Source organism: Pseudomonas sp. 3A(2025) (genome assembly GCF_054589175.1).
This window is the reverse complement of sequence record NZ_BAAILM010000022.1, coordinates 138,187-193,795: the sequence shown is the minus strand read 5'-3', so window position 1 is coordinate 193,795 and position 55,609 is coordinate 138,187. Positions and strand designations below refer to the sequence as shown.

The following is a 55,609-nucleotide window of genomic DNA, read 5'->3' as shown; positions in this document are numbered from 1 at the left end:
GGCATATCCTTGTCGCCAAAGGACTTGCCATCGATCATGAATTTGAACGTCCCTTCAGCATCGTTGCCGATGGCAAAGGCCAGATGCTGGCGCTGTTCAAGCAGCTCGTCATCCGCGATGGGCTTGTGTTTGACGAAATGGCTGAACGCAATGGCGTCCTGCTGCAGATCGCTGACCACGGCCCCGCGAATATCTTCGGGCAAGCGCCTGGCCGCCGTCACCAGGGTCTGGCGGATGACCTCTTTGCTGTCCTGGGTGGGTTTGGAAGTGCCGGCCTTGACTTCGACGAAGCCAAGCAACTGGCTGGGCGTCTGCAGGGTCCGCTTGTTGTCGTTGATCGAGGCGGCCGAGACGGTCTTCTTGTCGATGACACAATACTGCCCGGCCTTGTCGAAGACGGTGAGAAATTCCGTACGGTAGCCCGGTTGCAGCACATTGCTTTTGATCGGCGTCAGGTGCGTCTGGGTCAGGCCATCCGAGGCGTACTGCCACTGCACCTGCGCAGCGCTGGGTTCGCCTTGGGCATCATCGTTCAGCCCTTCGCAGTTTTCCTGAATCCACAGAGCTTCGGCACCGGGCTTCTCCGGGAAGGGAGCGGCGTCGGCCTTGACCTTATAGAACCCCAGGTCGACGGTATCGCGGATACCGGCATGCACAACCCGCCAACGCTCGACCCGCCCGGCCACTGCGCCGTCGAAGCGCGGTTGCACCTTGCCGTTGAGGGTGGTGTAGCGATTGGATTCATCCCAACTGCTGGGCCCCAGATCATCCAGGTTATTGATGACCCCGATATCGCCTTCTTCGCACGCCCAGCCGATGACTTCTCCGCCGGAGGTGGTGGTTTTCTTGATGTTGCCTTCCTTGTCGCGGCAGGCGTACTGGATTTGCTGCAGCACCACCACGCGCTCTGGCAGCTTTTCGCCATTTGCAGCTTTGAGGATAGTGTCGAGATCGCCGGTCTTTTTCAGCGTCGGCACACGGTTGCCCTCGATGATCAGCGCGCCGCCCATACCGCCAGACACCTGGATGGCGGTCGAGCCATGGGTATGCGGGTGATACCAGTACAGGCCGGACGGGTGGTCGAGGGGCACGTTGTATTCGTACTGGAACTTGACCCCGGGCTTGATGCTCAACAACACATTGTCGCTGTTGCCCGCTGGTGAAACCCAAAGGCCGTGGCTGTGCAGATTGGTCACGTTCAAAACAGGGTTGTCGTCTTTGCAGTGCTCTGGTGATTTGGCCTGGTCGCAGATCAACTGGTTATCGACATTCATGCGCACGGTATCGCCGGGACGAACGTGAACGGTCGGCGGAATCAGTTCCCCGTTGTAGGTGCGAACCTGCAGATGGTCCTGCCGACCGGACATTGCATTGCGCACCAGGGTCTTGGCCGGGTCCGAGAACGTGAGTGTCAGATCGATCTCTGTCTCGTTGCTCAGCACGTCCACGAATGCCTGGCCGGCCTTGGCGTTTTGCGCAACGCCCGGCAGGGCCTGGCCTGGTGTTGCCTGAACGCGATAAAGCGTGCGCTCGCCGGTGAGTTCGCTGGGGTTGCCGACACGAGGGATGCGTCCCTCATCCAGAGAAAGGGCCAGGGCCATTGGCGGGCTGAGCAGGGTCAGCGCCAATGCACCCGATAGAAAACCGCCCTGACGGTTACGGCCCGACCGGGCCTCCTTGTTGAGACTGATCATCCTGATGCCTTCCTTGTGTTCGTGCCGACTGCGGGATCGAGCCTGGCTCCACAGGAATGGAAATGTACTCCGGATCCGATGACTGTAAAATGAATTTTTGGCACATCGCCATCATTGATATTGAGGTCAGAGCGCTAGTTCGCATTGGACGGAAAGAGGTTTTCGACCATGTGGTCAATAAATACCCGCAGCTTGGGTGACAGGTGCTTGCTCGACGGCCAGAGCAGGCGGAAGGTGCCTTGAAACTGCAAGGCATCGTCCAGCACGCTCACCAGTCGCCCTTGCTCGATAGGCTCACCGACCAGAAAGTCCGGCAGGCAGGCGATGCCCAGATCATCCAGCACCACGCTCAGCAGCGCCTCGATGGTGTTGCACACCTGCGTCGCCGGCACCAGCGGTTCTGCCTCGTCCGGTGCGCGCAGCAACGGCCAGGTTTCAAGCTTGCCGGTGCTGGGAAACTTGTGCCGCAGGCAAGCATGCCGGGCCAGGTCGGCAGGCGTGCGTGGTGTGCCATGGCGGGCCAGATAAGCGGGCGTGGCGACCAGGCGCATCTGAAAATTGCCCAGCACCCGCGACATTAACCTGGAGTCCTGCGGCTCGCCGGTGCGCACCACCACATCGAAGCCTTCTTCGATGACCTCGACCAGACGGTCGCTGAAATCCAGGTCCAGCTCGATGGCCGGATAGCGGTGCATGAAGCCGGTGAGGGCGGGCATCACCAGGCGCTCGACCAGCGGCAGGCTGACGCGCAACCGTCCTTGTGGTGCCTGGCGAGTCTGCGACAGCTCAAGCTCTGCCGCTTCCAGTTCCCCTAATACCCGCCGGCAACGCTCCAGAAACAGCGCACCTTCGCCGGTCAAGGTGATGCTGCGGGTGCTGCGATGCAGCAGGCGCACCCCCAGCCGTTGTTCGAGGCGTGCCACGCTTTTGCCGACCGCCGAAGCGGAGACGCCGAGGTTACGCCCGGCCTCGGAGAAACTGCGGGTTTGCGCCGCCTCGACGAAAAAGGCAATGCCGCTCAGCGATTCCATGACCGATTCATTCAGGAGAATTTGTCCGATATGTTAAGAATATCAGCAATATTGTCCAGAAAGATCCGTCTGCCTAAGGTGAGCGCCTGTTTTTCCATTCCAATGCAGACAGGTGCCTATGAGCTCTTCAGCGGCGACAACATCACTCGATAGCGACACCCAACCTGCGGCGCGGCTGCCGCTGGCCTCTTTGCTGGCGCTGGCGCTGGCCGGTTTCATCACGATCCTGACCGAAGCCTTGCCGGCCGGCCTGCTGCCACAGATCAGTGCCGGCCTGGAGGTGTCCGAAGCACTGGCCGGGCAACTGGTCAGCGTCTATGCGCTGGGGTCGCTGATTGCCGCCATTCCCTTGATCGCCATCACTCAAGGCCTGCGCCGCCGACCGTTGCTGTTGGCGGCGATTTTCGGTTTTGCCATCGCCAACACCGTTACTACCTTGTCCGACAGCTACGCATTGACTCTTGTGGCGCGCTTGCTGGCCGGGGTCTCGGCCGGCCTGCTCTGGGCACTGTTGGCCGGCTATGCCGCACGCCTGGTCGCACCGCAACAACAGGGCCGGGCGATTGCGATTGCCATGGTTGGCACGCCGCTGGCGTTGTCGCTGGGCGTACCGGCCGGCACCTGGCTGGGCAATCTGCTTGGCTGGCGTTTGTGTTTCGGGCTGATGAGCGGGTTGGCGTTGCTGCTGATGGTGTGGATACGTTTCAAGCTTCCGGACTTTGCCGGCAAGCCTGGTGGCGCGCGCCTGTCGCTGCGCCAGGTGGTGAAACTCCCAGGCGTGCGGCCGGTGTTGTGCGTGGTGCTGGGGTATGTGCTGGCGCATAACATTCTCTATACCTACATCGCGCCGTTTCTGGCCGATGCAGGCATGGGCACGCACACCGATCGGGTGCTGCTGGTGTTTGGCGTGATGGCTTTGCCGAGTATCTGGATTGTCGGCGTGTTGATCGATCGGCATTTGAGTACCTTGACCCTGACCAGCATCGGCTTGTTCGGTGTGTCGGCAGCGTTGCTCGCGGTGGCCGGACAAACACCGTGGGTCATCTATCTGGCAGTGGCGATCTGGGGGCTGGCCTTCGGTGGTGCGGCCACGCTGTTTCAGACTGCCTTGGCCAAGCGCGCGGGGGAGGCGGCGGATGTGGCCCAGTCGATGCTGGTCACGGCCTGGAACATGGCCATTGCCGGCGGTGGGTTGCTGGGCGGCGTGCTGTTGCAGCGCCTGGACGCCGGAGCCTTTGCACCGGCCATTATCCTGCTGTTGCTGCTGACGCTTATTACTGCCTGGCCACGTATCGAGAAAACAAAAAAGGCCGCCTGAACCCTGAGTTCGGCGGCCTTGTCACAAGCCTGTTGACTCAACCATGAGCAGAGCAGGTTTCGCTCAGGCGCGAGTAGTGCAGTTCGTGCTCAACGCCTTGGCTGTCGAGGTAGACCATGCTCGCGGCCACGGGCTCGCACAAGTCCGATTCAGCCGCATCGATGCTGATCACTTTGGCGACATCGAGGTTTTGCGAGTAGCTGTACTGCTGTACATCGGCCGCTTGCGGGGTGGTGTCGCTGTTGGCCGAGGCCATAACGCTGAACATCGACAGGGCAGCAAAGATTACATATTTCATGGTGTTCTCCGTGTTTCTCAACAGTGCAAAGTCGCAGTTCGCTTTGCCTATGGCGCCATTCTAGAGATGCCCCCCGGTCTGCAGAAATGGTGCCTGTCAATACAGACAATCGATATAACCGATACAGTTCCGATGGAACGATTAAAGGTCATCGATTGAATCCTTCGATTCGTCGACCCTGAGCTATCCAGCCATCCGATAGTGCATTTTTGCCATCAGTTTCATGCTCTGCCCACCAACAACAGCGGGTTTGAGCATGGAACAGTTCGATATCTACCGTAAGACGCGATTTGACGCCCTGGTTCACGAATATGGCCTGGACGGCAGCCGTTTGCTGCCCTGGGAGGGGTACCCGATGCCGTTTGGCGGCGGCTGGTGCGTGGTGCGTCCCGGCACCACCAGCGCCACCCACACGCAGATCGACCAGGAGCTGTTCATCGCCATCCAGGGCACGGCGCGGCTGGTGATCGGCGACAAGGAAATGAGTTTCACCAAGGGCGACATCGCCGCGATCCCCAAGCACACCCACCACTACGTCATCAACGATTCCGATGAAGACTTTCACTTCTACGTGATCTGGTGGGACATGAACCACGTCAACGATTTCCTCACCCGTCACACTGAAACGACGGGGTGTCTCGATGACTAAGTTCATTGTCACCATCACCCCGCCAACGCCCAACGGTGATCTGCACATCGGCCATATTGCCGGCCCGTTCCTGGGTGCCGATGTGTTCACCCGCGTGCAGCGCCAGCGCGGCCACGACTGCGTGCTGCTGTCGTATTCCGACGACTACCAGTCGTACATGCTGCGCAAGGGCCTGGAGCAGGGCGTCGACCCCATCGAGCTGGCGCGGCGCAACACCGACCGCATCGAAGCGTCACTGGCGGCGGTGAATATCCAGCCCGACAACTGGATGCGCCCGTACGACAACCCCTGGTTTCATCAGGCTGTCAGCGAAGTGTTCGGTAAGTTGCAAGAAGCCGGCGCCATCGAGTTTCGTGACAGCGACGAGCCGTATTGCGCCGACTGCGATAAATGGGGCTATGAAGCCTTTGCCCGCGGCCTGTGCAACTACTGTGGCCACGACTCGGACCCCAGCCAGTGCGAAAACTGCGCCCAGGCGCCTGACGGCGCCTTGATGAGCGGCCTGTATTGCAAGCTGTGCCACAAGGCGCCCAAGCTTAAAAGCACGCACCGGGCGTTCCTGAAACTGGCCGATTTCAAGCCGGTGTTGCGCGACACCTTGCTTGGCCGTCAGTGGCGCGAACCGCTCAATGCCTGGCTGCGCGATACGATTGAGCACCTGCACGACTGGGGCGTGACCCGGCCGCACGACGGTGGGCTGGACCTGGCCGCCGATGGCTCGTGCCGCGTACACACCTGGTTCATGGGCCTGGCCGGCTATATCGCCGCCTTCAGGGAATACGCCGAGCGTGTCGGCAACCCGGAGCTGTTCAATCAGTACTGGCGCTCGGGGCAGGGCACGCTGGTCAACTTTCTGGGTTTCGATTGCGTGTTCAGCCACTGCATCGTCTACCCGGCGCAACTGGCCGCCCATGACGGGCTGCGGGTGCGGCAGCATTTTGTGCCTAACCAGTTCCTCAAGCTCGACGGCCTGAACCTGTCGACCAGCCGCAACCACGCCATCTGGGTCGCCGACCTGGCCCGTGAGGCTTGCCCGGACAGCGCCCGGCTGTACCTGGCCAGCATCGCGCCTGAACAAAGCGAGGGTGATTTTCGTCTGGCGCAATTTCAGGCCTGGCGTCAGGAAGTGTTCGGCGAATTTTTCCCGACGCTGCTGCAGGCCGGCCCCGCCCAGCGCGATCACTGGTGGAGCGGCTTCTGTGGCCCGGATGCTGGCTTGCTCGAGGCGCTGCGCCTGCAATGGTGCAAGGCCTCGGAGCTCAAGCAGTTCTCGATCCAGCACATGGCCCAGGTGCTGCTCGATGCGATTGCCATTGCCCGCACGCGGCTGGCCGAAGGCCGTCCGGTCAGCCACTTTGCCGCATTGATCGCGGTGATCGGCAAAAGCCTGATTCCCGACACCGCCGCCCATCTGGTGACCGCGTATGGCCTGCCCGAAGCGCGGATCACCGCCACCGTGCTGTCCGGTCCTGCCGCCGACTATTCCATCTGAGCGCACCCGATATGGACATCGATTATCAAGTCGCCGTGATCGGCGCCGGCATTGTCGGCGCAAGCATTGCCGCGCGCTTATCCAGCCTCGGCCTGGAGGTGGCGTTGCTCGATCAGGGCAGCGTCGCCAGCCTCGGTGCCAGCGCCTGTTCCGGCGGGCTGGTGCGCCTGTATGACGGCGACCCGCTGCTGATGCAACTGACTGCGCATTCGTTGCAGGTCATGGCCGGCAACCTGTTCGCGGCCACCTACACCCAGGCCTTGCGCCGCACCGGTGTGCTGTATCGCGCCGCCCCGGAGCAACACGCAGAGTTGAACGCGGCCATCGAACGCTATGCCAGCGCGGAGTATCCGCTGCGCCTGGTACAGGGTTATGGCCCGTACCTGCACCGCGAAAGCCGGCTTGATCTGTACGAAGCCCGCGCCTGCGTCGGCGACGTGCGCCAGGCCACGGCGCGCCTGTGTGCGGTGCTGCGCGGGCCGGGGCTGGTGCTGGAGCATTGCCGGGTGCAGGCCATTGACTGGCAGGCCGATGGTTCGGCCAGCATCCATCTGGGCGAAAGCCGTTTGCGCTGCCGGGTGCTGGTGCTTGCCAGTGGCGCCTGGACCCGGCGCTTGTTGCCGGAGCTGAATGTCGAAAGCCGCAGCATCCCGCTGGCCCGGGTGTTGACCGACCGCGACTGGCCGTTGCCGGTGATCGACGCGCCGACCGCCAGCTACGCCATTCCGCTCAGCCGGCACATCGTGCAGAGCGGCTGCGGCCTGCGCGACCGCGCGTTGTTGCCCGAAGACCTGGCGCGCCCCGATGCGCGGCATCTCGCCGATGCCCGCCAGCGGGTCACGCAACTGGCCGGCGGCGGCCAGGCGCAGGTGCTCGACATCGTGCCGGGATTTGACAGCTACAGCGCCGATGGCCGGCCGTTACTGGGCTTTGTCGACGACCAGCGCGGGCTGTATGTGGCCTGCGGCATGTCCGGGCTGGGCTTCAAGTTTGCGCCGGGCATTGCCGACATCGCCGCGCGGCAACTGAGCCGCTACCTGGCCGATGAAGACCGCCAGCCAGAGCCGCAATGGGCGCCACTGTGCCCGCGTCGCGCCCTGCAACCGGCGGTGTTTGCCGAAAGGGTGCAGCCATGACGGCTTTCAACGGTTTGCCCAGTCCTTTGCGGGTCGGCGTCAGCGCGGTGTTCGATCCTGCGGTCACTGCGCATGCGCGGACCTTTCTGCGGGCCATGGCCGTGGGCCGCAACCTGCTGCCGGGCCTGAACGGCGTGCGCTGGCACTGGCTCGATGACGGCGCCGACCCACAGCGCGGCGCCGAGGTCGCGCAGCAGATGATCGACTGGGGCGCAGACCTGGTGATCGGACACTTTTCTTCCGATGCCGCCCTGGCCGCTGCACCGCTGTATCGCGAAGCCGGTATCGCGCTGCTGACCCCGGCAGCGACGGTCGATGCCTTGACGCAGCACGGCAACGTTTTGCGTTTTTGCCCGGCGGATCAGCACCTGGCCGGCGACCTGTTGGCCTGGGTACAGACCCGCGGCTGGCAACGCCTGCACATCGCCGCCGATGACAGTGCGCATGGCCAGGCTTTGGCGGTCGCCATTGCCCGACAGGTCGCCAGGCAGGGGTTGCAACAGGTCGCCACGGCGGAACAGGCCGAACTGGAAATCTTTGCCGGGCGCCTGAAACCCAGCCGCGAACACTGGCAGGCCCGGCGTGCGGCCGGCAGTCAAACACCGCTGGTGCTGACCGACGATGCCGCCTCAACGCACCTGGGCAAGGCCTGTGCGCAGGACAGCGACACCTACGTGATCGGTTTCGACGATAGCGCTGACGATTACCAGCACCAGCCGCTGTTCGGCTGCGCGCCACAGACCTACTACCGCGAAAGCCTGCGCCTGTTGCACGTGGTCGCTGCACTGGCCGGACGCGAGTGGCCGAACCGCCGCGCCTTGCTGGAGGCCTTGCACCGCGAACGTTTCGCCACCCCGCTGGGCGACGTGGCGTTCGTGCACGGCGAATGCCAGGGCGTACGCAATTGCATCTGGCGCGTTGGGCCGGGCGGTCTTGAGCCATTGCACGCCACACCTGTTTACCCACATCACTAAGGACGGATTTTCATGGGTCATCACACGATTGATTCCGATGCACTGTGCATCGGCTTTGGGCCTGCCGGGATTGCCCTGGCCTGCGTACTTGAAGACGCACGCGAACAGGGCCACCCGCTGGGGCGTCTGGACCTGCGCTTTGTCGAAAGCGCCGCCGACACCCAATGGCACCGCGAATTGCTGCTGGCCGGCACCGACATCAACCACCACGTGTTCCGCGATCTGGTCACGCCGCGCAACCCGCGCAGCCGTTTTTCCTTTGCCATGTACCTCAAGGACAAAGGGCGGATGTTCGAATTCGGCCTGCTTGGTCGCCCGGCCAGCCGCCATGAATGGTCCGACTACGTGGCCTGGGTGTCGCGCCAGGTCGACGCCAGCACCCACTTCAACACGCCGGCCACGGACATCCTGCCGGTGATCCGCAACGGCCGCTTGCGTGAAGTACAGGTGCAAACCCCGAACGGGCTGTTCACCACCCGTAATCTGGTGCTGTCCAGCGGCAGCGTGCCGCAGATTCCCGAACGCTATACCGCGTTGCTGGGGCCGCGAGTGTTCCACACCTCGCAATTTCTGACCCGCCTGCAAGCCTTCGGCAGCGAGCTGCTCAAGCGCTGGCTGGTGATCGGTTCCGGCCAGAGCGCCAGCGAGTCGGTGCTGGAGCTGATCGAACGCGACCGCGACGTGCAGGTGCATTCGGTGCACCGCAGCGCCGGTTTCAAGCTCACTCAACTGGGGCAATTCCCCAACCGTGTGTTCGGCCCCGACCACGTCGACTATTTCCATAGCCTGGACGCTGCCGCACGCCAGCACTTTCTCGACTACAGCCGCGCCACCAACTATGCCGGCATCGACCCGGACGAAAGCCAGAAACTGTTCTCGCTGACCTACGAAGACGCCATCGCCGGCCGCCAGCGCCTGCGCACTTACGGCTATCACCAGGTCAGCGCTGTAGAGCCGTTGGGCAACAGCTATCGGGTCACGCTCACCGACAGTTTCAGCCAGCGCAGCCAGGTGGTCGAGGTCGACGCCATCGTGCTCGCCACCGGTTACCAGCAACTGCGCGTGCCGGCGCTGCTCGCCAGCCTGCAACCGTGGCTGGCCAGCGACGCCAAGGGTGGCCTGCTGATCGACCGCGATTACCGCATCGCCACCGCTGAGCACTGCGATGTGCAGCTGTGGGTCAACGGCCTGTCCGAGCGCAGCCACGGCATCAGCGACAGCCAGTCGTTCTCGATGATGGCGCTGCGTGCCGAACGGATTGCCAATGCTATTAACAGCGCTGTCGCCACCTCGGCGCCGGCCATTGCCCTGGCACAGTGAGTGATGAGCATGTTTGACACCATCGGCGACATCATTCACGACCGCACCTTCCTTAACGTGACCGGCATCGGTCCTGACTTTCAACTGAAAATGGAGTCGTTCAACCCGGCCGGCTCGATCAAGCTCAAGACCGCCGTTGCGCTGATCGACGACTTGCAGGCCCGCGGCCTGATCACCCCCGACACCGTGCTGATCGAGTCGTCGTCGGGCAACCTCGGTGTAGCCCTGGCCATGCTTTGCGCCAGCCGTGGCCTGCGTTTCACCTGCGTGGTCGACCCCAACAGCGCCAGCCATAGCATCCGCCTGATGCGCAGCTACGGTGCCGAGGTGATCCAGGTCGAAACCGCCGATGCCAACGGCGGCTTTCTCGGCACGCGCATTGCGCTGATTCGCGACCTGTTGCTGCGCGATGCGCGTTATGTGTGGCTCAATCAGTACGAAAACGCCGCCAACCCGCGTGCGCATGCGCAGACCACGGCGCGCTCGATCGGCGAGCACTTCGGCCAGGTCGACTACCTGTTCGTCGGCGCCGGCACCACCGGCACCCTGATGGGCTGCGTGCAGTACTTTCGCAAGCATCACCCGCAGACAAAAATCATTGCCGTCGACAGTGTCGGCTCGGTGACCTTTGGCACGCCGGCCGGACGGCGCTTCATTCCGGGGCTGGGCACCAGCCAGCGGCCGCCGATTTTCGATCCGCAAGGCATTCATGCGCTGGAAATGGTCCCCGAAGCGCGCACCGTGGCCATGGCCCGTTTGCTGGCGCGCAGCCGCGGCCTGCTGGTCGGCGGCTCGACCGCGACAGTGGTGGCTGCCGTGCACGCCTGGCGCGAGCGCATCGAGCCGGGCGCGGTGGTGGTGGCGTTGTCGCCGGACTGGGGCGAGCGCTACCTCGACACGCTGTACGACGATACCTGGGTCGAACAGCGGTTTGGCCGCGAAGTGCTGGACATGACCCTGGCGGACCTGACCGTCGAGGCTGCGCACACCACGTACTTTGCCGAGCCTGAGCCGTTGCGAGCGGCCTTTCATGTGGTCGACGGTGCCAGCGTGGCGCACATTCTGGCCAGCGACCCGCAAGCCAGCATCGAGGATGTACGCCAGGCCTATCTGCACCATCAAGCAGGACGCACGATCAACCCGGACAGCTACTTTCTGCGCTTTCCGGCGCAGCCGGCCAACCGCATCATTGCCTTGCCGGCCAGCCTTGACGGCGAGCAGCCGGTGACCGGGATCAAGTGGATTTCCAGCTTTCCAGGCAATATCGACTCTGGCCTGCAACGCGCTTCGGCGGTGCTGTTGCTCAACGATCCGCACACCGGCTATGCCTATGCGTGCCTTGAAGCGTCGCGCATCAGCGCCACACGCACGGCGGCGTCGGCCGTGCTGGGTGCGCTCTGGATCAATCACCAGCAACGCAACATCCGGCATCTGGCACTGGTCGGCGCGGGCTTTATTGCCCGCACCATTCTCGATCTGCTGGTCGCCGATGGCTGGCAGTTCGAGCACATCAGCGTCCACGACAGTCACGCAGGTTCTGCGCAGGCGCTGATCGAACACGCCCGCCGGCAACACAACCTGCACATTGAAGCTGTGGACCTGGGCGCCAGCCTTCGTGCCGACCTGCTGGTGTTCGCCACCACCGCGCCCAACCCATATGTGCTGGAGCCGCTGCTGACGCCTGGGCAAATCGTCCTGAACATCTCGTTGCGCGACCTGGGGCCGGCGTTGATTGCCCAGGCCAACAACCTGTTCGACGACGTCGAGCACTGCCTCAAGGCCGGCACCTCGCCGCAACTGGCGGTGCAGGAGTACCAGCACCGTGCGTTCATCACCGGCACCCTGGCGCAGCTGATGCTCGGCGAAATCACCCTCGACCCGACGCGGCCGACGATCTTCTCGCCGTTCGGCCTGGGCGTGCTTGACCTTGCGGTCGGCCAGCGCGTGTACCGCCAGGCGCTGGAGCAGGGGCGGGCGCTGCCGGTGGCGGATTTCTTCTTTGAATCGAACCGCTGGTGATGGCCATGACTTCACGTATCGATCCATTGCGTATCGCCATCGTCGGCATGGGTTCGCGGGGCCTGAGCCTGCTGGAGCAATTCATTGCCCTGCACCGGCATGAGGGCCGTGCCCTGCACATCGATCTGTTCGATCCGCAGACACCGGGCAGCGGCCTGCACCTGAGCGAACAGCCCGATTACCTGATGCTCAACACCATGGCCGGGCAACTCTCGGCATTTAGCACCGCGCACCCGGCGACCCAGCCGCCGGGCTTGAGTTTTCTGGCGTGGTGCCAGGCCCATGATCTGCGCCTCGATGCGCGGGGCCATCTCGACAGCAGCGGTCAGGGACGGCCGATCGGCTTTGGCGATTTTGTTCCGCGCCGTTTGCTGGGCCGTTACCTGCAAGACAGCTACCGCTGGCTGCTTGGCCATTGCCCGCCCGGTTTGCAGGTGCAGCATGTGGCGCAGCGAGTCGTCAGTGCCCAGCCGCACGCTGCGGGCTGGCAGCTAGGCACCGGACAGGGCGAGCAGCGTATTTATGACGCGCTATTCATCTCTTGCGGGCATGCCATCGGCGCGCCGTTGCCCGTCGATATCGGCCAGCGCGTGGCCATCGAAGGCCTGGGGCTGAGCGCCATGGACACGCTTGCGTCACTCACCGAAGGGCGCGGCGGGCGCTTTGTCGCCGATAACAGCCTGGCCGGCTGGCGCTATGTGCCCAGCGGCGCGGAGCCGCGTTTGTACCTGTACTCGCGCAGCGGCCGGCCGTTTCATGCCCGCCCGCAGCACGATGGCGTACAGCGTCAGGCCTGGTCACGGCTGTACTTCACTGCCGCCGCCATCGAAGCGCTGCGTCGGCAGGCAACGGATGGCCAACTGGATTTCACCGGTGAAGTGCTGCCGCTGATCGAGGACGAAATGCGTGCCGTGTTCTATCAGGCCTGCGTGCGGCTTGAGGCACCGGCACAACTGAGCGACTTGCAACAGTCCTTGCGCCACGCCGCTGATACCCATGAGCGGCAAGCGCTGTTTACCCGGCTGGCTGCGCAATGGGGGCCGTTCGATCCTGCGCAGTGGCACGCCACCGAACCCTGGAGCGGCGCGCCTGAAAGCTACGCCGCCTGGTTTCGGCAGTGGATCGAGCAAGACCTGATCCGCAGCCGCTCGGGCACTTCGCGCAGCCCGTTGACCCAGGCGCTGGAAGTCTGGCGCGACTACCGCGATGTGTTGCGTCTGGTCGCCGATCACGATGGCTTGCAGGCGCACTCGACGCAGGCGTTTTACGCCGTGTATGCCGGGGTCTCCAACCGGCTGGTCGGTGGGCCGCAACGTGAGCGCCATGAAGACCTGCTGGCGCTGATCGATGCCGGCGTGGTCGAGGTGCTGGCGCCGGCTCAGGCCTCAGTGCTGGAGGTCGAGCAGCGTATTTCAGCGCGGGTCAGCCACAGCGGTCTGCGGCATAACCGTAATGAACTGCTCGCCGATTTGCTACGTCAGGGCCTGATTCACGCCGCCCATCCGTACCCGGCCGACGGCGTGGCCATCGATGCCGTTGGCCGGGCGCTGCGTGCTGACGGCCAGCCCCATTCACACCTGTGGCTGCTGGGGCCAGCGGTCGAAGGCTGCACCTTTTACAACCACTACGTGCCCACCCCCGACCCGCAGTGCCTCGCGCCCCTGCAAGCGCGGCGGGCGGTACACGATTGCCTGCAAAGCCTGGCACTTCATTTATCGACGGACCTGAGGAACGCTTCATGAACGAACTCACTTTGCTGACTGCGCTGGCCGGTGCCTTTATCGTACTGATCATCAGCCCCGGCCCGAACTTTCTGGTCATCACCCAACTGTCTTTCAGTCAGTCTCGCCAGCAAGGCATTTGCGCAGGGCTAGGCGTGGCCTCTGGCAGCATCATCTGGGCCTTGCTCGCCGCCACGGGCCTGGGCCTGATGTTCCAGCAACTGCCGTGGCTGCAACCGGGCCTGCAACTGCTTGGCGGCGCCTACCTGACCTGGCTGGGCACCAAGAGCCTGCGCAGCGCCGGCAGCCAGCCGGCCCCGCGTGACATCAAGGCGCTGGGCATCGGCAGCCTGAGCCGCGCCTATCGCTTTGGCCTGTTGACCAACATGACCAACCCCAAGGCTCTGGCGTTCTACACCAGCGTGTTCACCACCGTGGCCGCCCCCGGCCTGCCGATGTGGGTGCGCACCGCCGGCGTGTCGATCATCGCCGTACTGGCCATCTCGTGGTTCGTGCTGCTGGCCACGCTGTTCTCCATCCCGGCCGTGCAGGAGCGCTACCGCCGCATGAAAAAGGCCATCGACATCATCACCGGCCTGTTCATGGTCGCCTTCGGCCTGCGCCTGCTGCTGGGCCTGATTCCGGCGGCATGGCTGCACCTCTGACGACCCACACCGCCTTTGTAGGACCGACTTTAGTCGGGAATCGCAGCGATACCGTTCCCGGCTAAAGCGGTGCGCCGCCCGGCCGGTCCTACGGTCCGCAGCGTTACGGATTTTTGTATCCACTCATCAAGGAACGACCTCATGCACACCAGCAACTGGCATTACCCCACCTCCATCCGTGTCGGCGCCGGCCGTGCGCGGGAACTGGCCGGCGCTTGCCGCGACAGCAATATCCGCCGGCCGCTGTTGATCACCGACCGCGACTTGGGCAGCAGCCACATGATCCAGCAAGCACTGGACGACTGCCGCCGCGAGCTGGGCCACTGTGCGCTGTTCGATCAGGTCAAGGGCAACCCCACCGGCGCCAATGTCGCCGAAGGCCTGGCCGCCTACAAGGCTGGCAACCATGACGGCGTCATCGCCTTTGGCGGCGGTTCCGCGCTGGATGCGGCCAAGGCCGTGGCGTTGATGTCCGGGCAGAGCCGCCCGTTGTGGGATTTCGAAGACATCGGCGACAACCACCTGCGCGCCGACCCCGACGGCATCGCGCCGCTGATCGCCTTGCCAACCACCGCCGGTACCGGCTCCGAAGTCGGCCGGGCGGCGGTGATCACCGACGAAGAAGCACAGGTCAAACGCACCATCCTGCATATCCGCATGATGCCCAGGGTGGCGATTCTCGATGCGCGGCTGACCCTGAGCCTGCCCACGCACCTGACCGCCGCCACCGGCATGGATGCGCTGACCCACTGCATGGAAGCCTGGTGCTCGCCGGTCTGGCACCCGATGGCCGAAGCAGTGTCGGTCAAGGGCATGCAAATGATCAAGCTGCACCTGCCGCGCGTGGTTGAAGACGGCCAGGACCTGGAGGCGCGCGAGCACATGCTGGTCGCCTCCAGCCTCGGCGCGGCGGCGTTTCAGCGCGGCCTGGGCGGTGTGCACGCCATCGCTCAGTCGCTGGGCGCGCTGTACGACCATCACCACGGGTTGCTCAACGCCATCGTGCTGCCCTATGTGCTGCTCGCCAACGAGTCGGTGTTGCACCGGCCGATGGAAGACCTGGCCCACTACCTGCGCCTGCCGGTGCCGGGCTTCAAGGGCGTGCTCGACTGGCTGCTGCAGCTGCGCGAAGACATGGGCATTCCGCACACGCTGGCGGCCTTGGGCATCGACGAGCGCGATGCACGGTTGATCGGGCAGATGGCCTTTAACGACGGTTGTTCGCACACCAATCCTGTGCGTCATTCGGCCGAGGGCTATCAGCAGATCTTCAGCCACGCGGTGCGGGGGTTCTGATGCTCGATGCTCAGGCGCTGGCGCGTGTCAGCGAGGTGTGGCACAGGCAGGTCGACAGCGGGCAGATTGTCGGCGGCGTCTTGCTGCTGGCCCAGGCTGGTGAGCTGCGCCATGCCAGCGCCCGGGGCTGGGCAGACCGTGAAGCGAGCAGGGTGATGCAGCGCGACACGCGCTTTCGCCTGGCCTCGCTGACCAAGTTGCTCACCTCGGTGACCGCCTTGCGCCTGTGCGAGCTGGGTATGCTCGATGTGCAGCAACCGGTCAGCGACTGGCTGGAGGATTTTCGCCCCCGGCTGGCCGATGGCTGTGAGGCGGCGATCACCCTGCGGCACGTGCTGTCGCACACCAGCGGCCTGAGTTACGGCTTCGAACAGCCGCCCGGCAATGCTTATCACCTCGCTGGCGTGTCCGATGGTCTGGATGATCAGCAACTGACGTTTGAGCAAAACCTGCAACGGCTGGCGCAGGTGCCGTTGCTGTTCAAGCCGGGCAGCGCCTGGGGCTACTCGCTGGCCACCGACGTACTGGGTGCTGTGATCGAGAAAGCCAGCGGCTTGCCGCTGGCCCAGGCCATCGCCCGCTGGGTGACCGAGCCTTTGCAGATGACCGCCACTGGCTTTGTCGACCAGCCGGAACGCCCGCTGGCGCGGCCTTACAAAGACGCGCCGGAATTGCCGCAACCCATCGCCGAACACGACAGCCTGCTGCTCGACAGCGGCCTGGCGCAGTTGTCCGCCAGCCGGGCTCACAGCACCAACGCCTACGCTTCAGGCGGCGCCGGGCTGCTGGGCACCGCCGACGACTATCTGCGCTTGCTTGAGTGTTTACGCATGGGCGGCACGCCGCTGCTGACTCCAGCGAGCACCGCCGCCTTGCTGGGCAACGCGCTCGGCGATCTGCCGATGGCCAGTCGTGGCCCGGGCTGGGGGTTTGGCCTGGGGCCTGCAGTGCTTGCAGACCCCGACGCTGCCGGGCATGTACAAGGCCCCGGCACGTGGGGCTGGTGCGGGTTGTTCGGTTGCCATTATTGGGTCGACCCGCAGGCGCAACTGAGCCTGGTGGTCATGACCAATACCGCAGTGGCCGGCGCGTGGGGCGCGCTGGCGGACGGCGTTGTACAGGCTATCTATCGGCGTTGATGGCCGGGCGGCGTGGGGCTTATTTCATGCCAATCAAACCTTTGGCCAAGTCCCGGCTTTTGCTGTCCATGCCCTTGGCGCTCATCGCATTGTTCAGCGCATTGGTGGCCTGCCCCAGCGCCGACTGCATGCTTCTGATCTCGGTCGTCAGCATCTCCCGCTGGCGTTTGATTTCGTCGTCGGTCAAGGTCTTGTCGCTCAGAATTTCCATCAACTCCTGGCTTTTCTGAGCGATTTTTTCCTGCAACTTACGAATGTTCTTCAGCGCTTCCTTTACCTCTTCTGGCAATGGCGCGTTATCGATGTCGGCATACTTCTCGCTTTCCAGCTTTTCCTGGCCTTCTTTCGAGATATCAACCTTGGTCGTGGCAGGCGTAGCGCTAACGCTGGCGCTGGTCGTGCTGTCGCTCGCAGAAACGGGGGCTGAGCTGGGAACCTGCAGTTGCAGGACGGGGGTGTAATCGGCTGAGTCGATTTTCATTAGGGTGTCTCTAAAACAGCAAGGTAGTTATCAATCACGGTGTGCCAAGCCAATCAGCGGCAGTTTCGCCAGCATGTTTTTCAGGGCCAGTGCATCCCACGGCAGATGCTCGGCAATGCCCAGCCCGACCACATCCGCCACCGTCGCTATATCGGCCAGCAGTCGCACCACTTGATCGATACTCATCTTGCCTTGCGGCACCTGATCCCACTCACCGGGGGTTTGCGGGTTGGCGAACAGCAAGGCGCGAAACAGCGCAGGGTCCAGCACGTCCAGGTCCAAATGAATCGCCAGGTGTCGGGCGCCGGTGGCCTTGAACCACTCCAGCACCGGGGCGCTGGAGTCGGCGAGCTCCGCAGGGCTGGCGTGTTTGAGGCCAAAGCGCTGGATAAACGCTGTCTCGCCCTCGGAGGTTTCCTTGAGGCCGGCGTACATGACGTTTTGCGGCTTGAGCGGCCGGCTGACGGTGCTGGCGAACTGCTCGTCGCCCTGGCCCAGCAGGTTGCCCAGCACATGGGCGTGGGCATTGGGGTAATCGGCCGGGGTCATGACGTCGGGGTGCGCATCGACCCACAGCACCGCCAAGTCACCGTCGTAGCGCTCGTTCAAGTACGCGAAGGGTGCAAGGTCGACCAGGCAGTCGCCGCCCAGCACCACCAGCCGGTCAGGGCTGTGTTTGTCGATCAGGCGGCGGGCGTCCAGGTATTGCTCGAACAGCGCGCTGCGGCCACGGATGCCGTCTTCTATTTTCAACGGGGTGTCAGAAGGCTGCGCGACCTGGACCTCTTCGCTCGGGCCATCGTGTTCAGGCGCTAGCCAGGCCAGCAGTTGCGCGCCAAAATGGTAGGGCGGGTTGTTGCCGCCTTGCCATTGCGGGAAGAACAGGCGCAGGGTTTTCGATTCGGTAGTGCTCATGGTTCAAGCCTTGTCGGGCGAAGTCATTGATGAGCAAGAGTGATGCGTAGAGGCTTCAGGTGCTGTGTTCGGCCCGCCAATTGTTGTGCGCTGCGCGCCACTATTAGCGGGCGCGTAGCAGCTGCTGCGCAGTGACGCCATAGGCGCGTTTGAAGGCGTGGCTGAAATGCGAGAGATTGGTAAAGCCGAATGACAGCGCTGCCTCCGTGACCTGGTCAAAACGCCCGCTCAGCAGGGCTTGATGACAGGCGCTCAGGCGTTGCATCCACAGCCAGCGAATCGCCGTGGTGCCTTCACTGGCGAACAAACGGTTCAGGGTGCGCGACGACACGAACGTGGCTTGGGCGATGGCGTCGATGGTCAGTTGCGGGTCGTGCAGATTGTCCAGCAGGTATTCCTTGATGCGCTGCAACTGCGAGACCTGATGGGGTTTTACCGCACTCTCCTGCCGGGCAAAGGCCGTCTCGAAGGCGGTGGCCATGACATCCAGCAGCGAATTGTTGAGCCGCTGGCTGGCCGTGGCAGGCAAGGCGGGCGCGCGCCACATTTCCATGATCATCGAGTTGGCCAGCCGGCCCAGCGGCGACTGCGTCGACAGGGTGCGGCTGAGAAAATCATTGGCCTTGGGCATATGGCTGAGCAACAGCGGGCGCGGGATGACCAGCGCAATCTGGTGGTCGCCGTTGGGAAACGAGTTGATATACGGCTGCGCGCCGTCATACAGCACCATATCGCCCAGCTCTTGCCGGGAGTCGCGGCCCGCTTGCGAGACAAAGGTTTCTTCACAGAGGGTCACGGTCAGGAAAAATTGATCGCAGCCTTCGCCCGCGTGCTGGCGGTTATATTCGATAGGAATGGACTGAATACGGCTGTAGCTCATGTTGCCGACGGTGCGTACTTCCAGGGCGCCGTCGAAGCGCTGATCGCTCAGGCGTTTGTTGGTGACCGGCCCGTAAGTGGCACAGACCACATCCTGCCAGTATTCGTAACGCTCCTTCGCGGCGAGGTTCGCAACGGGGAATAGGGTGTTCATTTCTGTACCCGTTGCGACGGCAACGGCGCAAAGATCGCCCGGATACCGCGACACTTCGGATAGCTTGCGCAGCCCCAGAAATTGCCACCGGCGTTGGCGCCTGTGCGCGCCACCCTCATCACCATGGTCTGTTTGCAATGCGGGCAGGCCGGAGCAACAGGTTCTACAGGTGCCGGCGCCGGCTGTGCTTTTACCTTTGGCTTAGCCTTGGGCACTTGTGGGGTGACCGGTTGCGCGACAACCTCGGGAGCAGAGGCCGTAACTTCCCGTTGAGCAACCTGCGTCTCAACGCTCGATACCGTGCTTTCAGCGCGCCGTTGTCGGCGCTTGCGCTGTTTGAAAAACGAGGCAATGGCGCCGAGTACCAACAGCATCGGCACACAAAACTGCGCAAAATAAGCGCCGCCCCTGATAACGCCACTGATCAACGTTACCTCCATACGCTGCGCATCAACTGTCACAGGTGCAGTGGCCAGTGAGTGCAGCCACACCCCCGAAACGACGGCCAGCGTAAGGCCCAGCCACCAGGGCAGCGCACTGACGAACTCAAGCAGGGGGGAGGGACGGTAAGAGCGTTTTCGTGACATGGGCGTTTTCTTGAAAGGTTTTTTTCAGGGCGGTTGCAGGGCGAAAGCGTATCAGCAGAAGCTCAATACCTGCTGTCAGAAAATAAGTGATGGCTCAATAATATCATGGTAAAAGTTCGCCGGATTGTTCATCTGTCGAACCAGGGAAAGGCCATGACAACCTTTGCGACCCGTTTTATCGCCCTCTCAGTACTGCTGTGTGCCGTTTCGGTCGGCGCGAAAGAAACCAGAGTTTCCGATTCAACCATCGTTCAGCGTCTGATCGATGACTCCATCGCGTCTTATTCGGGCAACTGCCCATGTCCCTACAACGCCGCCCGAAATGGTAGCCGTTGCGGTAAACGCAGCGCTTACAACCGTGCTGGCGGCTATGCGCCTTTATGCTTCAAGGAAGATGTCAGTAAAGAGATGGTGCAGGCGTATCGAGAGCAAATGAAAAGGTAGGGGGCCTCTAAAAACGTAGGTGATTATTACGACACACAACGGCGGTTTTGCGATTGCCTGGCAGCGGAAGGCTCCCCTATCATGCGCGACGTTTAAAGACTCCGCGTATTAAGGGAACAACTGATGCAAAAGACCGAACCCGATCAGTTGTTAATCAAGATGCCTTCGTTGCGGGCGGTCAAGTCTTTTGTCGCGGCCGCCAAATGCCAGAGCTTTACCCGTGCCGCCGATTCGCTGTGCGTCACGCCGGCGGCGATCAGCCGGCAGGTCAAGGAGCTTGAAGACTTTCTCGGCGCCGAACTGTTTGTCCGTAGCGGGCGTGCGGTCGCGTTGACCACGGCCGGTACGATGTTTTTCAACGTGGCGCAGCTCTCGTTCATGAACATCGCACAGGCGGCCGATCGTCTGCGCAGCCAGCAGTTCCAGCGCCAGACCTTGACCATCTGCTGTTCGCCGGGCACCGCCAACTTATGGTTGGCGCCACGGCTGCCGGACTTTTCCAGTCGCTACCCGGACATCGAGCTGAGCATCGTCGCCACACACGACTTTCAGCACATGGAAACCGATGTAAAACCTGACGTGTTCATCACCCAGTCGGCGCGAATCCGCGAAGGCTATGTCAATACTCAACTGTTCGGCGAATTGATTTACCCGGTATGCAGCCCGGGTTATTTGTGCAATGTGCCCCAAGGCATGACGCTTGAGGGGTTGCGCGACATGGCGCTGCTCAACCTGAGCCCCTATGGCCGGGCAACGCTGGCCGAATACGTCGACTGGCGCATCTGGTTTGCGCTGCAAGGCGTTGAACTGGGTGAGCGCTCATCGGCTGCCCCCGGCATCATCCACGTCAATGACTACGCGATACTGATCCAGATGGCCTTGCGCGATCAAGGTGTTGTATTGGGCTGGCATCATCTGGTCGAAGAATTGATCTCACAGGGCAAGCTCATCCGCCTGGTGGGCTTTGAGGTGACCCAGCCCCAGACACATCACTACCTGGCGGTGCGTGACGACATCGACGAACTTCCCGCTGTGAGTGGTTTCAGGGACTGGGTCCTGACTCAGATCTGAGGTTTTTATCAGTTCAAGGCAGCCGCTTGCTGCAGGTTCAGCGAGCGGGTTTCAGGGGCCAGTGCCCATGCGGTGAACAGCCCGACCAGCGACACCGCGGCGGCCACGTACATGGTCTGCGCGATCCCTAGCTCGTCCAGTGACAAGGGCACCAGATAAGTGCCGACCGCTGCGCCGATGCGCGACACCGAGGTGCCCACGCCGACCGCCAGGGTGCGGATTTCAGTCGGGAAAATCTCGTTCGGATACACCAGTGCCAATACCTGTGCGCCGCCGATGAACAGCGCATAAACGGCGAACAGCAGCAGAATCACGATGCCGGAACTGGCATTGAACAGGCCCAGGCACAGCAGCGCCAGGCCCGAAAACAGGAAGCTGTTGATCAGCATGCTGCGCCGGCTGACCTTGTTGATGATCCTGGTGGTGATCAGGCAGCCGAAAACAAAGAATATCGTGATCAGTGCCGAGCCGAAGGCGGCGATGTCGCCCTTGAGGTTCAACGCTGCCAGTACTTTGGGCGCAAAGGAATACACCGCAAACACCGGGATGATCGAGCAGGTCCAGAAACTGACGATAAACAGCATGCGTTTGCCGTAGCCCGAATGCAGCAGGTCAGTGAACGACAACACTGGCCCGTCCTGTTGTTCCGGCAAGTTGGCCAGGCTGAAATCCTGGCCGTATACCTGTTTGATCACCGCTTCTGCTTCGCGCCTGCGGCCCTTGCTGAGCAGCCAGCGTGGCGACTCCGGGGTACCCAGGCGGACAAGCAGCAGTATCAGCCCGAACAGCGCCGAGCTGGCCAGTACCCAATGCCAGGCGTCTGGCCCTGCAATGCGCAGGATCACTTCTCCTAGAATGTAGGCCGTTGCCGCCCCGACGAACCACAGTAAAACCAGGGTGCCCAGCCGCGACCCACGGTATTTGCGCGGCATGAACTCGACCAGCATCGAGGTGGCAACCGGGTACTCGATGCCCACGGCAAAGCCTATGACAAAGCGCAAGGCAAAGATGGCCAGTGGTGCATCTGCCCACAGGTGGGCAACGGAGGCGGTGATAAACAGCACCGGGCCAATGAAGAAGGTCTTTTTGCGGCCTATGCGATTACTGATCCAGCCACCGAAAAAACCGCCGAAGAACACCCCGATCAATGAGGACGCGGCAATCATGCCTTCCCAGAAGTGATCCAGCGCCAGAGCGGCAGAAATATGCCCCAGTACCACGCCAATGATGCACAGCACATAACCATCGACAAACGCGCCGCCACCGGAGCGCCAGGTAAGAAGCTGGTGAAACGGGTTGAGCGGTACGTCTTCTACCGAAATATCAGAACTTGCCATCAGGGTCTCCATTCAAAGAGTGTTGTTTTTGGCAGTGGGCATGAGCCATGAGGTGCTATCGAGGGTCATCCGTCCACGCAGTGTGTGCAGATGGGCGCGCAGGCCCGCCACCGCAGACTCTGCGTCTCGTTGCTCGAACGCCTCGATGATGTTTTTGTAGTATTGGCAGTCGGCGTGAACATGGGCTCGCACTGTATGGGCAGACTGTTCTTGTTCAAACAGTTTGCCCAGGCGCGCATGATCGATCAGCAAGCGGTTCAGGCCTGGCATCAGATAGTGGTTGGCGGCCATCTGGCCAATATGCGAGTAAAAGGCGCTATTGAGGATTGAGTTGGACGGTGCGCTTTTTTTATCGGCCGATTTTTGCAGTTGTGCTTCGATGTCTCGCAAGCGCTTGATGTCTTGTTGAGTGGCGCATGCGCTCGCGAGTCGCACGGCTGCCATGTACACAAGCGGTGCCGCCTCGAAAAAATGTCGCAAGGTGTCGTGAGTGATCACCGTGACTCTGGGGGCGCGGTTGGCTTCCAGATACAGCGCGCCATCAGCGGCCATCTGCAGCAGGACATCACGCACCTTTGAGCGTGAAAAGCCGGACTCATTGCACAAGCTTTGTTCATTGATCGTCTCGCCGGGCGCTAATTCAAGGGTGCAGATTTTACGCCACAGCGTATCGATCATTTGCCCTTTTTCAGTTTTCTCAGCTTTGTCAGTTTTTTCAGATTTCATGCCGGACTTCATGCGACGGCGGGTGGCCGAAAAAATCGCTGTAGCACTTGCTGAAATGACTGCCGGAAACGAACCCACAAGCAATCGCTACATCCAGAATCGACAGGCTGGAGTTCTGGATCAACCTGCGCGCTTCGGTGATTCTCAACTGCAAGTAGTACTTTTGCGGGGTGGTAGCCAGTTGCTCGCGAAACAGCCGCTGGATCTGCCGTTTCGACAGCTCGGCATAACCGGCAAGCCGTTCGGGCTCCAGCGGTTCTTCAAGGTTGGACTCCATCAGGCTGATCAGCTCGCGCAACGGCTTGCTCAGCTTCTGCCGGTGCGTGATCTGAGGGCTGCGAAAGCGGGTCTGGTCGTAGTCGAGCAATTCGACCACGGCCTCGGCCAGTTTGGGGTCGCAGGCCTTGCCCAGCCATTGGGTCATGACCTCAAACGCGCCGGCGGGTGTGGCGGCGGTAATACGGTCGCGGTCGAAGACCAGGCGTTCCAGGGTCACATTGGCGTTGGGCGAGCGCTCCGACAAGGCAATGCGCTGCTCGGCATGAATCGCACAGCGATAACCGTCGAGCAGGCCGGCCCTGCCCAGATACCAGGCGCCATTCCACAGACCGCCCAGCGACATTGGCCAGTCGGCCAGCTTTTTCAGCAGGTTTACCAGCCATTCCGGCACCGTGCGCGGGGTGCGCAAGCCACCACACACCAGCAGCAGGTCGAGGTCGGCCAGGCGAATATCGGTCAATGGCGTGTCGGGGCGGATCGGGATCGCCAGATCGCTCATCACCTCAGCGTGCTTATGGCTGAAGGTGTGCACCTTGACTGAGCCGGGCCGGATCAGGTTGGCGGTCATCAACACATCCAGCGACTGGGTGAAGCAGGGCAGCGAGAAGTTATCCAGCAACAGAAAACCGATGCGTGAGGTTTTGTGCGGCCGGGGCGGCGTCGACAAGTGGGTCAGGTTGCGTGGCTGGAATGCCTGGCTGAAGCCTTTCGAAAGTGTATCCATCATGTCGTACGCCGCAGGGGGTAAAGAGGCTAGTCGCGCAAAAAGCTTTGCTCGAACGGGTAGTGGGTCAACAGCTCATAGCCGCTCTCGGTTACCAGCAACTGATTCTCCAGCTTGATGCCGTCGCGCCCACCCACCTCGCCGACATAGGCCTCGACGCACAGCGCCATGCCCGCTTGCAGTTCGCCTTCATAACCATACGACTCAAGATCTTCCGGGTAACGAATGCTCGGGTATTCGTCGCAAAGGCCGACACCGTGAAACATCACGCCGTAGCGCTGGGCGCGGCAGCTTTCCGGCAGGCGGTGACTCCTGGCAGTCAGTTCGGTAAAGCGCACGCCGGGTTTGACCATTTCGATGTTGGTGGTCACGTGCTCATGGGCGATGCGGTACAAACGCTTCTGTTCGGCCGTGGGTTCCAGATCGCCACAAATCCAGCTGCGCGACATGTCGACACAAGTGCCGTAAACGCCGATCAGGTCGGTGTCGAACGACAACAGGTCACCATCGCTGAGCACACGCGGGCCGGACTCCTGGAACCATGGGTTGGTGCGTGGCCCGGAGCTGAGAATGCGGGTTTCGATCCACTCGCCGCCACGGCGGATATTGCCCGCGTGCAGGGCGGCCCAGACATCGTTTTCGGTCGCGCCGGCACGCATCGCCAAGCGCATTTCAGCCACTGACGCTTCGCAGGAGGCCACTGCGCAACGCATCGCAAGGATCTCGTCGGGGCCTTTGATCAGTCGGGCAAACTCGGTGACTTCCTGGCCGTTGTGGATCTCGACGCCCAACGCGTCCAGCGCACGCAGCCCGGCGACTTCGATGCGGTCTACCGCCAGGCGGCGATTGCTGCCGGCATGCTTGCGCAGCAGTTCATCGACCTGAGCCGTGAAGCGCTTTGCATGCTCATCGGTGCGGTCGGCGGTTTCGAAATAGAAAAATGACGCACCACTGCGCAGTTCGCTGACCAGCGGCAGGTGTGCAGAAAGGTGGTCGCAGCCATGAAAGTCCCACAGCACTACATGGCCGCTGGCGGCAACGAAGCACGCCCGGGCCGGGTTGTGGGTGGTCCACAGCTGCATATTGGTGGTGTCGGTGGCGTAGCGGATGTTCAACGGGTCAAACAACAGGATGCCGCCCAGATCACGCGCAATCAGTTGCTCACGAATGCGTTGCAGGCGGTATTCACGCATGCTCGGCAAATGCGGCGCCTGCAAGCCCAGTTGCGCCCATTCGGCGAAGGCCAGGGGCGTAGGTCCGATTTCGACACGGTCGTTGTCGTCCAGCGAACCGTCGGGTTTGCGCCGGCCCGGATCGATACGCCGGGCATGCTGCGGGATGGAAAAGGGTGACGTCATCATGGTTGGGCATCCTGTCGTTATTATGTTCTACGGCCTTACTGCTTCGCCGCGTCACGCGAGGCTTGCAGCCACTGGTCGAACTGAGCACGGTGGGCGGCGACCCATTCCTTGGCGTGGCGGGTGACATCGCGGGCCTTGTTCTCGCCTTGCTGCATCTTCAGGTTTTGCGCGCTTTCGTCATCGGCGCTGAGCTGAACCTGCGACAGAAACTTCAGGGCTGCCGGGTTCTTTTCGGCGAAATCCTTGTTCAGCACGGCGACCACCTTGTCGACGGCAAAGCCCAGGTTCTTGCCCTTGTACATCGTGTCTACGTCGTTCTTGCCGCCGGGCAGATCTGTCTTGGGCACTTCAAGCCAGACCACATCCTTGCCTTCGACCAGCACACCGGAGATCCACTGCGGTACCCAGGTGTAATACAGCACCGGCTGGCCGCCCTTGTAGCGGGTAATGGTGTCGGCCATCAGCGCGAAGTACGAACCGCGGTTGACGTTGACGGTCTTTTCCAGGCCATAGGCTTTCATGTGGTGGTCGATGGTCAACTCGCAGCCCCAGCCAGGGTTGCAGCCGGTGAGGTCGGCCTTGCCGTCGCCGTCCACGTCAAACAGCTTGGCGATTTCGGGCTTTTGCAGGTCGGTGATGTACTTGATGTTGTATTGTTCAGCGGTTTTCTTGTCGATCAGGTAACCCTGCAGCACACCCGGCAGCACATCGCCGGCCTTGACGAGCGTGCTGTCGCCGCCGGCTTTCTGATAGAAGGTGTCGTGCAGGGTGTTCCATAAGTGCACGGTAAAGTCGGCATCCCCGTTGGCCAGTGCGACCATCATCACTGCGTATTCGGTTTCCTTGGGTTCCTGGACCTTGTAGCCCAGTTCGCGCAGGCCCTCCATGGCCACCTCGCCACGGAAGCGCTCTTCGGCAATCGGCGGGAAGATCGGCGTGACCTTGACGCCGTTCCCCGGTTTTTCCGCCGACGCCGAGGCGTACAGGGCGGCCATGGTCAGCGACAGCGCGGTCGCGCATTGCACAAAACTACGAGCGAGTTGCGTCTTGTTCATCGTTGCATACCTTCTTCTGGTTTTTATCTTCAAGTACGGCAGATCAAGAAAGGGGGGTGCTCAGGCGGTCTTGCGCCGCCCTGCAGGGTGTTTCGCGCCACAGGCACGCAGGACGAAACCCACTGGGCCAGTCTGGTACCAACGCAGGCTCGGGTCGGCGCCGGTGCGCTCGCCCATGGCCTGGGTCAGGCGGTCGAGGAAAATTGCCAGCAGCACCAGGCCGACGCCGCCCACGGTGGCCAGGCCCATGTCCAGGCGGCCGATGCCGCGCAGGACCATCTGGCCCAGACCGCCGACCGAGATCATCGAGGCGATGACCACCATCGACAGCGACAGCATCAAGGTCTGGTTCAGGCCGGCCATGATGGTCGAGGTCGCCAGCGGCAATTGCACGCGCTTGAGCATCTGCCACGGCGTGCAGCCGAAAGCGCGGGCGGCTTCGATCTTGTCTTCCGGCACCTGGCGAATCCCGAGGTTGGTCAGACGCACCAGCGGCGGCAGGGCAAACACGATCGTGACCAGTACGCCGGGCACGTTGCCGATGCCGAACAGCATCACCACCGGCACCAGATAGACGAAGGCCGGCAAGGTCTGCATGGCATCGAGCATGGGCCGTACGACCTTTTCCAGGCGGTCGCTGCGGGCACACAGAATGCCCAGCGGAATACCGATCACCGCGCAGAAGAACACCGCCGTGAGCACCAGTGACAGGGTGGTCATCGACTCCGACCACACGCCGATCAGGCCCAGTAATGTCAGCGTGACAAACGACAGCAGCGCCATGCGCTTGCCTGCCAGTTGCCAGCCCAGCAGCGTCGAAAGCAAGATGCCGATGCTCGGCGGAATGCTTTGCAGGATGTACTCGATGCCATTGAGTACCTGATCGATGGGCCAGCGAATGGCACGAAACACATCGCGAAAGTTGTGCACCAGGTAATTAAGGATGCTTTCTACCCAGTCGCCCAACGGAATAGTGGCGGACTGGAACGGGTCGAGAAGACTGAATTCAGACATGGTGGGGCGACCTCTTTTTCTGGCAGCAGGGGCTTAGTGGCGGCTCAGGGTTTGCAGCAGCTGATTCTTGGAAATCGTGCCCTTGAGCGTGCCGGCACGGTCCAGCACCGGAACCGGGTAGGGCAGTTTCGCAACGATGTTCAGCACTTCATCCAGCGGCGTATCGGTGTACACCGGATGCTGCTTGTGCAAATCGTGGCTGGTCCCGGCGACTGTCGTGAGCACGCCACCTGAGGTGTCGGTGTCGACCACACCCAGCAGCAAACCCTTTTCATCGACCAGATAACCGTAGGAGCCGCCAGCCTTGAATTGCGCCGGCTTGCCATTGACCCGGCAAACCAGCTCCGGGTCGAGACGCGCCACATCACCGGCTTTGAGTACCCGTGAGCTGTCAAAACCCTTGAAGAAGGTGCGCACGTAATCGTTGGCCGGCTGGTTGATCAGTTCTTGCGGCGTACCGATCTGCACCACTCGGCCGCCTTCCATGATCGCGATGCGATGGCCGATGCGGATGGCTTCTTCGATGTCGTGCGAGATGAAAATGATCGTGCGCTGTTGCTCGGCCTGCAGGCGAATCAGCTCGCCCTGCATTTCGTGGCGAATCAGCGGGTCGAGGGCCGAAAACGCCTCGTCCATCAGCAGAATCGTCGGGTCGTTGGTCAGGGCGCGAGCCAGTCCAACACGTTGCTGCATACCGCCGGAGAGTTGATGCGGATAGCTGTGCTCATGCCCGGCCAGGCCGACCTGGCTCAAGGCTTCGCTGGCGCGGCGATGACGTTCCTTTTCGGAGACGCCGGAGATTTCCAGGCCAAAGGCGGTGTTTTCCAGCACGCTCATATGCGGCATCAGGGCAAAGGACTGGAACACCATGCCCATGTCCTTGCGCCGGACATCTAGCAACTCTTTATCGGACAGACCGGTGATTTCGCGGCCATTGAGGTGGATGCTGCCCGAGGTCGGTTCGATCAGTCGGTTGAACAGCCGCACCATGGTCGACTTGCCGGAACCGGACAGGCCCATGATGACGAAGATCTCGCCGCGCTTGACCGAAAAACTGGCGTCGAATACGCCGACCACATGGCCGGTCTTGCTGAATATTTCGTTCTTGTCGGCGCCGTTGCGCAGCATCTCCATGGCCATGTTCGGGTTGGGGCCGAACACCTTGAATATATTGTTTACCGAAAGAATTTCATCCGCATGGCTCATACGACCCTCTTCTTATCGTTATGACCAATGATTAAAAGATGCATCGATTTTTCAGGATCGATGCACGCTCAATTCCATTGGCAGTCGTTCAAATCGAACGTGAATTGACTGCACACCGTTATCGTTCTTGTGCGGCCGGTGATGCAGGGATGTTTCTTGTTGTTGTGGCGCTGGCTCAAACGATCCGGCTGGACGCTTCGCTCAGACGGCGGATCATCAGTTCACTGTACCAGTCGACGAACTGGCACACGCCGTTTTCCACCAGCGGCGAGTAAGGGCCGGGCTGGTAAGCCGGCGATGTCACGCCGACCTGGGTGCCTTCGACCAGTTGACGGTCCTGGTCATTGGTGGCGATCCACACTTTGGTCAGGCGTTCGATGTCGTAATCCACGCCTTCGACGGCGTCCTTGTGCACCAGCCATTTGGTGGTCACTACGGTCTGGTCCGGGCCTTGTGGCAGTACGCGGAAGCTCAGGGCGTGGTCGCCGAGGAAATGGTTCCAGGTCGACGGGTAGTTGAAGTACAACAGCGCGCCGATGTTATTCACACCGCTGCGGTCCAGCCGCTTGGTCACGGCCGGCTGACCGTCCATGGTGTAGCTGCTCGCGCCCTTGCTGAGCGGGATGCGCGTCATGCGGAACTGGCCATTCGGGTCCATATTGATCCGGCTGGCCAGGCCTGCGGCTTCGCAGCTGTCCCAGTGCGCGGTCAGCTCCAGGTCTTCTTCGCCGCCCAGCCCTTGCACCGAGACGTTCTCGACGTACGAGTTGAGCAGTTCCGGGTGAGTACCGTCGCAGTGGTAGCACTCGCGGTTGTTCTCGAACACCAGCTTCCAGTTGCCTTTCTCGACCAGGTGGGCCTCGAAGGCGACTTTGCAGTCTTCCAGATAGTGCGGACCAATGAACGGTGATACGGCACTGCGAAACTTCTCGAAGTCCGGGGCCGTTGGTGCGACGCACACATAGATATAGCTGTGTACCACTTCGCAATGCGCAGGCTTCAAACCGTGCTCGGCGGCATTGAAGTCTGGCCCCATGTTGCCGGCATACAGTAACTTGCCGTCCAGCTCGAAGGTCCACTTGTGATAAGGGCAGACCATTTTTGCCACTTTACCTTTGTCTTGCGTGCAGACTTTGGAGCCGCGATGGCGGCAGGCGTTATGAAAAGCCCGAACCACGCCATCTTTGCCACGAATCACCACGACCGGATAAGTACCCACTTGCAAGGTGATGTATTGGCCAGGCTTTTCCAGTTCGAAAGTGTGCCCGGCAAAAATCCATTCACGGTGCCAGATTTGCTCAAGGTCTTGTTGGTACACCGCAGGGTCGTTATAAGCGGCGCCCGGCAAGCCATGTTGCGCCTTGCGTTGTTTGATCAAGCCTAATACATCGGTGGTGTTGGACATTTCTTATATGCACTCCTAAACACAGGGGGGCTTGTCTGGGCAAACGGGCACGATCGAGCCTGTTGTGTGCCCGGTAATCGGGATAGCCTTCGCGGAATATTCACGCCATGATCGCTGCTGCTTGCCGACAGTCTAGGGCGCGGCCTGCGCTATAAGAATCGATATTTTCTACGGTCAATTGATTACATAAAATCATGGTTAAACACACTGAGCCTGATCAGGCATTGATCAAAATGCCCTCGCTGCGCGCGGTAAAAGCCTTCGTCGCGGCGGCCAAATACCAGAATTTCACCCGCGCGGCTGAAGCCTTGTGCGTGACTCAGGCGGCGATCAGCCGGCAGATCCGCGAGCTGGAGGATCATCTGGGGGCCGAGCTGTTCAGCCGTGCCGGGCGCGCGGTCGAGCTGACGGCCGCCGGCTCGATCTTTTTCGATGCGGTGCAGTTGTCGTTTACCAATATTGCCCAGGCCGCCGAACGCATTCGCAGCACTGACAAGCCCAAGCGGGTGGTCACTCTGTGTTGCTCGTCGGCGTTTGCCAACTTCTGGCTTGGCCCGCGGCTGCCGGCGTTCTTTGCAGCCTACCCGCAGATCGACATCAATCTGGTCACCACCCAGAACTTTCTGGTCATGGAGAACGGGGTCAATCCGGACATCATCATCTGTAAGATGGCCAAGACCCAGGACGGCTATCACAGCCAGCCACTGGTCTGTGATGTGATCTATCCGGTGTGCACGCCACAGTACCTGGCGCAACACCCTGAACTGTCTGATTTACAAGGTATTCGCGATGCCGCTTTGCTCAACCTGAGCCCGTTTGGCCGCTCGCAAATCGCCGAGCATGTCGACTGGAATGTCTGGTTCGCCTACCAGAATATCGACCTGGCGACTCGTCCCAGTGACGCCCCGCACTTTTTCAGTTCCAACGATTACAACCTGCTGATCCAGTTGGCCCTGGGGCATCAGGGCGTAGCGCTGGGCTGGGATTATCTGGTGAAGTCTTACATCGAAAAAGGCCTGCTGGTGCGTCCGGTGCCAGAGCAACTGGTGCATCGCGACACCCTGCATTACTTGAGTTTCAATGAGGCCAAGAGCACGGACAACAGTTGTTGCGTGTTACGTGACTGGCTGGCCGCGCAGTTTGAAATACCCTTGCCGACGGTTGATATATAACGCCAGATCATCAATTGATCGCCGGAAATGTCGCTGTAGTCTCCGGGTGTTCCTCACTAGTCTTTCAACACTTTGTGAGCGAACAACAAGAGATTTCATTATGTCTGCATTCAAGTTTTGCGGTATCAACCTGGCAATCACGACTCCCTTCGATTATCAGGGCAAGATCGATTACCCACGCTTCGAGCAATTGATCGAGTCCTATATCGCTGCTGGCGTACAGGGTTTTGTCCTCAGTTCCGGCACGGGCATGCATGTGTACCTGAGCAAAGAAGAGTCCAAAGAACTGGTGGCTTTCGGCGCGAAAGTCATCAATGGCCGCGCTCGTGTCATTGCCCAGACTTCGGCATTACTGGTCGATGAAGTGGTCGAGCGCACACGTCATGCTGCCGACCACGGTGCCGACGGCGTCATGGTGCTGCCGCCGTTCTTCGAAGGCCCGACCGACGATCAAGGCATCATCGATTTCTATTCGAGTGTTTCCGAGGCCGGTTTGCCGATCATTGGCTACAACGTGCCGCAAGCAGTGGGCGTAGAAGTGACGCCGTCGCTGTTCAAGCAACTGGGCGAGATCCCCAACTTCGTATCGGTCAAGGACAGCAGCGGTGATCTGGCCGCCCAGGCCTCGCTGATTCGCACCGGCCTGCCGACCATGAACGGCGCCGACCCATTGGTGCCTTATGCGCTGTACGCCGGTGCTGCCGGCCTGATCTGGGGCGGGGCCAATATTGCACCGCGCACCTGCGTGTCGTTCGTCAATGCCGCGCTGGATCATCAATGGGATCGTGCTCGTGACCTTTGGCGTGAACTGGAGCCGGTCATGTCGCTGATCTGGCAGGGCGATTACGTGCAGTCGGTGTATGCCGGCGCTGAAATCACCGGTTTTGCCGCCGGTCATCCGCGCCGGCCACTGGCACGCCTGTCAGCCGAGAAAATCGCCATTTTGAAAGCGACCCTCGGTTCGCTGGCCGCCCACGAATCCAGCCTGGCTTGACGACCACGGAGTGCAGAGCATGTACGTGGCATCGAAGTTTCCGAAAAACACCAGCATGTCGGGGTGGGTGGCCATGCTGCCACCGCGCCAACCCACCCGGCCGCTCACTAGCGCGATTACGGCGGACGTAGCGATCATCGGTGCCGGTTTTGCCGGGCTGTCTGCTGCGCGCCGCTTGTCGCAGCTCGACCCGACTCTGCGTGTCGTGGTGCTGGAGGCCGGCGTGGTCGGCGAGGGCGCTACGGGGCGTAACTCCGGGTTCATTATCGACTTGCCCCATGAGGTGAGCGCCGAAGACTTCGGTGACTCTTCGACCGAGCGTGCCCGGCGCGACATCACCCTGTACCGCACGGCCATCAAGCTGGCCACCGACATGGCCGACGAGTACGGCTGGGGGCGTGAGGTGCTTGATCGTTGCGGTCGTTATAGCGTGGCGATCAGCGGCAAGGGTGACGCACACATTCGCACCTACGCTCGTCAGCTTGATGGCCTGGGTGAAAGCCACCGGATTCTCGACCGCCAGCAAATCCTCGATGTCACCGGCAGCGCGATCTACACCAGCGGCTTGTATATGCCCGGCACGGTGATGGTCCAGCCAGCGGCGTATATCCGCGCCGTCGCCGACAGCCTGCGCGACCCGGTGACCCTGTATGAAAATACCCCGGTGCACCTGTTCGAGAAAACCGGCGCCACCTGGCACCTGAAAACCGCCAGTGGCTCGGTCAACGCCGGGCGCATTATCCTCGCCAACAACGGCCATGCGCAGAGCTTCGGGCTGTTTCGCGGGCAGTTGCTGCATGTGTTCACCTATGCCTCGCTCAGCGAGCCGTTCGACCCCAAGCGCCTGAGCGGTCAGCGTGACTGGGCGGCTACGCCGGCGTTGCCGATGGGCACCACGGTGCGGCGTATCAGTGGTGAGCGGGGCGACCGCTTGCTGATTCGCTCACGCTATTCCTATCACGCCGGGCTGGAGATCAACGAGCGGCACATTCGCAGCGCGGGGCAGATTCACGACAGCAAATTCGCGGCGCGCTTCCCCGATCTGCCCGATGTGAAAATGCAGTACCGCTGGGGTGGGCCGATGGCGCTGACCGTCAACAGCGTGCCGATCTTTGGTGAAGTCGAACCGGGTTTGTTCGCGGCCTGCGCCTGTAACGGGCTGGGTGCGTCGAAATCCACGGCGGCCGGCATCGCGGCGGCAGAAGCGGTGGTGGGGCTGGATTCATCGATGGTCATGCTGATGTCCAGTTACGACGCGCCAAAGACACTGCCGCCGCAACCGTTTCTGAGCATCGGTGCCAAGGCCAATCTGCGCTTGCGCGAGTGGCGGGCAGGGCGGGAGTAGCGTGTCGCTTTTGCGCTGGTTTGCCGTCTGCGCCAGACAAATGCCGAGTGCCAGTATGGCGTATACCTGATTTCACCTCACCGGAATGACCCCATGCTGACCACCTCCACCCAGGCTCCCGTATCGCGTACCCGGCTGGGCATTGGCCTGTGCGTGTTGTCCATGCTGGTCTTCGCCTGCCAGGACGGCATCACCAAGTCGTTGATTCAGCAATTGTCGGCCGCGCAACTGGTGATGATGCGCTACTGGGTCTTTGTCGTCTTCGCTGTGGTTCTGGCCCGTCACCAGGGCGGCGTCCGCCTTGCGGCGCGCAGCACCCATACCGGTCTGCAACTGCTGCGTGGCCTGTTGGGGGTGGTCGAAATCGGTCTGTTTGCCTTGGCGCTGCGCTATCTGGGACTCGCTGAAACCCATGCGTTGTACGCCGTGTTTCCGTTACTGGCGATTGCCCTGGCGGCGATCTTTTTGCGCGAGAAAATCAGTAGTCGTCAGGTGCTGGCGGCCTTCATCGGCTTTGCCGGCACGCTGGTGATCCTGCGGCCGGGTCTGGCCGCGTTCAACATGGCCGCAATCATTCCATTGCTGGCGGCACTGTGCTTTGCGGTGTTCAACGTGCTGAGCCGCAAGATCAGCGGTACCGATTCGTTTGCCACCAACACCTTGTACATGGCCGTGGTCGGTGCCGTAGGCTCGACGTATTTTGGGGTGACCCACTGGGTAGAGCCTGACGCCGGGCAATGGTTGTTCATCGCCGTCCTGTCGGTCAGCGGCGTGACTGCCCAATTGCTGATCATCCAGGCGCTGAAATACACCGAAGCCTCGACCCTGCAACCCTTCAATTACTCGCTGCTGGTGTTTGCCACGCTGGTCGGGATATTCGCTTTTGCCGAGGTCCCGGATATCTGGATTGTCGCCGGCTCGCTGATGGTCGTCGGCGGTGGGATGCTGGCGTTCAAAACCAGCCGAGCTACCTGAAAAAGCCACTGGGCGTCACACCAAACTGTTTCTTGAACATGGTGGTAAACGCACTCGGACTTTCATAACCCAAGTGCAAGGCCACATCGATGATCCGCTCGCCACAGGCAATCTGCTCCAGCGCGGTCAGCAGTCGGGCTTGCTGGCGCCATTGGCCAAAGGTCATCCCGGTGTCCTTGTGAAACAAACGCTGGATGGTTTTTTCATCCACCCGCAGATGCCGCGCCCAATCACTCAAGGTGCTGTTGTCGCCGGGGTTATTCTGCAAGGCAGCGCAGAGGGTTTTCAGGCGCGCATCCAGCGGTTGCCTGAGGGCCAGCGGCAGGGTCGGCAGGGTGACGATTTCATCGAGGATCAGGCGCATTATGCGGCCGGGTCGAGAATCTTCTGGTGCGTTCATGTCCAGGCCCACCGAGGCCTTGATCAACTCGCTGAGCAGGGCCGAGATACTTACGGCTTTGGTCTGCGTCGGCAAGCCCGGCACACAGTCGGGCTGCACGAACACGCTGCGCATCTTCACCGTGCCCACACAGCGCACGGCGTGCTCTTGCCCGTACGGCATCCAGATGCCGCGACTGGGCGGCACCACCCACTGGCAGTCCGCCGAGTGCACGACCATCACGCCTTCGATGGCATAGATCAGTTGGTGCTTCTCATGGCTATGCGGCGCGATAAACCAGTTTTCGGGGTAGTCGGTGGCGCTGCTGGTCAGCATCCAGGCGCTGGCGTCGATTTCAGCCACGTGTTCTTGCAGTGATCTGATCATGGTGTATTGATTTCAACTTGTCCGGGTCTTGGGCAACAGCGCCGTGACCAGCCCCAGTAACGGCAGCCAGGCAATCAGCTTATAGACCCAGATAATCCCGTGCACATCGGCCAGTTCACCCAGGCCCGCCGCACCGATGCCGCTGATGCCGAACATCAGGCCGAACATGACGCCCGAGACCATGCCGACGCGGCCCGGCACCGCTTCCTGGGCGTAGACCACCAGGGCGGCAAACGCCGATGACATCACCAGCCCGATGGCCACCGCCAGCACCGCGGTCCAGGCCAGGTTGGCGTAGGGCAAGGCCAGTGCAAACGGTGCCACGCCCAGAAACGATACCCAGATCACTGCCTTGCGCCCGATGCGGTCACCCACCGGCCCGCCAACAAAGGTGCCCAGCGCCACGGCGGCAAGAAACACGAACAGATACAGCTGGCTTTGCTGCACGCTCAGGTCAAACCGCTCGATCAGGTAGAAGGTGAAGTAATTGGTGAACGAGGCGATGTAGACGAACTTGGCAAACATCAACAGGCAGATCACCACCATCGCGCGAATGACCTGGTTTCGGGTCAGACCCGACGCCTGGCTGGGCGGCATGCGCTTGAGCGTCGCCTGACCATGGCGCAGGTTCCAGCCGGCCAGGCGCACCAGTACCCAGATTGCCAGCGCTGCGGCGAGCATGAACCAGGCAATCGCCGACTGCCCATAGGGAATCACCACCGCAGCGGTCAGCAACGGCCCGATCGCCGAGCCGGTGTTACCGCCGACCTGAAATGTCGACTGCGCCATGCCAAAACGTCCACCCGACGCCAGCCGCGCGACCCGTGAGGCCTCCGGGTGAAACGTTGCCGAGCCCACGCCGACCACTGCCGCCGCGACCAGTAGCATCTCGTAGCTGCCGGCAAACGCCAGCAAGGCCACGCCAATCAGGGTCATCACCATGCCCGAGGGCAATAGCCACGGCAGCGGACGCTTGTCGGTGTACATCCCGACCCAGGGTTGCAGCAATGAGGCCGTGACCTGATAGATCAACGCAATCCAGCCGATTTGCGCAAAGCTCAGGGAAAAATCGCTTTTCAGCATCGGGTAAATGGACGGCAGCACGGCCTGGATCAGGTCGTTGAGCAAGTGCGCGAAGGCGGCCGCGCCGACCACGGGCAACAGGAAGCCTTGGGGCGGATGAGTGTGGGTGGCAGGCGAGGGCGCGCCGGGAATAGCGGTCTGTATTGTCATGAGAAACACTGCACAAAAGGCCAAAGACATGACCGCCTGCCGGGTCAGGGCAGGCGGTCTGTGAAGGTCTGGTCAGCGTAATGAGGTGCGGGATGCCTGTCTCACGAGGGATGGGCGTCGACTATCGCGTTTCGGGCAGTCGTGCTTGCGGCGCCGCAGCGCTTTTACGAATCGTCAGCTCGAAAGGGAGTATCACGTGTTGCTCAGGGTTCGGTTTTTTCTCGATCAGGTTGATCAGCATCTCGACCGCCCGCTGCCCGAAGGCTTCGGCGGGCTGGGCAATGGTGAGCCCGTTTCACGAGTGCATTTCGGTTTTGCAGCCTTATCAACCAATACATAAGCCCCTACCGTAACGACGATCACTATCAGGGGCGGTTTTACAGGAGTGTCTTTATGTCCGGGCTTTATGGAAAAGTTGCCTTATGCGCTGCAGCGCTTTATGCCGGTGTGGCAAGCGCTACCACAGAGGTAAAGACAGTCGATTCGGGGCAACAAATCGTTCGTGCAGGAAGCGAGGCATCGATTGTCGGGCCGGCGGCCTGGTTCACAGGTTCCGTGCGCATCGACATGGTCTGGCCTGCCGGGGACGGCATCAACGCGTCCGGAGCGCTGGTGACATTTGAACCCGGATCTCGCTCGGCCTGGCACACCCATCCGGTTGGCCAGCGTTTGTCGGTGGTTTCCGGTGTCGGGCTTACTCAGGAGTGGGGCAAGCCGATTCAGGAAATCCGTCCTGGCGATGTCGTGTACTGCCCGCCGGGTGTCAAGCATTGGCATGGCGCATCTCCCAGGACAGCGATGACGCACCTGGCGGTGACCGGCGTTCAGGCCGATGGAAAAAATGTCGAATGGCTGGAGAAAGTCAGCGATGACCAATATCACGCTCATTAAGCACAGCCGACCGTGGCTTGTGGTCGCAGGCTGCGTACTAAGCCTTGTCGCAGGAATAAGCCAGGCGGCCTCTGCCACGAATCCAGCCAACAGCAAAAAAGGTGAACAGGTTATGTCCGAGACACTTTCAACGCGCCAGCAGGCAATCCTGCCGATTGCAGCTTTTGCAGCCCTGGGTGATATGCCCAAACTTGAAGAGGTGCTGAATAAAGGTCTGGACGATGGACTTGCAGTGAGCGATGCCAAAGAAGTGCTGGTGCAGGCGTATGCCTACGTCGGGTTTCCGCGCAGCCTGAATGCCTTGGCCAAGTTGATGGAGGTCGTGCAATCGCGCAAGGCGCGTGGTATCGACGATGATCCTGGGCATGAACCCGGTCGGCAAATCCCTGCAGGGACGGCATTGCTTGAGGCAGGCACTGCGAACCAGACGAAGTTGGTAGGTCAGCGTGTAGAAGGTGCATTGTTCGAGTTTGCGCCAGCGATCGATACGTATTTAAAAACGCATTTGTTTGGCGATATTTTCGAGCGGGACAACCTTGATTGGCAAAGCCGCGAACTGGCCACCGTTGGCTTTTTGTCTGCGCTTGCAGGCGTGGAGTCGCAACTGCAATCGCACATTCGTATTAGCAGGAACGTGGGCCTTAGCGTCGCTCAGTTGCGTCAGGCAGCGCAGGTGTTGACTGAGCGGGTCAATAGTGAAACCGGGCAGCGTGTCAGTGCTGCCGTTGCGGCCACATCGCTGGCGCAATGAGCTCGATGCCGCTCTGATATCGCTTCCTGCATCCGCCCTGACGCCGTACCATCAGCGCTTTTGGGCGCTACTTGATTAAACGAACAGGGTTTCTTCTACTGGCAGCACTTCTGCCGGTCATCGCTGGCGTGGTCACGTCCGTGTTTTCCAACGCGCTGATATTGCTTATGGACAGGCAGAATTTCATCCCGAAGGCTAACCAGTGCGAAGGTATCGACAAGCGGGATGTGCGCCCCTGGTGCCTGCCATGAAGTGGTGGGCACGTGGTATCTGCTGCGTAGTGATCCACGCGCTTTTCTGTGTGGGTTATGTCTTGCTCAATGACTTCGTGGCGCACTTGTATGGCTCGATCAATGGCGGTCTGAGTTCCCGAGGTGTGAGCATCCGCCTGGCCAGCCAGTTTCTGTTTGAACTGTTTATCGCGATCAACCTGGTGCTGGCGCTGATTCCGTTCACCAAGGCAAAACTGATTCTGTGGGCGGCATGGGTGCTGTTGATTCCGTTATGGTTATTACCGGATCACCCATTGCGCGCGCTGTTTTATGGCCTTGCTCAAGGCACGTTCACACTGGCAGCCATACTCGCCAGTGCCGGGCTGGGCTTCTGGTACAGACGTAAAATCGCCGCCCGGAACACTTCGGGGCTTGCGCAAGAATTGAAAGACATCGCCGAGCATTTTCCTCTGCGCATGCCCGTGCTTGACGACGGCTACCCGTGGGTGCGGTCTCTGGATTCAGTGGGCCTCGGTGCTTACCAGATGGCATTCATGCCGTGCGTCGACAGTCTGCATCGGCTGCATCGGTTGATCGAAAGCCAGGGGTTCATCACCGAGGTGGCGCGAACCGAGCGGTTCGTCACGCTGACTAACGCACCGGGGCATGTTCTGTCATGGCGTGAGTACGACGAGTTTGATGGGCGCGTGGTGATCATGGTCAGCAACAGTGCCGCGTGGATACAGGCCGTGCGTGAGCTGCACATCACGCCGCCTGCGCCGTGGGCAGTGTTTCCCGATTTTGATCCTGAAGGGCTGGGCAATATGCAAGGCAGCCTGCAAGCGTGGTGGGACACTCATTTTCAGCCATTCTGGGATTCACTCGAAGCACCGGCCAGACAGGACTTTCTGGATCAACGCAACGCCCCCCAGGCGTGGCGCGATTACTTTCAGTTCCATGAAGAGCTTCACAGCGACCCTGTACCGGTCGCTTGATCAAAACAACGTTATCAGGACGATCATGCGTTTAAAGTCAGTTGTTCTTGCTGTGCCCACGGTCTTGCTATCGGCAGGCATTGCTGTGCTCGGTGCGGTGAACTCATGCGTCCAGGCCGCCAGCTTTGACTGCAATAAAGCGTCGACAGACATAGAACAGATGATCTGTGAGACGCCCTCGCTTTCTAAACGAGACGAGCAGTTGGCGGCCGCATTCAAACCGTTGAAAAACAGGCGCTCTTTTCAGCTTATCGAAAGTGACTGGCTCACCACCGTTCGGGATGAGTGTGAATCGACACAGTGCCTGGAAGAAGCCTATGCCGAGCAGGTCGGCTTTCTGACGGCCAGGCCTGATTTCACGCCGGTCGATGAAAAAGATCTGACGGTTCTGCCGACCGGTAAAACCTATGTTCAGGGTCAAAACCTGTGGCAGAACTGGTCACTGGCGGGCCTGCCGGGCAGCAACACCAATGCGCAGCGCCATATTGTTGCGGTGTCTAAGGTCTCAGGAATACTGCACGTGATCGCGTTCGAGGGCAGCTTCGATCACACCTTGTTTTGTGATCGGGGCAAGCTTTATGAGTACGTTGATAAAAGCTCTTCGACGCCACCTTTCTTCAAGGAAATTGCGCAGGATGTGTGCCTCGAAAGCGCTGATGATCTGGGAGGCAATGAAGAAGGCAAGCGATTTGCGGGCGTGCTGGACGGCACCTTCTACTATCGCCAGCGGGTTGGCCGCAATGAGCTGAAAAGCATGGCCTACCGGTTGGGTTCGAACACGCCGCCGCAAGAAAGCAGCCGGTTGTTTCAACAAGTTTCGAACACGCTTGAGCATCAAAAGGCTGTGTTGCTGTTTACGCGAGACAATAGTTACAGCCAGTTAGGGGCTTTTCATGTCGGGGCAAACAAGACGGAAATTATCATCCCGCCCAACGAGCCGGGAACGGATTGGTCTATCTACAACCCCACCTGGAGCAAGCAGCGCCCGGTGGTTTATTTTCTCAATGGGCCGGGCGATGTCTGGCGTGCTGACCTGATCACCAAAACGCTGGTGAGGGTTGTGCATGCGGATCAGGAAGGCCGGATCAGAAGTGTTATGCCTATCGAAATCAACGGTCGGGAGGCAATTCTATACCTGGAAGATTTCCTGCTGACGATGGCTATCGCTCCGGATTGATAGCAGGACAGTGCAGTATTTTATGCAAAGGATGCATTGATCTCATCCAGCACACCCACCACTTTGACCGCATCGGTTGCTGTTTTGGTCAAGCACGGCAAGTATGCTGATAATTCTTATGATATGACGACTTGAAATAGCTCAGTGGCATGATGCGTGTATCATCGGGTCAGTGAGTAGGTGCCTTGCCCGAGTTGAATCCTGCGAGTTCGACACACTTCAGCGCCAGAATGGTTGTCGGATCGACCAGTGCCACCTCATGTTTTTTGATGACGTAGGATTCGCTATGCTCAAGCACCAATGGGAGCTCTGTGCACCCTAGAATGAGTACATCCGCACCCCGTGCACACAGGTGCTCTGCAGCGGTTAGTAACTGATCTTTGCAGATGCCATCTATGAAACCTGCCTTGATTCCGCGATCTCCATAGATCGATTCCATCACCAGCGTCTGGTAGTCCGCGCCTGGGATGATGATTTGAAGTCCTGCCCGTAGCGCTGCCTCGTGATACACCTGACTTTTTATTGTGCCGGATGTCGCAAGCAGCCCTACGGTTTTGCCAGCGCCATACCGTTGCACGATTGCCTCCACCGTCTCAGTAAGCATGTTCACGATGGGGACGCGAAGGTGTGTCTGGATGCGCTCAACAAACGCATGGGCCGTGTTGCACGGAATCGCTATGGCATTGGCACCAGCGCTTTCCAGTCGTTTGCACGTTGCATACATCGCCATCGTTGGATCAGTTTCGTCATTCAGCAGGTTGGCTGTGCGATCAGGGATCTGGGGGTTTTGTTCTACCACCATTTTGATGTGCTCTTGGTCACGGCCTGCAGGTGTGTGCGCCACGACCTTACCCATGAAGTCGACCGTTGCCGCCGGCCCAACTCCACCCACTATCCCAAGCTTGAATGGCGGGCGGGTTGACTGGCCTTTTTCCAACGTGGCAAAAGTCGCATAAATCTCGTTGATATCCAGGACAGCCAGGCCACGTCTTTGAAGATCACCGCAGACCAATGAGAGCTCAGTCATGCCGGGCAGAATAATCGTGGCACCCTGATCCTGAAGTGAGAGGCATGCCTGATACACGCACTCCACTGGCACACCATCAAGGTGTCCATCTTTGATGCCGTTGACCCCATACATGGCGTCCATTAATCCAGACTGCTCGGTGTCACGGGGATAGACCAGCTTGAAGTCGGTGCCAAAATAGCGCTCGAACAACCCGGAGTGCCGTACGTAGTCAGAGGCGATGATACCCAACGTAGTAGCAGGTTCAGCGATATGATCGATGTGCTTGCGCAATGCCGTCATCATATCCAGAACAGGTATGCCTATCTCTTCCTGAATCTCCTCTCGAAATGTGTGGCTGGCGAAACAAGGCAGTAACACTGCACTGACGTCGCTGGCCTCGAACGTCTGGCAAACCTGGAACACGTAGAACTTTCTGGATGTCATGTTGGCGCCCCGATCCAGTGGCATCAGGACGTCCTTGAAGGGGTGTTGCTCAAACAGAAAGTGATAGCGACCTTGGTCTTCCAATACCGCTCGTGACTTCACAAGTTTGTAGAAAAGGTCACCGCCGGCCAGTGATCCAAGTCCGCCGACGATACCGAGTTTGCGTGCAAACGACGACTTACTGAACGGCTTCGATTTACCTTTCATTTCTATGCTCTCAAGCGCGGGCTATAGTTTGAGTAGGGCGTACAGATGCATGTGCGGGCTCGCCCTCAGCCTCTTCGTGTGGTTCTGATTTAGCAACCACTGCCGTCGCAATGCTGTTGCCAACCACGTTGGTGGCAGTCCTGGCCATGTCGAGAAATTGGTCAATGCCAAGGATCAGTAAAATGCCCGCTTCGGGAAGGTTGAACATGGGTAACGTTGCAGCCACTACAACCACTGATGCACGCGCTACACCTGCCATTCCCTTGCTAGTGATCATCAGCGTCAGCAGGATGAGTAGTTGCTGTGTGAAGCTCAGTTCAACGTTGTAGGCTTGGGCAATAAACACGATGGCAAACGCTTGATACATCATTGAACCATCGAGGTTGAATGAGTAGCCCAGCGGCAGAACGAAGCTGGATACGCGTTTCGGCGCGCCAAATTTCTCAAGTGCCTCCATGGTTTTCGGATAGGCAGACTCGCTGCTGGCCGTGGAAAACGCCAACAGAACAGGTTCGCGAATGAGCTTGCCCAAGGTAAATACTGAGCGTCCCAAGAACAGGTAACCCGCACCGAACAACACACACCACAGAATCACAATGCCCAGGTAGAACTCGGCAATCAGCTTGCCGTAATCAACAACCAGGCCGAGACCTTGAGTGGTAATAGCCGATGCGATAGCTGCGAAAACGCCAATGGGTGCGAAGGCCATGACGAAGTCCGTGACCTTGAACATGACTTTGGCCAGTTCTTCGATGCCATCGACAATTGTCGTGTAACCGGCGCGCTTCACACCCGCCAAGGCGAACCCGAAGAACAACGAGAACACCACGATTTGCAGGATTTCGTTGTTGGCCATTGCCTCAGCGATGCTGCGTGGAAACACGTGACTGATGAAAACCTTGAGGCTGAAGTCTCCGGTGCTCACCACGGGAGTTGCCGCATGCTGGACAACCTCCATGTTCAGTCCTGCGCCAGGTTGGAAAAGGTTCACCAAGCCCATGCCGATTGCCAGCGAGATCACCGAGGCGGTGACGAACCAGACCATCGCTCGCAGGCCGATACGTCCAACAGAGCGGGAGTTTCCCATGCTGGCTATGCCGCCCACCAAGGTGGCGAATACGAGAGGCGCGATGATCATCTTGATCATGCGTAGAAATATATCGGTGACCATCGAGAAGTGGGAAGCGATCTCTTTGGCGCTTTGTTCGCTCCCTGCGAAGTGGTGGCACGCCCAACCGACAAGCACGCCTGAGGCGATGCCAATTGCGATCCGACGTGGAAGTTTATTTTTCTTCACGGAGCTATCCTCAAGTGATTTTTTTGGCTTTTTTTACTTGGCAGGAGACAAGTGTCATTCGGTCGAAGCTCTTCGGCTTCACTTCCACGTTTTTGATTCTAAGGTAGGTCTTGTAAGGTCATGATGAGTAATCCCGATAGGCCCATGCGCTTTTGGAATAGTTTTCGAAATCGCTGCTTCATGTAGGCTGCGGGGCAGTAAACTGCTCGCTTGGGACATGAGGTGTCAGTATGCAAATCAAATGGCTGGACGATCTTCTGGCGGTCGCGGAGTGGAAGAATTTTTCACGGGCTGCCGAGGTTCGATGTGTGACCCAGTCGGCTTTGTCGAGACGTATAAAGTCATTAGAAGAATGGGTAGGTGCTGAGTTAGTGGATCGTGGCACCTATCCCGTCCAACTGACGCCGGCAGGTCGCACATTTTGTGAAGAGGGCCGTGAGGCACTGGAGGGGCTATTGAGGCTTCGCTCAAGTCTGCGGGAGGTGGAGCGAATGCCTGGGCGCTCTATTCAGGTAACTGCCGGCCATAGCTTGTCGATGACATTCTTGCCGAAGTGGCTAACTCAATTTCAGCAGCATAACGAACAATTTAATGCTCGAGTCGTCGCCGCCAATATTCATGACGCCGTCATCGCCCTGGAGGAGGGGGGGTGCGATTTAATGATCGTCTATCATCATCCTCTGGCGCCCATACTTCTAGACCCGGCTAAATTCGGTAGCCTTACGTTGGGACATGACGCCTTCATTCCATTGTGTGCACCTGACAAGAAAGGGCAGCCGTTGTACCGCTTGCCCGGTACCTCAACTAAAGTTGTTCCACACCTAGCCTATACGGCTACCACTTTCTTGGGGCGCGTTGCGGATATCGTCATCAAAAATGGGCCATGTGTAAGTGTGCTGGAGCGCTGCTATGAAGCAGACATGGCGATGCTATTGATGCGAATGGCTATAGAGGGATACGGCGTGGCATGGTTGCCACAAAGCGCAGTCATCGACGAACTCCAACGAGGTCAGTTGGTGAAAGCCGGTGGTGATGAATGGAGCACGCGACTAGAGATACGATCTTACTGCTCGTTAACCAATGAGAATCCTACGATGCGTAGCTTATGGAAAACCCTCGAAGGGGCCTCCCGGGATCTCCAGAGCACGGCGACCTTCTGATCCAGGCTCCCATTCCTTTCGCCTACAGCGTCATCCTGCTTTAGGTTTACGACCACGTAAGCTTGGCTTTGCTGGCACGCTTTTTCCGTACTCACTCCACCACAAAGCGAGTGCCTCCATTGTTGGCCCAAGCGCACGGGCCTTTTCCGTCATCTCATATTCAACACGCGGCGGGACTTCCGCGAAGACTGTTCGCGACACCAGGCCATCATTTTCAAGTTCACGGAGTTGCGCCGTCAGCATGTGCTGGGTGATGCCATGGATTGCCTTGCGAAGCTCACCAAAGCGGTAGATTCGTTGGTTCAACAACCACATGATTTCCAGCTTCCATTTGCCTGAGAGGAGCGCAAATGCACGGCGCATTTCCTCATGCATGTTGATCTGCTGTTCATCAATAGTCTGGCTTTCCATACTAAGCACCACTTTTTCATCCTACTTGTGGAGGTTCATATTAGGCGACATCTTTGACCTAAGTCGACGCATTGATATCTGCTTAGGAAAAGTCTCATGATTGAAATCTGCATGTACTGGATCAGCACAACACTGCTGTCGTTGTTGTACCTGGCTTCGGCGACCCTGTATCTGGTCAAAAGGGAATGGGTTCGTGAAGCGCTCGCCGATCTCGGTTACCCCGCCAATCTGATGCCGCTGCTCATTGCGGTAAAGATCCTGGCGGTAGCTGCCATCCTTCTACGCATCAACGTTTCGCTTAGCGACCTTGCCTACGCCGGCATGCTCTATCACCTGCTGCTCTCAGCGTTTGCACATATCAACGCTCGAAAACCTGGCGGAGCCTTACCTGCGGCTATCTGCCTCGTGTTGTTGGTCACTTCTTTCCTCACCCAAAACGCCGCTCGTGACGTGCAGTCACCTTACTTGCAGGTAGCAGCGGCCCACTCAATACTGGCGCCGGTCGCGGTCGTGTCAAGGACGGCTGAGAATGTTGCCGGTGTGGTCGCCGAGATCCAGGCAGCGGGTGATACTGCCCTCGGAGTAGTCTGAGATGTTTCCGACCCGGAACAGAGTCGCTCGGCTAAGAAAGAAGCAGACGCCAAGGTGCTTGGCGCTGAGAACTTCGTGTCCTCTAGCTACGAGGCTGCAATGAAAATTGTGCGTCGTAGGTCAGATCGGCCCGATTGATGAGTTGAATAGCCTGCCGTTGCTGTTGGGTCGTCGCCGTGTCGCTGGTCAGGCCATGGCTGGTACCGCTCAAACGCAAGAAATACTGGATTTTTGCGCTCGGATGAATGTTCTTCCGGACGTTGAAATGATCTTTGCGCATGCATTCGATTGTTCTCAACTGACCCTGTTTGTTGGTCAAGCCCGCGCAAACTGCTTGCGATAACTCATCGGACTCACCCCCACCAGATTGCGAAAATGCCGCCTGAACGACTCCTCCGAGCCAAACCCGGCCTTTTCCACCACCTCGCTCAAGCGTACCCGCGAAGACTCCAGCAGTTCCTTGGCATACGCTACCCGCTCGCCGAGTAACCAGTCATACGGCGTCAGCCCCGTACACTCCATGAAACTGCGGTGCAAGGTGCGCGTGCTCACGGCTGCGCGATCGGCCATTTCCTTGATGGTCAGTGGCCGTTGCAAATCGCTGCGAATCCAGTCCATCAGGTTGGATATCGGTGCGTCGCTGGTGCTCACCAGTTGCCGTGTGGCGTATTGCGACTGGCCGCCTTCGCGGTGCGGCGGGATGACCATGCGTTGCGCGACCATGTTGGCAACGCGTGAGCCATGATCCTTGCGCACCAGGTGAAGCATCATGTCCAGGCCGGCTGCGGAGCCGGCGGCGGTAACGATGCTTTCTTCGTCGACATACAGCTCGTTGGGCTGAATGCTCAACTCCGGGTACATGCTGGCCAGCAGGTCGGTGAAGCGCCAGTGGGTGGTGACCTTGTGGCCGTCGAGCAGACCGGCGGCGGCGAGCACGAAGGCGCCGGTGCAGATCGAGCAGATGCGCGCGCCGCGGGCATGGGCGGCTTGCAGTTGTTCGATCAGGCGTGGTGGCACTTCGGCTTCGACGCCGCGCCAGCCGGGCACGATGATGGTGTCGGCGCTTTCGAGCAGCACCTCGCCTGCGGTGGGGGTGATGGTGATGCCGCCGGCCGCGGTGATCGGGCCTTCGTCGACGGCGTAGGTGGCGAATTCATACCAGGGCACGCCCAGTTCCGGGCGTTTGAGGGCGAAGACCTCGACGGTGCAGCCGAATTCGAAGGTGCACAGCTGGTTGTAGATAAGCGCGACGACGAGATGATTTTTCATTGGCGGGATGTGACCGGATATTGGCATTACCGACAGTGGTTGGCCCTGATGCTACTGCGTAACCTTGGTCTTGTCACTGAGGTGAAATCAATTATTCGGAGCCCGTTTCATATGTCACTCAATATCGGCATCTATGTGTTTGACGACGTCGAAGTCCTGGACTTCGCAGGGCCTTACGAAGTCTTTACCACGGCCACCCGTATGCACGGGCGCAACAGCCGTGATGACCGGGCGCTGTTCAACGTCTTCACCATCGGTCGCACCACTGCACCGGTTCGTGCCCGTGCAGGCCTGAAAGTCGACCCGGATTACTCAATCCACGATCATCCGCATCTGGATTGCCTGATCGTGCCGGGTGGCGTGATCACCGCCGAGATGGAAAAGCCCGACGTCATCGAGTGGATCAACGAACAATCAGTGCCCAGCCGTGTCGTGGCAGCCGTCTGCACCGGCGCTTTCCTGCTGGCCAAGACCGGCAAGCTGACCGGTCGCCAGGTGACCACGCACTGGGAAGACATCGCTGACCTGAAAGAAATGTTCCCGTCCATCGATGTGCTCAGCACCCTGCGCTGGGTGGATGAGGGCGCTTTCGTGACCTCGGCGGGCATTTCTGCCGGCATCGACATGAGCCTGCACCTGGTCGAGCGTCTGCACGATCGGGCGCTGGCCGAGCGTACAGCGTTGCAGATGGATTTCGACTGGACCGAGAACGACTGACGGACCGTTCGCAGTAGCCTTTACATGGAAGTAGTGCCAGACCCGACCCTGCTTTGCCCCGAGTTCTGCGGGGCGTTTTAACCGTTGCGCCCGACACACAAGGCCAGGTCAACGGTGTATCCGGTGCACACATTCGTGTGCATCGTCCTTGATCTGTTGCCATATTTGCATCCCTGAACCCAGGGAGCAGGGCAAGACGCATTCGCCACTACGACCTGCCTGATCACAGGCCTGCGTCCCATTGCCATGTCAGAGTCAAGGAAAGATGAAAACCCACTTCTTCAAGATCGTTCAAACCGTCGCCCAGCATGGTTCGTTTTCCGAGGCCGCCGCCATTCTGGGGTGCAGCCAGTCGAACATCAGCTATGCCATCAAGGAGGTTGAAGATTACTTCGACAAGCGCTTGTTCATCCGCAGCCGCACCGGGTGCACACTGACCCCCGAAGGCAAGATCATCAACCAGACCCTGAGCAACATGCTGGCGACGCTGGAACAACTAAAAAAAATGGAGTCAGTGGCACTGTAGCCATTCATTACAGTACCCATGTCCAGGAAACCAACCTGGGGCCTTCGCTTGATTATCTCGCCCGTCATTACCCCGATATCCAGTTGAGTGTGTTGCACAGCAACGACCAGCATCCCAACCTGGACCCCCTGCACCGCGAAGCAGCCGATATTCTGATTCTGCCCAGCACCGTGCTCGACGAGCACCATATCGAACACCATCGCTGGTGCGACCACTATGTGTTAGTGATTGCCCGCCATCTCAAGAACACTACCTCAAACCTGGTCGAGCTGGCGCAGACCGTGCGTTATGTGGCCTGGCGGCATCCGGGGCTGGACCGCCTGCACAGTCAACTGGCTGCCGCGCAGTTTCGCCTGAGCCATCGTGGCGAACTAAGCTGCCTGGACACGCTGCTCGACCTGGTCATCAAGGGCCATTGCCTGACGGTGTTGCCCAGCGCCTTGCTGCCCCGACCTAATCCGGGGCTTGAATACCTGACCCTGCCGGTGCCGGTCAGCCGACGTATCAGCGTTGTGGCGCGTCCTGCATCGTTGCTCTCCAACGCTGCCGCTGTGGTGATCGATGCGCTGAAAAAAGCCCCGGCGTTTCAGGCCGCACGGCCGTTGCAACAGGATCGCAACCAACTTTAATGCAACGATTGCCCGACGAGGGGCTCATACGCAGTAGGTAAAAATTTCCGGGAGCCACGCTCCTGCGTCGTACCACTTCAAGCGGGTGAATGGACTTATGACGACACCGGACAAGCAATATGTGAGCTGGCTGGTCGAGCAATCGATGCTCAATGCCGCACGGCAACGCGCCAAAACCTATGGTGGACAAGGGCGGCTGTGGCAGCGCCCGTTTGCCCAGGCCCGGCCGCGGGATGCCACCGCCATCGCCTCGGTGTGGTTCACCGCCTATCCTGCGTCGATCATCACCCGTGAGGGCGGCTCGGTGCTCGAAGCCTTGGGCGATGAAGAACTGTGGCGTGCACTCTCGGAAATTGGCGTGCAAGGCATTCATAACGGGCCGCTGAAGCTTTCTGGCGGCCTGCAGGGTTACAACCGCACACCCAGCATCGACGGTAATTTCGACCGGATCAGCTTTGGCATCGACCCGGATCTGGGCAGCGAAACCCATTTGCTCAACCTCAGCCGTATCGCCGCCGCGCACAACGCGGTGGTGATCGACGATGTGATTCCGTCGCACACCGGCAAAGGTGCGGATTTCCGCCTGGCCGAGATGGCCTACGAGGATTACCCCGGCCTTTACCATATGGTCGAGATTCGTGAGGAAGACTGGCCGCTGTTGCCGGCGGTGCCCGAAGGCCGCGATGCGGTCAACCTGTTGCCCGACATCGTCGACCAGTTGCGCGACAAGCACTACATCGTCGGCCAGTTGCAGCGGGTGATTTTTTTTGAACCCGGCGTCAAGGAAACCGACTGGAGCGCCACTGACATTGTGGTCGGCGTGGACGGCAAGCCACGACGCTGGGTGTACTTGCATTACTTCAAGGAAGGCCAGCCGTCGCTGAACTGGCTGGACCCAAGCTTTGCCGCGCAACAAATGATCATCGGCGACGCGCTGCACGCCATCGACGTGATGGGCGCTCGGGTGCTGCGCCTGGATGCCAACGGTTTTCTCGGCGTCGAGCGCAAGGTCGAAGGCGGTGCCTGGTCGGAAAGCCATCCGCTGTCGATCACCGGCAACCAGTTGATCGGCGGGGCGATTCGCAAAGCGGGCGGTTTCAGCTTTCAGGAATTGAACCTGACCATTGACGACATCGCCGCGATGTCACATGGCGGCGCCGACCTGTCTTACGACTTCATTACCCGGCCGGCCTATCAGCACGCGCTGCTGACCGGCAGCACCGAATTTCTTCGCCTGATGCTGCGTCAAGTGCATGCCTTTGGCATCGACCCGGCGTCGTTGATTCATGCCTTGCAGAACCATGATGAATTGACCCTGGAACTGGTGCATTTCTGGACCCTGCATGCGCATGACACCTATCACTACCAGGGCCAGACCTTCCCCGGCAATATCCTGCGCGAGCACATTCGTGAAGAAATGTACGAGCGCCTGGCCGGTGAGCATGCGCCGTACAACCTGAAGTTCGTCACCAACGGCGTGTCGTGCACCACGGCCAGCATTATCACTGCCGCGCTGGGCATTCGTGACCTCGACACCATTACCGAGGACGACATCCGCCAGATTCAGCACATTCACTTGCTGCTGGTGATGTTCAACGCCATGCAGCCTGGGGTGTTTGCCTTGTCGGGCTGGGATCTGGTCGGCGCCTTGCCGCTGCCGGCCGATCAGGTGCAGCATTTGATGCAGGACGGCGACACGCGCTGGATTCATCGCGGTGCCTATGACCTGGTGGACTCCGACCCGACCGTCGAGGTGTCGTCCGGGGGCATGCCGCGTGCACGCAGCCTGTATGGCAGCCTCAACGAGCAATTGCAGCGACCAGATTCGTTCGCTTCGCAGCTCAAGAAAATTCTGGCCGTGCGTCGCGCTTACGACATCGCTGCCAGCCGGCAGATCCTGATTCCTGATGTCGAGCATCCGGGGCTGTTGATCATGGTCCACGAGTTGCCCGCCGCCAAAGGCACGCAGATTACTGCACTGAACTTCAGCAACCAGCCGATCACCGAAACCCTGCATTTACCGGCCGATATCATTCCGGGGCCGGTGGTCGACATTATCAACGAGCGGGTAGAGGGCGATCTGACCGATCAAGGCGAATTCACCATCAATCTGGACGCTTATGAAGGTCTGGCGTTGCGGGTGGTAAGTAATCTGGTGTGATGCATGCTTTAATACGCGCCCTTCATAGGCACACGGCCAGTATCTGGCCGTGTTTTACCTTTCAAACACTGTTCACACAAGGCGGTTATGGACACGGGCACTCGACTCAAGCTGGTTCGCGAAAGCCACAAACTCTCACAGCGCGAGCTTGCCAGACGCAGCGGTGTGACCAACGCCACCATCTCCTTGATCGAGCAGAACCGCGTTAGTCCCTCCGTCAGTTCCCTGAAAAAACTGCTTGAAGGCATCCCCATGAGCCTGGCGGACTTTTTCACCTTCGATCAGCCGCCCGGCCGCAGTCACGAACAGCATGTGTTTCGTGCCGGCGACCAGCCCGATCTGGGCCGCGATGGCCTGCGCCTGCTGCTGGTCGGGGCAACGTTGCCCAGCCGGCAGATGCGTTTCTTGCGCGAGCTGTATGCGCCCGGTGCCAGCTCCGGCGACGAGCCCATCGTGCACGCCGAGGGCGAAGAGTGCGGCATGGTCACCCGCGGCACCATCGAGCTGACCATCGACGGTCAGGTCAATATCCTCGGGCCTGGTGACGGCTACTATTTCCCCACCACCCTGGCGCATCGCTTTCGCAATATTGGCCAGGATGAAGCTGAAATCATCAGTGCCAACACGCCGGCCAATTTCTGACCTCTCCACTTTATCGATGCAAGAATTAAATCTGGCCCGCCTTGTGCACGATCAACCGTGAGCAGGGTCTCAGGCTGTATGGGCAGGATGAAGGGGAAAGAGTCATGTTGCGTCTAGGTGCAGTGATGCTGATGTGTCTGCTCGGCGGTCTCGTTTCGGTGCAGGCCCAGGCAGATACCCAATCGCAGTGGAGCGCAGGTTTTCATGAACTGAGCTTTGCAGACCCCCTTGACGGCCAGGCCATGCGCGCCATCGCCTTTTATCCGTCCACCGCCGCCGAACACGTCAACCGGCTGCGCGGCTATAACGTCGAGGCCAGCGCCGATGCGCCGGTGGCCATGGGGCGTTTCCCGCTGCTGTTGCTGTCGCACGGCAATACCGGCACGCCGCTGGCGATGCACGACCTGGCCACTGCACTGGCGCGTCAGGGGTTTGTGGTGGTCGCGGTGGTACACCCCGGCGATAACGACCGTGACCATAGCCGCCTGGGTAGCCTGAGCAATCTGTATGGCCGGCCCCTGCAAATCAGCGCTGCGATCACCGCTGCCCTGCAAGAACCATTGCTGGCGCCTTACCTCAGCGCCAGCCAGGTCGGCGTCATCGGCTATTCGGCCGGCGGCGAGACTGCGCTGATCCTGGCCGGGGCGCAACCCGATCCCAAGCGGCTGCGCCAATACTGCATCGAGCGCCCTGACGACCAGGACGCCTGCAAGACTCAGGGGCATCTGCTGGTCGACCGCGATGACCTGCACGCCGAATCCGACCCGCGCGTAGGCGCCTTGCTGTTAATGGCACCGTTGACGTTGATGTTCGGCCGCCAGACCCTGAGCGACGTGCATGTGCCGGTATTGATGTATGCCGGCGACGATGACCGTTTGCTCGACCTGGACAAGAACGCCGAAGCGCTGGCGCGCAAACTGCCGCAGGCTCCCGATTACAAACTGTTGGCCGGTGCCGGGCATTTTGTGTTCATGGCACCGTGCAGCGCCGAGCAACGCGCGACCATGCCGATTTTGTGCAACGACGCCGAGGGCGTCGACCGCGAAGACATCCACCGCACCCTCAGCGCCGAAGCCGGGCGCTTCTTCAGTGACGCGCTGGGCACCCCGGAAAGCGAACGCTCAGGGATGCAGACGGCGCATCATCAGTAACCATACGAGTCCCGTTGTTATCTACGCGACCTCCGTAGGAGCGGCTTCAGCCTGGGCGGCATACCGACGAACGGCTGCGCTAGCAGTCGTAAAATGTCAGCGTTTCAGAAATTTCTGTGAACGCTTCGCGCTCAATCGCCAGCAGAGCTGCCTCCTACAGTTGCGTGTTGTCCTTAACTGATCGGTATTACTCTACGGGTGGGGGCGGTATGTGGGGAGGGGGTTACATCTCCAGTGAACGCAAATAATCACCAAAGCCGCCTTGCGCACGCGGGTCGAGGCGGGCGCTGGTGACGACTTTGGGGCGGCAGCTCCAGGCGATGCGGGCACCGATCATTTCCAGTTGGCGCACCAGATGCACATCTTCATGGCAGGCCAGTGCGGGAAACCCGCCAGCCTGTTGATACGCCTGAACACTGAAACCAAGATTTGCACCGTGAATATGCCGGTGATCGTCGCGCTGCTGGTAAAGGCGCATATATTCAGCCCGGGCGGCCGCCGAGTAACCCTCGCACCAGCCGCCCGGCGTCACCGTGCCGCACACCGCGTCGGCGTCCAGCAGCAGTTGTTCGTACAGCCAGTCCTCGGCCACCGTGCTGTCGCCGTCGGTACAGGCTATCCAGCGTGCACCTTCGTTCATCAGTGCCAGGGCGCCGGCAGCGCGGGCCTGGCCGACGTTGCGCGCGTTCAATTCCAGCGTCATGACGCCACGCTGGCGGGCGATGGTTGCCGAGCGATCGGTGCAGCTGTCAAGGGCGACCAGAATGCGCACCGGCTCGCCGTTGAGGCCGGGATGCACCGCTGCGAGCTGAATGGTCGCCAGGCACAGGTCCAGTAATTGTTCTTCATTGTGAACCGGAATGAGCACGCCGATCATCGTCAAACTCCTGTTGCGCTACTGAAACGCCGTCCCGACTGAATACTTCCAGCAGAAAGTCCGGCTCTCGGTGCGTGCAGATCCTCTGCAAGGGTAATTGTTCGGCAAGTATTTTGTGCACCCGCTCGGCATCCAGCGGGCAGCCAGCGATGGACGGGCGCCAATGGCAGGCCAGCAGTTGCCCATCGTTGCTCAGAGACGCCAGCGCCCGCAGAAGCAAACGCTGCAGATCCTGCTCATCCAGGTAGTAACCCAGTTCACTGAACACGATCAGGTCGAAGGGGCCGTCGGGCCAGTCGTCAGGCAGGCGGCCCTGCATCACCGTGGCATGCTCGAAACTGCGCAGTCGCTCCCGCGCCAGGGTGACCGCGCGGCTTGAAGTGTCGCAGCCTAGAAACCGGTCGCAGCGTTCGGCCAGTTCGGCACTCAGTTCGCCATTGGCGCAGCCGGGTTCGAAAATAGACTGGTAGCGCTCGCGGGGCAGGGCGGCCAGGGTCAGCGCGCGCTTGCGTCGTTCGTACCAGCGCTCGCGAAACGCCCAAGGGTCGTCGGTGTCCTGAAACAGCTCATCGAAATAGTCGTCGGCCACGCTGCTCATAGAAACACCAGTTCGAAAGGTTGCAACAGGCGCTCTTGCGCCCACACGGGCAGCACCGGTGCCAGACCGATGCCGGGGTCGCCTTGCAACTGGCTGGCAAATGCCTGCACGGCATCACGTTTGCGTGCCAGCGATGCCGGGTCGAGCAGCAGCTTGCGCGCACGTTCCCACGGCAGGCGGTCATCTTCCGGGGTTGCCCAGTGCCAGGCCCAGATCGGTATTTCGATCAACTGCGCACCGACTGTGGCACAGGCATTGGCGCACGCACGGCCCACCGCTTCGTGGTCGCTGTGCCCGTCGCCGTGCCAGGTGCCGAATACTACGTCGGTGGGCAGCAGATGGTTGAGCAGAAAGGCTTGCAGGTCAGCTTCGCGCTCGGCCACCGCGCCATCCTGAAACGCACCGCGCAGCCAGGGCAGGTCGGCAGGCAAGCCGAGGCGCTGTAAGGCATCGGCGCTTTCCTGCGGGCGGGCTGCGGCCAGTCGCGGCACGGGCCACAGCGCAGAGCCTGGGTGGCTGGCGGTGCCATTGGTGACGGAAATCAGCAGCAGGTCGCGCTGCAACTGATGGAGTTGGCTCATCAGGCCGCCGCAGCCGAGCACTTCGTCATCGGGGTGCGGGGCAACAATGACCGCGCGACATTCGGGCGGCACCAGCAGATCAGCACTGATGGCGGGCACCGAAGCCAGCCTGAGCGATGCCTGCCAGGCGCTGAGCGAGGTACCGCGCCCGTCGGCGTCATCACTGACGACAAAGCCTTCGTTCATAAGCTCCACGCCTGTGGGGGGGCCTGCTTCACGGCCAGTTGGCCGAGACTCGCCAGGTCACGCTCGGCGTGGCTCTGGCGTAAAAAAACCGGTAAGTCGGCCATCAGCCGGGCAAAACCTGCGTCCTTGCAATAAGGGCCAGCGCCCAGGGCACGGCCAACATGTTTGATCACCTCTTCGACGCAGGCCTCGACGCTGGCCCGGCAGCGCCGCGCCAGCTGTTCGGCGTCCGCTGCCGGTTGTTCGTCGAGT

54 protein-coding genes and 2 pseudogenes (1 of these 56 cut by a window edge) are annotated in these 55,609 nt (G+C 60.3%); 29 read left to right on the top strand and 27 right to left on the bottom strand.

Annotated elements, in window-relative coordinates; genetic code table 11:
- Both ACYP2A_RS09075 and ACYP2A_RS09070 read right to left on the bottom strand, forming a co-directional pair.
- Positions 1–1,694: the 5' portion of a multicopper oxidase family protein gene (locus ACYP2A_RS09075; RefSeq protein WP_459744537.1), read on the bottom strand. The gene continues 484 nt to the left of window position 1, outside the view; only the first 1,694 of its 2,178 coding nucleotides appear in the window; it begins with the start codon at positions 1,692–1,694; its stop codon lies off the left edge, out of view.
- Positions 1,695–1,828: 134 nt separating this feature from the next.
- The gene (locus ACYP2A_RS09070; RefSeq protein ID WP_459744535.1) at positions 1,829–2,725 is read right to left on the bottom strand and encodes a LysR family transcriptional regulator; all 897 of its coding nucleotides are present in this window, start codon (positions 2,723–2,725) and stop codon (positions 1,829–1,831) included.
- A 118-nt stretch (positions 2,726–2,843) separates the two neighbouring features.
- Here ACYP2A_RS09070 and ACYP2A_RS09065 point away from each other — a divergent pair, with 118 nt between their 5' ends.
- On the top strand, positions 2,844–4,043 hold the full coding sequence (locus ACYP2A_RS09065; protein WP_459744534.1) for an MFS transporter: 1,200 nt from the start codon (positions 2,844–2,846) through the stop codon (positions 4,041–4,043).
- A 37-nt stretch (positions 4,044–4,080) separates the two neighbouring features.
- Here the strand turns inward: ACYP2A_RS09065 and ACYP2A_RS09060 are convergent, their stop codons facing one another.
- On the bottom strand, positions 4,081–4,341 hold the full coding sequence (locus tag ACYP2A_RS09060; RefSeq protein WP_459744533.1) for a DUF2790 domain-containing protein: 261 nt from the start codon (positions 4,339–4,341) through the stop codon (positions 4,081–4,083).
- 256 nt (positions 4,342–4,597) lie between these two features.
- On the opposite strand from ACYP2A_RS09060, the gene ACYP2A_RS09055 reads away from it, so the two are divergent.
- The 10 genes from ACYP2A_RS09055 to ACYP2A_RS09010 all read left to right on the top strand — a co-directional run bounded on the left by ACYP2A_RS09055 (position 4,598) and on the right by ACYP2A_RS09010 (position 16,752).
- On the top strand, positions 4,598–4,990 hold the full coding sequence (locus ACYP2A_RS09055) for a cupin domain-containing protein (protein ID WP_459744531.1): 393 nt from the start codon (positions 4,598–4,600) through the stop codon (positions 4,988–4,990).
- Positions 4,983–6,482 carry a methionine--tRNA ligase gene (locus tag ACYP2A_RS09050; RefSeq protein ID WP_459744530.1) on the top strand — a complete coding sequence of 500 codons (1,500 nt, stop codon included), beginning with the start codon at positions 4,983–4,985 and terminating at the stop codon, positions 6,480–6,482. Before ACYP2A_RS09055 ends, ACYP2A_RS09050 begins: the two co-directional genes overlap by 8 nt.
- Positions 6,483–6,493: 11 nt before the next feature.
- Positions 6,494–7,618 (top strand): NAD(P)/FAD-dependent oxidoreductase, encoded by a 1,125-nt coding sequence (locus tag ACYP2A_RS09045; RefSeq protein WP_459744528.1) that lies wholly within the window; start codon positions 6,494–6,496, stop codon positions 7,616–7,618.
- A complete protein-coding gene (locus tag ACYP2A_RS09040) occupies positions 7,615–8,592 on the top strand; it encodes an ABC transporter substrate-binding protein (protein WP_459744527.1) in 978 nt (325 codons plus the stop codon). The genes ACYP2A_RS09045 and ACYP2A_RS09040 overlap by 4 nt, the downstream gene beginning before the upstream one ends.
- A gap of 12 nt (positions 8,593–8,604) precedes the next feature.
- Positions 8,605–9,912: a SidA/IucD/PvdA family monooxygenase gene (locus tag ACYP2A_RS09035; RefSeq protein WP_459744526.1), complete on the top strand. Its 1,308-nt coding sequence runs from the start codon at positions 8,605–8,607 to the stop codon at positions 9,910–9,912.
- 9 nt (positions 9,913–9,921) lie between these two features.
- Complete coding sequence (gene sbnA, locus ACYP2A_RS09030; protein WP_459744525.1) at positions 9,922–11,931, top strand: 2,3-diaminopropionate biosynthesis protein SbnA; 2,010 nt, start codon at positions 9,922–9,924, stop codon at positions 11,929–11,931.
- Positions 11,932–11,936: 5 nt separating this feature from the next.
- Positions 11,937–13,673, top strand: coding sequence for an FAD/NAD(P)-binding protein (locus tag ACYP2A_RS09025; RefSeq protein ID WP_459744523.1), 1,737 nt, complete (start codon positions 11,937–11,939; stop codon positions 13,671–13,673).
- Positions 13,670–14,317: a LysE family transporter gene (locus ACYP2A_RS09020; protein ID WP_459744521.1), complete on the top strand. Its 648-nt coding sequence runs from the start codon at positions 13,670–13,672 to the stop codon at positions 14,315–14,317. Before ACYP2A_RS09025 ends, ACYP2A_RS09020 begins: the two co-directional genes overlap by 4 nt.
- Positions 14,318–14,458: 141 nt before the next feature.
- Positions 14,459–15,613 (top strand): iron-containing alcohol dehydrogenase, encoded by a 1,155-nt coding sequence (locus ACYP2A_RS09015; protein WP_459744520.1) that lies wholly within the window; start codon positions 14,459–14,461, stop codon positions 15,611–15,613.
- The gene (locus tag ACYP2A_RS09010) at positions 15,613–16,752 is read left to right on the top strand and encodes a serine hydrolase domain-containing protein (RefSeq protein ID WP_459744519.1); all 1,140 of its coding nucleotides are present in this window, start codon (positions 15,613–15,615) and stop codon (positions 16,750–16,752) included. The genes ACYP2A_RS09015 and ACYP2A_RS09010 overlap by 1 nt, the downstream gene beginning before the upstream one ends.
- 19 nt (positions 16,753–16,771) lie before the next feature.
- Here the strand turns inward: ACYP2A_RS09010 and ACYP2A_RS09005 are convergent, their stop codons facing one another.
- The 4 genes from ACYP2A_RS09005 to ACYP2A_RS08990 all read right to left on the bottom strand — a co-directional run bounded on the left by ACYP2A_RS09005 (position 16,772) and on the right by ACYP2A_RS08990 (position 19,555).
- On the bottom strand, positions 16,772–17,233 hold the full coding sequence (locus ACYP2A_RS09005; RefSeq protein WP_459744518.1) for a hypothetical protein: 462 nt from the start codon (positions 17,231–17,233) through the stop codon (positions 16,772–16,774).
- 30 nt (positions 17,234–17,263) lie between these two features.
- Positions 17,264–18,148, bottom strand: a complete 885-nt coding sequence (locus ACYP2A_RS09000) for an arginase family protein (protein ID WP_459744517.1) — start codon at positions 18,146–18,148, stop codon at positions 17,264–17,266.
- 103 nt (positions 18,149–18,251) lie between these two features.
- Positions 18,252–19,181: a helix-turn-helix domain-containing protein gene (locus tag ACYP2A_RS08995; protein ID WP_459744515.1), complete on the bottom strand. Its 930-nt coding sequence runs from the start codon at positions 19,179–19,181 to the stop codon at positions 18,252–18,254.
- Positions 19,178–19,555: a topoisomerase DNA-binding C4 zinc finger domain-containing protein gene (locus ACYP2A_RS08990; protein ID WP_459744626.1), complete on the bottom strand. Its 378-nt coding sequence runs from the start codon at positions 19,553–19,555 to the stop codon at positions 19,178–19,180. The genes ACYP2A_RS08995 and ACYP2A_RS08990 overlap by 4 nt, the downstream gene beginning before the upstream one ends.
- A 366-nt stretch (positions 19,556–19,921) precedes the next feature.
- On the opposite strand from ACYP2A_RS08990, the gene ACYP2A_RS08985 reads away from it, so the two are divergent.
- A complete protein-coding gene (locus tag ACYP2A_RS08985) occupies positions 19,922–20,212 on the top strand; it encodes a hypothetical protein (protein ID WP_459744513.1) in 291 nt (96 codons plus the stop codon).
- 123 nt (positions 20,213–20,335) lie between these two features.
- Entirely contained in the window at positions 20,336–21,283 is a 948-nt protein-coding gene (locus ACYP2A_RS08980) for a LysR substrate-binding domain-containing protein (protein ID WP_459744511.1), read from the top strand.
- Positions 21,284–21,291: 8 nt separating this feature from the next.
- Here ACYP2A_RS08980 and ACYP2A_RS08975 read toward each other — a convergent pair whose 3' ends face one another.
- The 8 genes from ACYP2A_RS08975 to ACYP2A_RS08940 form a co-directional block, all read right to left on the bottom strand.
- The gene (locus tag ACYP2A_RS08975; RefSeq protein ID WP_459744510.1) at positions 21,292–22,620 is read right to left on the bottom strand and encodes an MFS transporter; all 1,329 of its coding nucleotides are present in this window, start codon (positions 22,618–22,620) and stop codon (positions 21,292–21,294) included.
- A gap of 12 nt (positions 22,621–22,632) precedes the next feature.
- Positions 22,633–23,346, bottom strand: coding sequence for a GntR family transcriptional regulator (locus tag ACYP2A_RS08970; RefSeq protein ID WP_459744508.1), 714 nt, complete (start codon positions 23,344–23,346; stop codon positions 22,633–22,635).
- Positions 23,336–24,349 carry a GlxA family transcriptional regulator gene (locus ACYP2A_RS08965; protein ID WP_459744624.1) on the bottom strand — a complete coding sequence of 338 codons (1,014 nt, stop codon included), beginning with the start codon at positions 24,347–24,349 and terminating at the stop codon, positions 23,336–23,338. The genes ACYP2A_RS08970 and ACYP2A_RS08965 overlap by 11 nt, the downstream gene beginning before the upstream one ends.
- A 29-nt stretch (positions 24,350–24,378) precedes the next feature.
- Positions 24,379–25,710, bottom strand: coding sequence for a dimethylsulfonioproprionate lyase DddP (gene dddP / locus ACYP2A_RS08960; protein WP_459744506.1), 1,332 nt, complete (start codon positions 25,708–25,710; stop codon positions 24,379–24,381).
- 35 nt (positions 25,711–25,745) lie between these two features.
- Complete coding sequence (proX, locus tag ACYP2A_RS08955; RefSeq protein WP_459744504.1) at positions 25,746–26,765, bottom strand: glycine betaine/L-proline ABC transporter substrate-binding protein ProX; 1,020 nt, start codon at positions 26,763–26,765, stop codon at positions 25,746–25,748.
- A 60-nt stretch (positions 26,766–26,825) separates the two neighbouring features.
- Complete coding sequence (gene proW, locus ACYP2A_RS08950; protein ID WP_459744502.1) at positions 26,826–27,779, bottom strand: glycine betaine/L-proline ABC transporter permease ProW; 954 nt, start codon at positions 27,777–27,779, stop codon at positions 26,826–26,828.
- A 33-nt stretch (positions 27,780–27,812) separates the two neighbouring features.
- The gene (gene proV, locus ACYP2A_RS08945) at positions 27,813–28,985 is read right to left on the bottom strand and encodes a glycine betaine/L-proline ABC transporter ATP-binding protein ProV (protein WP_459744500.1); all 1,173 of its coding nucleotides are present in this window, start codon (positions 28,983–28,985) and stop codon (positions 27,813–27,815) included.
- A gap of 175 nt (positions 28,986–29,160) precedes the next feature.
- Positions 29,161–30,390, bottom strand: coding sequence for an aromatic ring-hydroxylating oxygenase subunit alpha (locus tag ACYP2A_RS08940; protein WP_459744499.1), 1,230 nt, complete (start codon positions 30,388–30,390; stop codon positions 29,161–29,163).
- 194 nt (positions 30,391–30,584) lie between these two features.
- On the opposite strand from ACYP2A_RS08940, the gene ACYP2A_RS08935 reads away from it, so the two are divergent.
- The 4 genes from ACYP2A_RS08935 to ACYP2A_RS08920 all read left to right on the top strand — a co-directional run bounded on the left by ACYP2A_RS08935 (position 30,585) and on the right by ACYP2A_RS08920 (position 34,876).
- The gene (locus ACYP2A_RS08935; RefSeq protein WP_459744498.1) at positions 30,585–31,562 is read left to right on the top strand and encodes a LysR family transcriptional regulator; all 978 of its coding nucleotides are present in this window, start codon (positions 30,585–30,587) and stop codon (positions 31,560–31,562) included.
- 100 nt (positions 31,563–31,662) lie between these two features.
- On the top strand, positions 31,663–32,556 hold the full coding sequence (locus tag ACYP2A_RS08930) for a dihydrodipicolinate synthase family protein (protein WP_459744497.1): 894 nt from the start codon (positions 31,663–31,665) through the stop codon (positions 32,554–32,556).
- A gap of 19 nt (positions 32,557–32,575) precedes the next feature.
- A complete protein-coding gene (locus tag ACYP2A_RS08925) occupies positions 32,576–33,901 on the top strand; it encodes an NAD(P)/FAD-dependent oxidoreductase (protein WP_459744495.1) in 1,326 nt (441 codons plus the stop codon).
- 93 nt (positions 33,902–33,994) lie between these two features.
- Complete coding sequence (locus tag ACYP2A_RS08920; protein WP_459744493.1) at positions 33,995–34,876, top strand: DMT family transporter; 882 nt, start codon at positions 33,995–33,997, stop codon at positions 34,874–34,876.
- Here the strand turns inward: ACYP2A_RS08920 and ACYP2A_RS08915 are convergent.
- From ACYP2A_RS08915 to ACYP2A_RS08905, 3 genes and pseudogenes are all read right to left on the bottom strand, one after another.
- Positions 34,869–35,642: an AraC family transcriptional regulator gene (locus ACYP2A_RS08915; protein ID WP_459744492.1), complete on the bottom strand. Its 774-nt coding sequence runs from the start codon at positions 35,640–35,642 to the stop codon at positions 34,869–34,871. The genes ACYP2A_RS08920 and ACYP2A_RS08915 overlap by 8 nt on opposite strands.
- A gap of 12 nt (positions 35,643–35,654) precedes the next feature.
- Positions 35,655–36,875 (bottom strand): MFS transporter, encoded by a 1,221-nt coding sequence (locus ACYP2A_RS08910; protein WP_459744491.1) that lies wholly within the window; start codon positions 36,873–36,875, stop codon positions 35,655–35,657.
- Positions 36,876–36,996: 121 nt separating this feature from the next.
- Positions 36,997–37,161 (bottom strand): annotated as a pseudogene (locus tag ACYP2A_RS08905) (substrate-binding domain-containing protein); the annotation flags it as partial.
- 107 nt (positions 37,162–37,268) lie between these two features.
- Between ACYP2A_RS08905 and ACYP2A_RS08900 the strand changes: the two are divergent.
- The 4 genes from ACYP2A_RS08900 (at position 37,269) to ACYP2A_RS08885 (ending at position 40,901) form a co-directional block, all read left to right on the top strand.
- Positions 37,269–37,766 carry a (R)-mandelonitrile lyase gene (locus ACYP2A_RS08900; RefSeq protein ID WP_459744490.1) on the top strand — a complete coding sequence of 166 codons (498 nt, stop codon included), beginning with the start codon at positions 37,269–37,271 and terminating at the stop codon, positions 37,764–37,766.
- The gene (locus tag ACYP2A_RS08895) at positions 37,744–38,517 is read left to right on the top strand and encodes a carboxymuconolactone decarboxylase family protein (RefSeq protein ID WP_459744488.1); all 774 of its coding nucleotides are present in this window, start codon (positions 37,744–37,746) and stop codon (positions 38,515–38,517) included. The genes ACYP2A_RS08900 and ACYP2A_RS08895 overlap by 23 nt, the downstream gene beginning before the upstream one ends.
- A 247-nt stretch (positions 38,518–38,764) precedes the next feature.
- Positions 38,765–39,724, top strand: a complete 960-nt coding sequence (locus ACYP2A_RS08890; RefSeq protein ID WP_459744486.1) for a hypothetical protein — start codon at positions 38,765–38,767, stop codon at positions 39,722–39,724.
- Positions 39,725–39,749: 25 nt separating this feature from the next.
- Positions 39,750–40,901 (top strand): lysozyme inhibitor LprI family protein, encoded by a 1,152-nt coding sequence (locus ACYP2A_RS08885; RefSeq protein ID WP_459744485.1) that lies wholly within the window; start codon positions 39,750–39,752, stop codon positions 40,899–40,901.
- Between the two features lie 169 nt (positions 40,902–41,070).
- On the opposite strand, the gene cuyB is transcribed toward ACYP2A_RS08885, so the two are convergent.
- Together cuyB and ACYP2A_RS08875 are read right to left on the bottom strand one after the other, a co-directional pair.
- Positions 41,071–42,561 carry a cysteate racemase gene (gene cuyB, locus ACYP2A_RS08880; RefSeq protein WP_459744484.1) on the bottom strand — a complete coding sequence of 497 codons (1,491 nt, stop codon included), beginning with the start codon at positions 42,559–42,561 and terminating at the stop codon, positions 41,071–41,073.
- Between the two features lie 10 nt (positions 42,562–42,571).
- Positions 42,572–43,858 carry a dicarboxylate/amino acid:cation symporter gene (locus ACYP2A_RS08875; protein ID WP_459744483.1) on the bottom strand — a complete coding sequence of 429 codons (1,287 nt, stop codon included), beginning with the start codon at positions 43,856–43,858 and terminating at the stop codon, positions 42,572–42,574.
- A 230-nt stretch (positions 43,859–44,088) separates the two neighbouring features.
- Here ACYP2A_RS08875 and ACYP2A_RS08870 point away from each other — a divergent pair, with 230 nt between their 5' ends.
- Entirely contained in the window at positions 44,089–45,018 is a 930-nt protein-coding gene (locus ACYP2A_RS08870; protein ID WP_459744481.1) for a LysR family transcriptional regulator, read from the top strand.
- A gap of 30 nt (positions 45,019–45,048) precedes the next feature.
- Here the strand turns inward: ACYP2A_RS08870 and ACYP2A_RS08865 are convergent, their stop codons facing one another.
- Complete coding sequence (locus ACYP2A_RS08865; RefSeq protein WP_459744480.1) at positions 45,049–45,429, bottom strand: winged helix-turn-helix transcriptional regulator; 381 nt, start codon at positions 45,427–45,429, stop codon at positions 45,049–45,051.
- Positions 45,430–45,525: 96 nt separating this feature from the next.
- On the opposite strand from ACYP2A_RS08865, the gene ACYP2A_RS08860 reads away from it, so the two are divergent.
- Positions 45,526–46,020 (top strand): DoxX family protein, encoded by a 495-nt coding sequence (locus ACYP2A_RS08860; RefSeq protein ID WP_459744479.1) that lies wholly within the window; start codon positions 45,526–45,528, stop codon positions 46,018–46,020.
- An 82-nt stretch (positions 46,021–46,102) separates the two neighbouring features.
- On the opposite strand, the gene ACYP2A_RS08855 is transcribed toward ACYP2A_RS08860, so the two are convergent.
- Both ACYP2A_RS08855 and ftrA read right to left on the bottom strand, forming a co-directional pair.
- Positions 46,103–46,339 (bottom strand): hypothetical protein, encoded by a 237-nt coding sequence (locus ACYP2A_RS08855; protein ID WP_459744477.1) that lies wholly within the window; start codon positions 46,337–46,339, stop codon positions 46,103–46,105.
- On the bottom strand, positions 46,336–47,289 hold the full coding sequence (gene ftrA, locus ACYP2A_RS08850) for a transcriptional regulator FtrA (RefSeq protein WP_459744476.1): 954 nt from the start codon (positions 47,287–47,289) through the stop codon (positions 46,336–46,338). The genes ACYP2A_RS08855 and ftrA overlap by 4 nt, the downstream gene beginning before the upstream one ends.
- Positions 47,290–47,400: 111 nt before the next feature.
- Here ftrA and ACYP2A_RS08845 point away from each other — a divergent pair, with 111 nt between their 5' ends.
- The 6 genes from ACYP2A_RS08845 to ACYP2A_RS08820 all read left to right on the top strand — a co-directional run bounded on the left by ACYP2A_RS08845 (position 47,401) and on the right by ACYP2A_RS08820 (position 53,115).
- Positions 47,401–48,006 (top strand): DJ-1/PfpI family protein, encoded by a 606-nt coding sequence (locus ACYP2A_RS08845; RefSeq protein ID WP_459744475.1) that lies wholly within the window; start codon positions 47,401–47,403, stop codon positions 48,004–48,006.
- Between the two features lie 265 nt (positions 48,007–48,271).
- Positions 48,272–48,532: a LysR family transcriptional regulator gene (locus tag ACYP2A_RS08840; protein WP_459744474.1), complete on the top strand. Its 261-nt coding sequence runs from the start codon at positions 48,272–48,274 to the stop codon at positions 48,530–48,532.
- 35 nt (positions 48,533–48,567) lie between these two features.
- Positions 48,568–49,161 (top strand): LysR substrate-binding domain-containing protein, encoded by a 594-nt coding sequence (locus tag ACYP2A_RS08835; protein WP_459744622.1) that lies wholly within the window; start codon positions 48,568–48,570, stop codon positions 49,159–49,161.
- Between the two features lie 97 nt (positions 49,162–49,258).
- On the top strand, positions 49,259–51,322 hold the full coding sequence (treS, locus tag ACYP2A_RS08830; protein ID WP_459744473.1) for a maltose alpha-D-glucosyltransferase: 2,064 nt from the start codon (positions 49,259–49,261) through the stop codon (positions 51,320–51,322).
- An 87-nt stretch (positions 51,323–51,409) separates the two neighbouring features.
- Positions 51,410–51,964: a cupin domain-containing protein gene (locus tag ACYP2A_RS08825; protein WP_459744472.1), complete on the top strand. Its 555-nt coding sequence runs from the start codon at positions 51,410–51,412 to the stop codon at positions 51,962–51,964.
- 104 nt (positions 51,965–52,068) lie between these two features.
- Positions 52,069–53,115 carry an alpha/beta hydrolase family protein gene (locus ACYP2A_RS08820; RefSeq protein ID WP_459744470.1) on the top strand — a complete coding sequence of 349 codons (1,047 nt, stop codon included), beginning with the start codon at positions 52,069–52,071 and terminating at the stop codon, positions 53,113–53,115.
- A 223-nt stretch (positions 53,116–53,338) separates the two neighbouring features.
- Here the strand turns inward: ACYP2A_RS08820 and ACYP2A_RS08815 are convergent, their stop codons facing one another.
- From ACYP2A_RS08815 to ACYP2A_RS08800, 4 genes and pseudogenes are all read right to left on the bottom strand, one after another.
- A complete protein-coding gene (locus ACYP2A_RS08815) occupies positions 53,339–53,992 on the bottom strand; it encodes a glycosyltransferase family 2 protein (RefSeq protein WP_459744468.1) in 654 nt (217 codons plus the stop codon).
- Positions 53,961–54,590, bottom strand: a complete 630-nt coding sequence (locus tag ACYP2A_RS08810) for a class I SAM-dependent methyltransferase (protein ID WP_459744466.1) — start codon at positions 54,588–54,590, stop codon at positions 53,961–53,963. The genes ACYP2A_RS08815 and ACYP2A_RS08810 overlap by 32 nt, the downstream gene beginning before the upstream one ends.
- The gene (locus ACYP2A_RS08805) at positions 54,587–55,357 is read right to left on the bottom strand and encodes a PIG-L deacetylase family protein (RefSeq protein ID WP_459744465.1); all 771 of its coding nucleotides are present in this window, start codon (positions 55,355–55,357) and stop codon (positions 54,587–54,589) included. The genes ACYP2A_RS08810 and ACYP2A_RS08805 overlap by 4 nt, the downstream gene beginning before the upstream one ends.
- Positions 55,354–55,609: pseudogene (locus tag ACYP2A_RS08800) on the bottom strand (acyl-CoA dehydrogenase); the annotation flags it as partial. The gene ACYP2A_RS08805 and the pseudogene ACYP2A_RS08800, both read right to left, overlap by 4 nt.

Excerpts from the sequence above, each read along its gene's own strand:
- ACYP2A_RS08920 (WP_459744493.1), top strand. The coding sequence starts at position 33,995 with ATGCTGACCACCTCCACCCAGGCTCCCGTATCGCGTACCCGGCTGGGC.
- ACYP2A_RS09060 (WP_459744533.1), bottom strand. The coding sequence starts at position 4,341 with ATGAAATATGTAATCTTTGCTGCCCTGTCGATGTTCAGCGTTATGGCC.
- proV (WP_459744500.1), bottom strand. The coding sequence starts at position 28,985 with ATGAGCCATGCGGATGAAATTCTTTCGGTAAACAATATATTCAAGGTG.
- ACYP2A_RS09005 (WP_459744518.1), bottom strand. The coding sequence starts at position 17,233 with ATGAAAATCGACTCAGCCGATTACACCCCCGTCCTGCAACTGCAGGTT.
- ACYP2A_RS08915 (WP_459744492.1), bottom strand. The coding sequence starts at position 35,642 with ATGATCAGATCACTGCAAGAACACGTGGCTGAAATCGACGCCAGCGCC.
- ACYP2A_RS09025 (WP_459744523.1), top strand. The coding sequence starts at position 11,937 with ATGACTTCACGTATCGATCCATTGCGTATCGCCATCGTCGGCATGGGT.
- ACYP2A_RS08885 (WP_459744485.1), top strand. The coding sequence starts at position 39,750 with ATGCGTTTAAAGTCAGTTGTTCTTGCTGTGCCCACGGTCTTGCTATCG.
- ACYP2A_RS08865 (WP_459744480.1), bottom strand. The coding sequence starts at position 45,429 with ATGGAAAGCCAGACTATTGATGAACAGCAGATCAACATGCATGAGGAA.
- ACYP2A_RS09050 (WP_459744530.1), top strand. The coding sequence starts at position 4,983 with ATGACTAAGTTCATTGTCACCATCACCCCGCCAACGCCCAACGGTGAT.
- ACYP2A_RS08935 (WP_459744498.1), top strand. The coding sequence starts at position 30,585 with ATGGTTAAACACACTGAGCCTGATCAGGCATTGATCAAAATGCCCTCG.
- ACYP2A_RS09000 (WP_459744517.1), bottom strand. The coding sequence starts at position 18,148 with ATGAGCACTACCGAATCGAAAACCCTGCGCCTGTTCTTCCCGCAATGG.
- ACYP2A_RS09035 (WP_459744526.1), top strand. The coding sequence starts at position 8,605 with ATGGGTCATCACACGATTGATTCCGATGCACTGTGCATCGGCTTTGGG.
- ACYP2A_RS08845 (WP_459744475.1), top strand. The coding sequence starts at position 47,401 with ATGTCACTCAATATCGGCATCTATGTGTTTGACGACGTCGAAGTCCTG.
- ACYP2A_RS08895 (WP_459744488.1), top strand. The coding sequence starts at position 37,744 with ATGACCAATATCACGCTCATTAAGCACAGCCGACCGTGGCTTGTGGTC.
- ftrA (WP_459744476.1), bottom strand. The coding sequence starts at position 47,289 with ATGAAAAATCATCTCGTCGTCGCGCTTATCTACAACCAGCTGTGCACC.
- ACYP2A_RS09015 (WP_459744520.1), top strand. The coding sequence starts at position 14,459 with ATGCACACCAGCAACTGGCATTACCCCACCTCCATCCGTGTCGGCGCC.
- ACYP2A_RS08975 (WP_459744510.1), bottom strand. The coding sequence starts at position 22,620 with ATGGCAAGTTCTGATATTTCGGTAGAAGACGTACCGCTCAACCCGTTT.
- ACYP2A_RS08910 (WP_459744491.1), bottom strand. The coding sequence starts at position 36,875 with ATGACAATACAGACCGCTATTCCCGGCGCGCCCTCGCCTGCCACCCAC.
- ACYP2A_RS09020 (WP_459744521.1), top strand. The coding sequence starts at position 13,670 with ATGAACGAACTCACTTTGCTGACTGCGCTGGCCGGTGCCTTTATCGTA.
- ACYP2A_RS08810 (WP_459744466.1), bottom strand. The coding sequence starts at position 54,590 with ATGAGCAGCGTGGCCGACGACTATTTCGATGAGCTGTTTCAGGACACC.
- ACYP2A_RS09045 (WP_459744528.1), top strand. The coding sequence starts at position 6,494 with ATGGACATCGATTATCAAGTCGCCGTGATCGGCGCCGGCATTGTCGGC.
- ACYP2A_RS08970 (WP_459744508.1), bottom strand. The coding sequence starts at position 23,346 with ATGAAATCTGAAAAAACTGACAAAGCTGAGAAAACTGAAAAAGGGCAA.
- treS (WP_459744473.1), top strand. The coding sequence starts at position 49,259 with ATGACGACACCGGACAAGCAATATGTGAGCTGGCTGGTCGAGCAATCG.
- ACYP2A_RS08820 (WP_459744470.1), top strand. The coding sequence starts at position 52,069 with ATGTTGCGTCTAGGTGCAGTGATGCTGATGTGTCTGCTCGGCGGTCTC.
- ACYP2A_RS08995 (WP_459744515.1), bottom strand. The coding sequence starts at position 19,181 with ATGAACACCCTATTCCCCGTTGCGAACCTCGCCGCGAAGGAGCGTTAC.
- proX (WP_459744504.1), bottom strand. The coding sequence starts at position 26,765 with ATGAACAAGACGCAACTCGCTCGTAGTTTTGTGCAATGCGCGACCGCG.
- ACYP2A_RS08900 (WP_459744490.1), top strand. The coding sequence starts at position 37,269 with ATGTCCGGGCTTTATGGAAAAGTTGCCTTATGCGCTGCAGCGCTTTAT.
- ACYP2A_RS08815 (WP_459744468.1), bottom strand. The coding sequence starts at position 53,992 with ATGATCGGCGTGCTCATTCCGGTTCACAATGAAGAACAATTACTGGAC.
- ACYP2A_RS09070 (WP_459744535.1), bottom strand. The coding sequence starts at position 2,725 with ATGGAATCGCTGAGCGGCATTGCCTTTTTCGTCGAGGCGGCGCAAACC.
- ACYP2A_RS08965 (WP_459744624.1), bottom strand. The coding sequence starts at position 24,349 with ATGGATACACTTTCGAAAGGCTTCAGCCAGGCATTCCAGCCACGCAAC.
- ACYP2A_RS08825 (WP_459744472.1), top strand. The coding sequence starts at position 51,410 with ATGGACACGGGCACTCGACTCAAGCTGGTTCGCGAAAGCCACAAACTC.
- ACYP2A_RS09010 (WP_459744519.1), top strand. The coding sequence starts at position 15,613 with ATGCTCGATGCTCAGGCGCTGGCGCGTGTCAGCGAGGTGTGGCACAGG.
- ACYP2A_RS08930 (WP_459744497.1), top strand. The coding sequence starts at position 31,663 with ATGTCTGCATTCAAGTTTTGCGGTATCAACCTGGCAATCACGACTCCC.
- dddP (WP_459744506.1), bottom strand. The coding sequence starts at position 25,710 with ATGATGACGTCACCCTTTTCCATCCCGCAGCATGCCCGGCGTATCGAT.
- cuyB (WP_459744484.1), bottom strand. The coding sequence starts at position 42,561 with ATGAAAGGTAAATCGAAGCCGTTCAGTAAGTCGTCGTTTGCACGCAAA.
- ACYP2A_RS08870 (WP_459744481.1), top strand. The coding sequence starts at position 44,089 with ATGCAAATCAAATGGCTGGACGATCTTCTGGCGGTCGCGGAGTGGAAG.
- proW (WP_459744502.1), bottom strand. The coding sequence starts at position 27,779 with ATGTCTGAATTCAGTCTTCTCGACCCGTTCCAGTCCGCCACTATTCCG.
- ACYP2A_RS08985 (WP_459744513.1), top strand. The coding sequence starts at position 19,922 with ATGACAACCTTTGCGACCCGTTTTATCGCCCTCTCAGTACTGCTGTGT.
- ACYP2A_RS08990 (WP_459744626.1), bottom strand. The coding sequence starts at position 19,555 with ATGCTGTTGGTACTCGGCGCCATTGCCTCGTTTTTCAAACAGCGCAAG.
- sbnA (WP_459744525.1), top strand. The coding sequence starts at position 9,922 with ATGTTTGACACCATCGGCGACATCATTCACGACCGCACCTTCCTTAAC.
- ACYP2A_RS09065 (WP_459744534.1), top strand. The coding sequence starts at position 2,844 with ATGAGCTCTTCAGCGGCGACAACATCACTCGATAGCGACACCCAACCT.
- ACYP2A_RS08925 (WP_459744495.1), top strand. The coding sequence starts at position 32,576 with ATGTACGTGGCATCGAAGTTTCCGAAAAACACCAGCATGTCGGGGTGG.
- ACYP2A_RS08890 (WP_459744486.1), top strand. The coding sequence starts at position 38,765 with ATGAAGTGGTGGGCACGTGGTATCTGCTGCGTAGTGATCCACGCGCTT.
- ACYP2A_RS08980 (WP_459744511.1), top strand. The coding sequence starts at position 20,336 with ATGCAAAAGACCGAACCCGATCAGTTGTTAATCAAGATGCCTTCGTTG.
- ACYP2A_RS08860 (WP_459744479.1), top strand. The coding sequence starts at position 45,526 with ATGATTGAAATCTGCATGTACTGGATCAGCACAACACTGCTGTCGTTG.
- ACYP2A_RS08805 (WP_459744465.1), bottom strand. The coding sequence starts at position 55,357 with ATGAACGAAGGCTTTGTCGTCAGTGATGACGCCGACGGGCGCGGTACC.
- ACYP2A_RS08940 (WP_459744499.1), bottom strand. The coding sequence starts at position 30,390 with ATGTCCAACACCACCGATGTATTAGGCTTGATCAAACAACGCAAGGCG.
- ACYP2A_RS08840 (WP_459744474.1), top strand. The coding sequence starts at position 48,272 with ATGAAAACCCACTTCTTCAAGATCGTTCAAACCGTCGCCCAGCATGGT.
- ACYP2A_RS09055 (WP_459744531.1), top strand. The coding sequence starts at position 4,598 with ATGGAACAGTTCGATATCTACCGTAAGACGCGATTTGACGCCCTGGTT.
- ACYP2A_RS09040 (WP_459744527.1), top strand. The coding sequence starts at position 7,615 with ATGACGGCTTTCAACGGTTTGCCCAGTCCTTTGCGGGTCGGCGTCAGC.